This is a genomic window from Parapedobacter sp. ISTM3, assembly GCF_016533505.1.
Lineage (GTDB): Bacteria > Bacteroidota > Bacteroidia > Sphingobacteriales > Sphingobacteriaceae > Parapedobacter > Parapedobacter luteus.
In genome coordinates this window covers 288,358-335,561 of sequence record NZ_JAENGN010000004.1, presented here as the reverse complement: position 1 = coordinate 335,561, position 47,204 = coordinate 288,358, and the positions used below count along the sequence as shown (strand labels likewise).

At 52.0% G+C, this 47,204-nt stretch carries 36 protein-coding genes (1 of these 36 running past the window's edge); 21 read left to right on the top strand and 15 right to left on the bottom strand.

The features are described 5' to 3' along the window. Both JHJ32_RS08460 and JHJ32_RS08455 read left to right on the top strand, forming a co-directional pair. On the top strand, nucleotides 1-319 hold a 319-nt coding region (locus JHJ32_RS08460; protein WP_200120690.1), incomplete at its 5' end, for a gliding motility-associated C-terminal domain-containing protein. A gap of 1 nt (nucleotide 320) precedes the next feature. Beyond that, nucleotides 321-1,250: a PorP/SprF family type IX secretion system membrane protein gene (locus tag JHJ32_RS08455; RefSeq protein ID WP_200120689.1), complete on the top strand. Its 930-nt coding sequence runs from the start codon at nucleotides 321-323 to the stop codon at nucleotides 1,248-1,250. On the opposite strand, the gene JHJ32_RS08450 is transcribed toward JHJ32_RS08455, so the two are convergent. After that, nucleotides 1,247-3,145: a LuxR C-terminal-related transcriptional regulator gene (locus JHJ32_RS08450; protein WP_200120688.1), complete on the bottom strand. Its 1,899-nt coding sequence runs from the start codon at nucleotides 3,143-3,145 to the stop codon at nucleotides 1,247-1,249. The genes JHJ32_RS08455 and JHJ32_RS08450 overlap by 4 nt on opposite strands. 135 nt (nucleotides 3,146-3,280) lie before the next feature. Between JHJ32_RS08450 and JHJ32_RS08445 the strand changes: the two genes are divergently transcribed. Further along, a complete protein-coding gene (locus JHJ32_RS08445) occupies nucleotides 3,281-4,987 on the top strand; it encodes a WG repeat-containing protein (protein ID WP_200120687.1) in 1,707 nt (568 codons plus the stop codon). Nucleotides 4,988-5,008: 21 nt separating this feature from the next. On the opposite strand, the gene JHJ32_RS08440 is transcribed toward JHJ32_RS08445, so the two are convergent. Further along, complete coding sequence (locus tag JHJ32_RS08440) at nucleotides 5,009-5,758, bottom strand: hypothetical protein (protein ID WP_200120686.1); 750 nt, start codon at nucleotides 5,756-5,758, stop codon at nucleotides 5,009-5,011. 140 nt (nucleotides 5,759-5,898) lie between these two features. Between JHJ32_RS08440 and JHJ32_RS08435 the strand changes: the two genes are divergently transcribed. Next, on the top strand, nucleotides 5,899-6,849 hold the full coding sequence (locus JHJ32_RS08435; RefSeq protein WP_200120685.1) for a hypothetical protein: 951 nt from the start codon (nucleotides 5,899-5,901) through the stop codon (nucleotides 6,847-6,849). A gap of 12 nt (nucleotides 6,850-6,861) precedes the next feature. Here JHJ32_RS08435 and JHJ32_RS08430 read toward each other — a convergent pair whose 3' ends face one another. After that, nucleotides 6,862-7,371 (bottom strand): hypothetical protein, encoded by a 510-nt coding sequence (locus JHJ32_RS08430; RefSeq protein WP_200120684.1) that lies wholly within the window; start codon nucleotides 7,369-7,371, stop codon nucleotides 6,862-6,864. Nucleotides 7,372-7,485: 114 nt separating this feature from the next. On the opposite strand from JHJ32_RS08430, the gene JHJ32_RS08425 reads away from it, so the two are divergent. Genes JHJ32_RS08425 through JHJ32_RS08410 form a run of 4 tightly spaced genes read left to right on the top strand, consistent with a single transcriptional unit; the run spans nucleotide 7,486 to nucleotide 12,083 of the window. Further along, the gene (locus JHJ32_RS08425; RefSeq protein ID WP_200120683.1) at nucleotides 7,486-8,343 is read left to right on the top strand and encodes a hypothetical protein; all 858 of its coding nucleotides are present in this window, start codon (nucleotides 7,486-7,488) and stop codon (nucleotides 8,341-8,343) included. A 44-nt stretch (nucleotides 8,344-8,387) separates the two neighbouring features. Further along, nucleotides 8,388-9,647: a hypothetical protein gene (locus JHJ32_RS08420; protein ID WP_200120682.1), complete on the top strand. Its 1,260-nt coding sequence runs from the start codon at nucleotides 8,388-8,390 to the stop codon at nucleotides 9,645-9,647. Between the two features lies 1 nt (nucleotide 9,648). Continuing rightward, nucleotides 9,649-11,031, top strand: coding sequence for a hypothetical protein (locus tag JHJ32_RS08415; protein ID WP_200120681.1), 1,383 nt, complete (start codon nucleotides 9,649-9,651; stop codon nucleotides 11,029-11,031). Then, complete coding sequence (locus JHJ32_RS08410; protein ID WP_200120680.1) at nucleotides 11,031-12,083, top strand: hypothetical protein; 1,053 nt, start codon at nucleotides 11,031-11,033, stop codon at nucleotides 12,081-12,083. The genes JHJ32_RS08415 and JHJ32_RS08410 overlap by 1 nt, the downstream gene beginning before the upstream one ends. A gap of 19 nt (nucleotides 12,084-12,102) precedes the next feature. On the opposite strand, the gene JHJ32_RS08405 is transcribed toward JHJ32_RS08410, so the two are convergent. From JHJ32_RS08405 to JHJ32_RS08380, 6 genes are all read right to left on the bottom strand, one after another. Continuing rightward, nucleotides 12,103-12,600 carry a hypothetical protein gene (locus JHJ32_RS08405; RefSeq protein WP_200120679.1) on the bottom strand — a complete coding sequence of 166 codons (498 nt, stop codon included), beginning with the start codon at nucleotides 12,598-12,600 and terminating at the stop codon, nucleotides 12,103-12,105. After that, a complete protein-coding gene (locus tag JHJ32_RS08400) occupies nucleotides 12,590-13,540 on the bottom strand; it encodes a hypothetical protein (protein ID WP_200120678.1) in 951 nt (316 codons plus the stop codon). Before JHJ32_RS08400 ends, JHJ32_RS08405 begins: the two co-directional genes overlap by 11 nt. A 138-nt stretch (nucleotides 13,541-13,678) precedes the next feature. Continuing rightward, nucleotides 13,679-15,892: a sensor histidine kinase gene (locus JHJ32_RS08395; protein WP_200120677.1), complete on the bottom strand. Its 2,214-nt coding sequence runs from the start codon at nucleotides 15,890-15,892 to the stop codon at nucleotides 13,679-13,681. Nucleotides 15,893-15,913: 21 nt separating this feature from the next. Continuing rightward, nucleotides 15,914-18,430, bottom strand: coding sequence for a hypothetical protein (locus tag JHJ32_RS08390; protein WP_200120676.1), 2,517 nt, complete (start codon nucleotides 18,428-18,430; stop codon nucleotides 15,914-15,916). Beyond that, entirely contained in the window at nucleotides 18,366-19,445 is a 1,080-nt protein-coding gene (locus JHJ32_RS08385) for a hypothetical protein (protein WP_200120675.1), read from the bottom strand. The genes JHJ32_RS08390 and JHJ32_RS08385 overlap by 65 nt, the downstream gene beginning before the upstream one ends. A 1-nt stretch (nucleotide 19,446) precedes the next feature. Then, nucleotides 19,447-20,970: a WG repeat-containing protein gene (locus JHJ32_RS08380; RefSeq protein WP_200120674.1), complete on the bottom strand. Its 1,524-nt coding sequence runs from the start codon at nucleotides 20,968-20,970 to the stop codon at nucleotides 19,447-19,449. Nucleotides 20,971-21,106: 136 nt separating this feature from the next. Here JHJ32_RS08380 and JHJ32_RS08375 point away from each other — a divergent pair, with 136 nt between their 5' ends. From JHJ32_RS08375 to JHJ32_RS08360, 4 genes are all read left to right on the top strand, one after another. Then, complete coding sequence (locus tag JHJ32_RS08375; protein ID WP_200120673.1) at nucleotides 21,107-22,225, top strand: DUF3298 domain-containing protein; 1,119 nt, start codon at nucleotides 21,107-21,109, stop codon at nucleotides 22,223-22,225. Nucleotides 22,226-22,335: 110 nt separating this feature from the next. Beyond that, on the top strand, nucleotides 22,336-22,530 hold the full coding sequence (locus JHJ32_RS08370; RefSeq protein WP_079716421.1) for a hypothetical protein: 195 nt from the start codon (nucleotides 22,336-22,338) through the stop codon (nucleotides 22,528-22,530). Next, nucleotides 22,530-22,802 carry a type II toxin-antitoxin system YafQ family toxin gene (locus JHJ32_RS08365; protein ID WP_079716420.1) on the top strand — a complete coding sequence of 91 codons (273 nt, stop codon included), beginning with the start codon at nucleotides 22,530-22,532 and terminating at the stop codon, nucleotides 22,800-22,802. Before JHJ32_RS08370 ends, JHJ32_RS08365 begins: the two co-directional genes overlap by 1 nt. Before the next feature lie 129 nt (nucleotides 22,803-22,931). Continuing rightward, nucleotides 22,932-23,561 carry a response regulator transcription factor gene (locus JHJ32_RS08360; RefSeq protein ID WP_079716419.1) on the top strand — a complete coding sequence of 210 codons (630 nt, stop codon included), beginning with the start codon at nucleotides 22,932-22,934 and terminating at the stop codon, nucleotides 23,559-23,561. Here JHJ32_RS08360 and JHJ32_RS08355 read toward each other — a convergent pair. Next, nucleotides 23,524-25,590, bottom strand: a complete 2,067-nt coding sequence (locus tag JHJ32_RS08355) for an ATP-binding protein (RefSeq protein ID WP_176146132.1) — start codon at nucleotides 25,588-25,590, stop codon at nucleotides 23,524-23,526. The two genes, JHJ32_RS08360 and JHJ32_RS08355, sit on opposite strands and share 38 nt — an antisense overlap. A 168-nt stretch (nucleotides 25,591-25,758) precedes the next feature. Between JHJ32_RS08355 and JHJ32_RS08350 the strand changes: the two genes are divergently transcribed. From JHJ32_RS08350 to JHJ32_RS08340, 3 genes are read left to right on the top strand one after another with little or no spacing between them, the layout of a single operon-like run. After that, nucleotides 25,759-26,445, top strand: coding sequence for a hypothetical protein (locus tag JHJ32_RS08350; protein WP_200120672.1), 687 nt, complete (start codon nucleotides 25,759-25,761; stop codon nucleotides 26,443-26,445). A gap of 1 nt (nucleotide 26,446) precedes the next feature. Next, entirely contained in the window at nucleotides 26,447-28,384 is a 1,938-nt protein-coding gene (locus JHJ32_RS08345) for a hypothetical protein (RefSeq protein WP_200120671.1), read from the top strand. A 24-nt stretch (nucleotides 28,385-28,408) separates the two neighbouring features. Next, complete coding sequence (locus JHJ32_RS08340; RefSeq protein ID WP_200120670.1) at nucleotides 28,409-29,767, top strand: hypothetical protein; 1,359 nt, start codon at nucleotides 28,409-28,411, stop codon at nucleotides 29,765-29,767. Here JHJ32_RS08340 and JHJ32_RS08335 read toward each other — a convergent pair. Then, nucleotides 29,733-31,754, bottom strand: coding sequence for a BCCT family transporter (locus JHJ32_RS08335; protein WP_079716414.1), 2,022 nt, complete (start codon nucleotides 31,752-31,754; stop codon nucleotides 29,733-29,735). The two genes, JHJ32_RS08340 and JHJ32_RS08335, sit on opposite strands and share 35 nt — an antisense overlap. 132 nt (nucleotides 31,755-31,886) lie before the next feature. Beyond that, on the bottom strand, nucleotides 31,887-32,621 hold the full coding sequence (locus tag JHJ32_RS08330) for a GntR family transcriptional regulator (protein ID WP_079716413.1): 735 nt from the start codon (nucleotides 32,619-32,621) through the stop codon (nucleotides 31,887-31,889). A gap of 276 nt (nucleotides 32,622-32,897) precedes the next feature. On the opposite strand from JHJ32_RS08330, the gene JHJ32_RS08325 reads away from it, so the two are divergent. The 6 genes from JHJ32_RS08325 to JHJ32_RS08300 all read left to right on the top strand — a co-directional run bounded on the left by JHJ32_RS08325 (nucleotide 32,898) and on the right by JHJ32_RS08300 (nucleotide 45,421). Continuing rightward, nucleotides 32,898-35,987: a TonB-dependent receptor gene (locus tag JHJ32_RS08325; protein ID WP_233632550.1), complete on the top strand. Its 3,090-nt coding sequence runs from the start codon at nucleotides 32,898-32,900 to the stop codon at nucleotides 35,985-35,987. An 18-nt stretch (nucleotides 35,988-36,005) separates the two neighbouring features. Beyond that, nucleotides 36,006-37,586 (top strand): RagB/SusD family nutrient uptake outer membrane protein, encoded by a 1,581-nt coding sequence (locus JHJ32_RS08320; protein WP_200120669.1) that lies wholly within the window; start codon nucleotides 36,006-36,008, stop codon nucleotides 37,584-37,586. 43 nt (nucleotides 37,587-37,629) lie between these two features. Next, nucleotides 37,630-40,788, top strand: a complete 3,159-nt coding sequence (locus tag JHJ32_RS08315) for a GH92 family glycosyl hydrolase (protein WP_200120668.1) — start codon at nucleotides 37,630-37,632, stop codon at nucleotides 40,786-40,788. A gap of 27 nt (nucleotides 40,789-40,815) precedes the next feature. After that, nucleotides 40,816-42,114: a hypothetical protein gene (locus tag JHJ32_RS08310; protein WP_200120667.1), complete on the top strand. Its 1,299-nt coding sequence runs from the start codon at nucleotides 40,816-40,818 to the stop codon at nucleotides 42,112-42,114. A gap of 105 nt (nucleotides 42,115-42,219) precedes the next feature. After that, a complete protein-coding gene (locus JHJ32_RS08305; RefSeq protein ID WP_233632549.1) occupies nucleotides 42,220-44,055 on the top strand; it encodes a class I mannose-6-phosphate isomerase in 1,836 nt (611 codons plus the stop codon). Beyond that, nucleotides 44,039-45,421: a sugar porter family MFS transporter gene (locus tag JHJ32_RS08300; protein WP_079716410.1), complete on the top strand. Its 1,383-nt coding sequence runs from the start codon at nucleotides 44,039-44,041 to the stop codon at nucleotides 45,419-45,421. Before JHJ32_RS08305 ends, JHJ32_RS08300 begins: the two co-directional genes overlap by 17 nt. A 28-nt stretch (nucleotides 45,422-45,449) precedes the next feature. Here the strand turns inward: JHJ32_RS08300 and JHJ32_RS08295 are convergent, their stop codons facing one another. The 3 genes from JHJ32_RS08295 to JHJ32_RS08285 form a co-directional block, all read right to left on the bottom strand. Then, nucleotides 45,450-46,187: an NAD(P)-dependent oxidoreductase gene (locus JHJ32_RS08295; protein ID WP_079716409.1), complete on the bottom strand. Its 738-nt coding sequence runs from the start codon at nucleotides 46,185-46,187 to the stop codon at nucleotides 45,450-45,452. A 19-nt stretch (nucleotides 46,188-46,206) separates the two neighbouring features. Next, nucleotides 46,207-46,605, bottom strand: coding sequence for a DUF6326 family protein (locus JHJ32_RS08290; protein ID WP_079716408.1), 399 nt, complete (start codon nucleotides 46,603-46,605; stop codon nucleotides 46,207-46,209). 98 nt (nucleotides 46,606-46,703) lie between these two features. After that, nucleotides 46,704-47,204: the 3' portion of a Crp/Fnr family transcriptional regulator gene (locus JHJ32_RS08285; RefSeq protein ID WP_079716407.1), read on the bottom strand. The gene runs 75 nt beyond the window's last position; only the last 501 of its 576 coding nucleotides appear in the window; its start codon lies off the right edge, out of view; its stop codon occupies nucleotides 46,704-46,706.

Genomic DNA, 47,204 nt, shown 5'->3' with positions numbered 1-47,204 from the left:
TACCGTAAAATCACATGAAGATATCACCAAAACCAAATACGGTATATCACCAAACGGAGACGGTATCAACGATTTCTGGAAAATTGATGGCATAACGCGCTATCCGGAGAACATTGTTTCCATATACAGCAGATGGGGAGACCTGGTTTTTCAGGTTCAGCATTATGACAACCGGTCAAAGGTGTTTACCGGAACAGCCAACCGGTTGACGAAGTTGGGAGCTGGGGTACTGCCTTCCGGAACTTACTTTTTCGTCGTACAGTACCGCGATCAGCAGGAGTTTAAAAAAGTTGAAGGGTTGTTGGTTTTAAGGCGTTAGCATGAAAGTTAGAAAAGCGGTATTCACACTGATATTCACCAGTGTCATTTGGTGCCAGCACACAGTATTGGCGCAGCAAACGCCACAGTTTCCCGAATATAATTACAATCCATTTTTGATCAATCCGGCATATGCGGGAATGGCTCCGGGATCTGTGGCCAGTGCGAGCCATAGTCGGTATACCCGTGATATTGAGGGTGCTCCCAAAACGTCAGCGCTGAGTATCCATACCCCTCTTGCAAGGGGTAAAATGGGGTGGGGTGCTGCTATTATGGACGATAAAGTAGGTGTTACCTCCGCAACGAGTGCCGTGCTGGCTTATTCGTACAAAATATTTTTCGATCTAAAGCCAAGTCGGCCCTACTGGGAGGTGTACGATGAGAACGTGTTTTCCTTTGCGATGACCGCAGGCGTAAGGCGTATTCATGAAAATCTTTTAGAGCTGGGGATTGAGGATGATCCGCTGTTCGCGGATAACCTATCGGAAACCATACCGGTTATCGGCGCAGGCATCCTGTACAATAAAGTCGGTTTTTATCTTGGCGTTTCCACGCCGGATTTGTTTGGCGGTAAACTGGGTTCCCAAAACCAATTGGAACTTTCAACGCCGGTGTACGGTTACACGGGCTACCGTTTCTTTACCGATCTGTATAAGGAGATCATGATCACACCCAGCGCACTGGTAAAATATGAGGACGGAGCCCCCTTGCAACTTGACCTGAACCTTTCAGTAAACTTCAAAGACAAACTTGAATTCGGAGCAGGATACCGGACCACCTCGTCCGCTAATATGCTGATCGGTTTGTACCCTGTTAAGCAGCTGCGTCTGGTTTATCATTACACGGTAGCTTTCAGACGATCTATTCTGGGGAACAGCCACGGGTTAGCCCTGTCATACGCTTTCGGCTACGATCGGTCGCGGCTTCGTTAGCGCAGGTGCCCTTTGTCAGTGGGTTTTGCCGCCAGGTTATCAATAAAGGTATCCAGACTTTCCTCTTCTGTCAGTTTCAGTTTCTGTTTGATACGGTAACGCGCCATCCGGATACTTTTTGGGGCAATGTTTAGCTTTACTGCTATTTCCTTATTGGTGAGCCCCATCAAAATATAGGAACAATACTTCAAATCGAGACGGGTGAGCCCGTTCTCGGCCTTCTGCTGCAGACCGGCGATAAAATCGGGATGTATTTCTGTAAATTCGGCCCGGATATCCTGATAACTTTTATCTACTTCATTGTTTTTGGACATCAATCTGTTGATTTTCTGGTGCAGCGGGTCGTTGCTGTCAAGGGACGTCAATTGTTCTCGCAGAGCCTTTAGCAGGGTGTTTTTTTCTTCCGTTTGCAGGGTTCCGGCGAGCAGTTCCTTTTCCAGCCTATCCAAACGTTCCTGCATCAATTTACGCTCTGCCTGCAAACGCGCCGTTTCTTCGGCCTTGAGGCTGGCTTGGAGCTGCGCTTCGTTCTTTTCGCTGGCCAGGAGCAATTGTCGCTGGTGAGCGGCCTTGAGTTTAAATCGATAGGAGCGGAACAGGAAAAACAACGCCATGAAACCAGCAATCATGAACACCAGGTAGTAGCGGTTCAGTTTTCTGGTAAAAGCGGCTTCCTGATTTGCCGCAGAAAGTGCCATTTCTTTTTTCTCCGATTGGTACTGTGCTTCGAGTTTCTGGGCAGAGGAAAACTTTTCTTCATCGAACAATTCCTTATCCAGGGTCATGTATTGCTTGTAGTAGGCTAACGCCTTGGTATCGTCCCCTTGTTTCTCCGCCACCCGTGCCAGTGCATTCACGATCCTCGATTTCATGCGCGGGGCTTTCTCCGTACTTGAAGATATTTCGCTGAGTGCCGACAGCAATAGGTTTTCGGCGAGGTCGGTACTCCCTTCCTTTAGGGCATATTCGCTCATGATACCATAACTGTTCCCGACGACCTCCATATTGCCGGTTTTTCTTCCGATCTGCAACGCTTTTTCCAGGTAGACGTTTGCCGAATCTTGATAAGAAACCGGGTAAAACTCATGGTATAAATTGGCCAGGTTCAGGGAAGCGATGCCGATGGTGCCGGGTATGGTGACACGGCTTTCATTGGCATGGGAAAAGGTTAAGACTTTTTTTGTGTAATGCATGGCAGAGTCCAGCAGCGTTTTTTGGGACGTATCTTTCCGGTACCGGTACAGGAAACTGATACCCATACTAAGATAAGCGTTTGAAATGGCGTCGGCGTCATTACTGTTAAGCGCCTCCGAAAGGCACAGGCTCGCAAATTTCAATTGCTTTTCCGGCCTTCTCCAATGCCCCTCGGCGGCAGCCAGATGATGGTAGATATTGCTTCTTACGTAAGCGGCTTGCTGTTCATGCAGCCCCTCAAGCATCCGGAGCGCCTCCAGCCGGTATTCGTAGGCTTTGTCCGTATTTTCCAGGTAGGACTCAAACCAAGCTTTTTTGTTCAATACCAGCCCTTTGGTCAGTTTGTCATCGGTTTGCGAGGCATACCACTGAGCGCTGTCCATAGCTGCAAAAGCAGGCCCCAGGCTGTCCTGTCCGGCGTAAATCGAGGACAAAGTTGAATAGATCAATGCGCCGCTCGGCTCGTCGTCCTTCTCATTAAGCTCCTTTGCTTTGCCGACAAGGAGCAGCGCTTCCGCGAATCTTTTCTGGATTGTCAGAATGTTTGCCTTTTGGCATATGGCAGCTATCCGTTCGTGCCTCGCAGCATCTGGATTGCTGATAATGACATTTAGCGAATCAATAACGGTGGACTGTGCCCCGGCGCTCCATGGAAAAAACAGCAAACAAAGCAACATCCCGAACAGTGACTTCTTGTTCATCCGGTAAAATTGGGTATCTTTCCGAAGAAGCGCAACGTTTGTAGACGATTTGTAGACAGTTTTCCTGAAACGTGTAGTCGTTACCTGTACGGGCAGCAGTTGGTGTGAAGCTAATAGACCTTTACATTTGTAAGCATGTGGATAAGCATTACAGCTATCAATGTGAAGGCAGATATGGAACTATTCGTGCATAAATGCATTGGATCAAAGCCCGTCGTAATAAAACTCACAAAAACCGTCGCTCATACCTTATTACTGACCGTACTAATCCAAACCGTTGCCGCACAAACGGAATATACTTATGGTTTTGTCAGCATCAGAAACAGGAACCAGCATATCGCCCCCGAGTATTGCGCCGCCGGTGTTTTTTCCGAAGGGTTGGCGGCGGTAAAAAGAGACGGGAAATGGGGATTTATCAATGCAGATAATAAAGCGGTTATCGGCTTCCAATACGACTATGCGCGCAGCTTCAAAGCAGGTCAGGCCATTGTGCAACAGGGCGATTTTTTTGGGGTGGTCAACAGGGAAGGAAAGCTTGTCATCCCGATTCGTTATTATGATTTAGTACCTTATGAGCTGGCAGGCAAACATTATTATATAGCTCGGGACAGCACTTTTTTTCAGGGAATCATTGATGCCGCGGGTGAAAAGGTCCTCCCCCATCGGTATACCTTTATCGTTCCACTCGAAGCAAACCTGGCGCTGCGGAGACTTTACGGCAACATCCCCTTTTATACGATGTACAGCGAAATTGATCCAGCTAAAGGTAGTTTCTATCAGCAGTTCAGCGAAGGTTTTGGTGGATTGTTTTCTGAAACCGGCCGCCAGGATATTTATGATGTGCAGTTCAATAAACTTGCATCAAAAAATGTTGCTTCCTATGCGGAGCATTTCAGTGCTTCCGAACTGACCAGTATAAACGACTATCTCGAAGACCATAAAACAGTGGATATTGCTCAGAAAAGGGAGTACATCGGTCGATTGCTGGACACTCCAGAGCTGTATAAGCCGAAGCCAATCAGGGAAAGGATTCCGACATCTGAAGAGGAGCTTAACACCTACATGGTTCGGATGGGATATGAAAAGTTTTCTGGCAGGGCAGGTAAAACCGGCGTAAAAAGGGAAAACAAAATCATCCTTCCGGCGAAATTTGATATCCTGAAATGGTGGGGCATGGCCGTGTTTTCGCCGTCTGAGGAGGCCGTCTCTTATCTGCAAGAGCATTACGCCGGCCGGTATGCTGACCGAGAGGCAGGTGTGTTTGCCGTACTGGGTATTGCAGCAGGCAACCGGGAAAATGGGGCGTTATATACAATGAAAGGCAAAAAAGTGATGGAACTTGAACACAACGTGCCTGAGCATACCCATTCTACCGGGTTTACTTATAGAAAGATAGAACGGGACACGGCATCGAAGCGTAGCGCCTATACATTCGGTTTTGTCAACTGGGAAGGGCAACACATTCTGCCGCCGAACTACGCCCGCATCAGGGTCTTGGATGACGGCCATCTATTAACCAAGAGGAAAGCGGAAACGGAAGGCGGATTGGAAGAACATTTCGGGCTTTATAATGCTTCTGGCGAAGCTATTATCCCGGAGGGTGTGTTTTCAGCTATCGAGCCCTTTGCAGGGAGTTCCGGCCTCTATCTTGCCGAATGGCACGAGACCTACCCTTCAATCACGGGACGCCTCCGGGCCAAGGCGGCCGAAAATAAGCGCTTTGCGCTGATTAAGATAGAGGAGGAAGCTTATTCAGTCATTAGCCTATTTACTGCGAGTACTGTCTATATCAGCGGGTTGGATGTTGAATCCGGCATGTTGCAGTATAAGAAAAGGCGCTAACCCGATGCTCCATTGCTTGGCTTAAAAATAATTATCTTCGATTAAACATACCCCATCTCGCAGCTCAGTGAACGAAATGACAAGCGTTTGGCCAGACTCCATATATCCTTCTAATGCTACGCCTTCACCCTCACGCTTGAGCAAAACGCTGTTCGCTCCCGAGAAAAGGCCATAGCAGCGGAAGAAATGCAACCCCATCATCATGGCCTCGGCTTTACCGATGAGGGGGACGTACAGCTGCGTTTGCACATGACCGCATTGCTCACAGGGCCCAAAGTCCGTATAGGTGTATACGATGCCGTTCTCAAAATGAAGGGTGTTTCTTGCACAAAAATCCTCGGTTTGGCCCTCGCACTTTTCGAACGTTACTACCGACAGGCTTTTAAGGTATTCTTCCCAGACCAAGCCGGACTTGTGCGACGTGTCCAGCGGTGGAATAGGCGCCAGGTAAGTGTCCAGTATGAAGCCTGACCGGCCGCCGTGCTTTATCCGCAGCCAATGGGATGCATGCTGGTACAGTTTCAGGTATTCGTCTGAAATCCACTTATCTTCATCGTGTTGGTAGAGGGCCACGTTGACGGTCTCACCATCCAATAACTCCTCAACGAGGATAAATTCCCCATAACCGGCGCGATTGATCGAATCGGCGGTTAGCGAAGGGGCTGCATAGATGATGAGCCCATCGGGATGCCAGCTGTATTTATCGGGTATGGAGTCCGTCAGCTGCGGTGTGTAAATGGCAGCCGTTGACAATAGGATAATGGATATCATCGTGCAGTCATTATTGCATAGTTTGGTATTTTATTGTGACTGCAAAGTTTACCTTTTTGCGTGGGGGAATAAATCCCTGAATTCAGGGGTTTTGGGCCGGATCTTTTTTGCATTATTTTACTTGTCTAACGCGCATTGCTATGAATACCAAGCTGGCTTACTGGATGGGACTTACGTTATTAGTAGTAGTATGGAGCTGTCCGGCTATCGGCCAGACCTTCGTGGAGCTGGAAGAATACGAAATCCGCAGCCTCGTCTTTTCCGGTCATATCGGCGAGGGAACGGAGATGCCGGTCACCTTTTGTCTGAATGTGGAAGACAGGTCATCCGGTCATTTGGGCTGGTATTCGGTATCAGGCTGGTACCAATACGACCGTCATAAGAAACCCCTCGCCCTGGCGGGTATCTACGCCAATCAGTTGACCTTGTACCACTTCAAACAGCCAGAACCAGCGGATACGCTCGTCCATTTCCTATACGACGACTATGATAGCTATTCCTTTTTTGACATGATAGAGAAGTATCATTCCATGGAGGGCTTTCTGGAAAAAATAACCATTGCATATGAGTACGGGACGTTTGAAAATCGTACGGTAAGTGCAAGGATGGTGAGCGGGGAATGGACCGATGGTAGAAAGCGCCTGCCCTTGCGGATCCACCGGGACGATATGGATGTTTTGCAGCATCATAGTTTGTTGAAAATTAAGTGCCAAGGCCACGATTTCCAGGTAAATCTAAAGGCATTAGGCCTTCCCCTGTTCTACCGGGGCGATCATTCCGTTGCTGGATACAACGTGGTGGACGATAAGCTACGGATTGTGCTTTCCTATGACCGCCCATCTAAAGCTTACGCTTTGGGGCATTGCGGTGCCGGCAACGAATCGGGATTCCTTTGGCTGGAATTGGATGAAAACGGGCGCCTGCTCCGTATGGAAGACTATTTAATGGATAGTTGCCTGTTGGGCCTCAGCTCACAACGGGGGAATATGGATGAAAACCGGGAAAATTACATCGTTACGGACGGGGAAGCGCAGCGCTTGTTGGTCTTTAACAGAGAGGCAATGGACTTGAAATGGGAAGAAGGAGGATGAAAAACCGATGATCTACAAGGGTTTTTCCGGATGCGCCGAAATCCGGAGAAACTCGTTCTTCGTCCCGGGAATAACATGGAGGTACAACTTCATTCCTTTGCGGAGGTCCATGAACGATACATCCTGAAAATGGATGACTTGTTTGCCTGTATTGATGTGGCAGTAGTCTGTTTTGATATAGAACACCAGCCCTACGCTGAGGCCGACGCGGTGATTTATTTCCAGTATGGTGGTCTCGATGATTTGTTTGGTGCGGGCACCGGCGTATTGGACACTGTTTTTGTAGAAGGGAACGATAAACCGGCTTCCCCACAGGAAAATCAGGAGAAACACTCCGGAAAAAATCATGGAGAGGGTATCCGGTTTGCCGTTCATAACGCTTGAAAAGGCATTGCGTAAAACGAAAATAGCGGCATATAATATGGGGACAAGGAATACCACCAAAACGATCGTCCTACCGATAACGGCTGTCCCGATTTTTCGCTTTTCTTCTTTCGTTATTTCGGCTTCAATAATCTTCATCAGTTACTTGAATGCAATAATAGCGGAAATGAAGAAACGGCAAAATCCCTAAAAGTAGGGGTTTTTCCGCGCTGTTATCCGATATACTTTTGAAAAAAGAAAAATAACTGCAACATGAACGTGCTGCTCACCTATACACTCGTGCTATCGGCTTCTGTTGTTACGTTGGCGCAATCCACAGTAGAAGTCCCGGGCGCGGAATACAGGTATCTTGATGGGCGGCAACTTTATGTTAACCGGGAGGGGAGGCAGTATATCGTGGATTTGCCTTTTGAGCGGGGTATGGGCGACGGCGGATGGGTGGATGGTGATATGATTGGCCTGAAGTTTTCAGCGGATGGGGAGACTTTGGTGATAAGTTCCCGCTACGAGGTAGTGCTGTACCACCCCGATTCCGGTCAGGTAAGCCGTATCATCGTGCCGGGCACACAAGTGGAATACGGGGAGGATGCCGTAAGCGGGACGTTGGGTGGATTGCACCATGATGGTATTTTTTTAACAGGTAATGCCGTAGGATACGGCTTGTTTTGTATGGATATAACGGACTGGAATCGCCCGTTAGAGCTGCTGCGTGTCAGTTGCGGGCGGGAAAATAACGGCCAGCCGTATCTCTTCCTGAAAGAAGATGGCCAGGGCGGGTGGGATGGTTTCGTGGCAGCAAGTGACACAGCTTCCTTGTCGCCCCACCTCCATGGGCATTACAACCGCACGTTTCCACTGCGCACCGTGTTTAGCCGGATGCAAGTGGACACGACTGCTATCTGGGATCCGCTCGAGAAGCCGATACAAACGCTTGAACTCCGGGACGCCGAGGGACATGTATTTAGGTTGAATATGCAGCGATTGGAGTGCGGTGAGGACCTCAACAATGCGGTACACACCGACCAAAAGCTTGGTTTCACTTGTCCGAACACCGAAATTGCGGCGAGCAGCGCGAGTGCTGAAACGGAAAAATTGACAGAAAATCCCTGAAAATTGGGGTTTTATGCAAGCGGTATTTTGTGTTGTTTTGGACGATGAATACACCAAAAGTATTTTTAATTGCCTTTTTACTGTGGGCGGGCAGCGCCGCCGCCTGCCAGAAGCCGCTATCTGCCGAAGCGGAAGAACAGCAATTGAGCGCGGAACTGGACCGTTGGATGGCTCCCTACCGCGATGAAAAGAAAGCGGAATTTGTAGGCTGGATGGTGGCGGGGGAAAATAATCCGGAGGCCGCTTTAGCGCACCCGGTAATCCGGCATATGCAGGCATTTATTGAAAAAAACAAGGATCGCTATCTCCGCCTGCGCCTTGCGGGATTGGAAACACTGCCGCCTGCGCCGGAGGCCTTTCCCGGCTATGAAGTGCTGGATTTGCAGGTGCTGGACAAATACTTTCAGCAAGATAGCGTTTCGGTGCGGGAAATAATTGACCTGACGAGCGTGCTGACTGCTGCGCGGACATTCGGCCCGGGAGGAACCCTATCTTCCGTAAACCTGATCCACATCGCGGTGTCGGACTACCTGACGCTGCAAAAGGGGATGCGATTGCAGGATTACGTTCGGCTTTATGGGTTGGGGTGGTTGTGTTTTGCCGATCGCATAAAGGACACGCAATGGAGCGTAGTGATAGTTAACCGGGCTTTTGTCATGAAATACAGCTGGGACTATGCCACGAACGGTATCGAACTGCTGCAGGTACTGGTCTATACCGGCGGAAAGCAGCAACCGGGGTGGCTGGCCGGACGGTTACCGAAGGCGTCCACCCCCCAGCAGGAACTATTGAACAAAATCGACGAGTTTAAATGGATGTTGTATGACGACTTCTACCCGGATTTTGACGACCGTGAAATCGAGGAAAGACAGCAGCAATTTCTGGCAGAAAACCGCGGGGCGTATACCGCCCTGCGCAATGCGGTACTCGGTCGCTATCCACCAATCCAACGGGAACGTTGGGCAGAATTTATGCAAGAAGACCTGGGGTTGACGGAAAAAATGCAATCCAACCTCGGGTTGTTTGACTCGTTTGGGGACCAAATACTGCCTGAATCGATTTCCATCAATGAATTGAAATATTCGCAGGTTTTGACGACGGCAGCGTACGTGATGACTTCCGATAATCTGGGCTATAATTGGGCGGCGGACTGGTTACTGGGGAGGGAGGTGTATGCCCGGCGGCTGGATGGAAACCTATGGGAAGTCCAGCTTTTCATGGGCGATGTTGCGTGCGGTTATCAATGGAATACCGCTACCGATGAACTCCATGAGCTAACCGTCAGGCGGAAAGAAAAGCAATAAAATGATGTTTCGTATACCCATCCTATTCGGTGCTGTGTGGGTCGTCTGCATCGTTGGTGCGCGGGCACAGGACCGGCATGCCATCGCCGTCAGCGGCCAGCAGCGTGCTTTGGTAGAGTTCCGGGGCGACACGATGGAAGTGATGATTCTATCGGAGAACCAAACCGATACCCAGGCGGTCGTGCTCGGCGAAATGGTCGCAACGGCTCAGGTGGAGGCAGCGGACTATAATGGTGATGGTTATGCCGATTTTTCGGTGCAATTCCTGGGCGATAGGTATCATACGCCGCACCGCTGGCGCATCTTTCTATTCCAGCCTTCGGCGGGCCGTTTCAGGGAAGTGCTGCTGCCCGAGGGCAATGGGCATGTGGGCCGGCCAACGGGCTTTTTGAACCCATATTTCCTGGAGGAGGAGGGAATCCTGTTTGTCCAGGCAGACTACACACGAGTCCTGCAGGACCAGCGGGAAATGTACCGGCGGCAAGGCTGGAAGTTCACGCCGCAGGGCGAAATCTACCTGGCTGAGTCGCTCCGCCCGGTCGAACAGGATGCTCCCTGGACAGCACTGGTGCCGCTCACTGCGGTGCACACCGTCTTCAACCGGGCAGGGGATACGGTGCACAGTGGGGCGGTATACCTGTTTTCGCCGACAGACGACATGGAGCCGGTCATCTTGCCGGTGGAACAGGAGCGGCTGTACCTGCACGATGCCCCACAACCCGAACGCCGGTCGGCGATGTACCTGGTCAAGGGCGATCATTACGAAGTGCTGGACTATGTGGAAAAAGGCTGGCTGAAAATCCGGTATGTGAACCCGGCACGCGGCAACATCGACAAATACATCACCGTGATGGAGGCGAGCAGCAACCGGTTGGACTTTTACCGGGAGGTGTTTGCCGCAAACGATGGACTCGAATTGACCGTTGGCGATCTGGGCATGGCTGGCGATACGGATAGCGTTTATGCCGCACTGCTGTATATGGGCGCAAAAAATTCGGGCACTCATCTCGAAACGTTCGAAGCCGAAGGCGTGTACCTCCTCTACCGGCCAAAAGCGGGCGATGAAGCGTACCGGGTGTGGCAGGTATCGAGCCATAAGCAGTCGTACCCTATCCCCGGCGCAGGGGAAGTGGCGATGTGGGCGGATAATTTCGTCGTTTGGAAAGATGGTGCTTATGTCTTGGACGGAGCAGCGGATGGGGGCATGTTCCTGCCATCGGATATCAGCCCCGGCGACTATGATTACCGGATCGCCATGGTGAATCGTCGGCATGACCTGGCACTGGTTTCCAATGCGGCGACACTGCGCCTACCGCTGCCCAAAGTCGTGTGGGATATACAACAAGAACAATATAGGGTGCAACCGTTATCCGATAATCATTAATGATGCTACACAACAAAAACGCTTCCGCCGACTTACCGATATCGATCCGCCGGACACTTGAGGAGCGGCGCGGGTATCACCATCGGTTTTATGCTACGTTTGTGGCTGTAACGGCTGTGTTCTTTTTGGTTTTTATTGCCATCGTTTGGAGTTTACGGAATGGCGGTTTACGGGATGAAGAAGCCGGGTTACAGGTTCTTCTCGTATTGCTTTACATGGTGTTTTTCGGAATCCCGGCGTATTTTGTTTTTTATCATCGCAAACGCCGCCGGGTGTTGGATGACTGCCTCAACAACCAGGGGTTTTCGCTGATCAGTGGCAGGCTGGATGGCATCCAGCGCCTCAAAGGGAAGCGGGTGCGCTACGTAATCGATGGCCGTCCGATTGAGGGCGCCCTGGCATTTATGGGCTTCAAAGCGTTCCAGAACACGCGGATCGTGGAGGTGATCTCCTGGAGCCGGCTGCCGATTGAGCTGTACCTGTTGCCCGGCGGATTGATCGCAGGTGCGGTTTATCCCGGTTCGGATGTGACCGAGCCCATCCGCAGGCCGGTAAGCACCGAAGATTGGCAGGTAATCGGGGGTAGCCTTTCCGGTATGTTGAAATTATATGCTGGCATTTGTCTGTTCGTTTCCCTGTTGCTAGTAGGGATTTGCTGGTTTATCGAATGGCAGGTCGGCGGGGGGTGGGAATACCTCGGGGAGATGCTCGTCGTATTCAATGGCGCTGTGTTGCTGCTTATGTTAGGACATGCACTCGTAAGCTGGCCGGAAATCCAGGCGTGGCTGAACAGGCACAATCCGGATACGTACGTCGAGATTTATCGCGGTACCCCAACAGAATGGTACCTGACGGTGACCCGGTACCGCGGAAACAATGCGGTAACATCGGTGTTCGATGGTTGGGTCCGGTTATGCGGCGGACTGCACCACATTCAGCATGACATCGCTGCGGCCGACCGGGGGCTGCTGGATCCGTTGCAAACGCCTGTGCATGTGGAGTACCTGGTATACAAAGGAAGATTGACGTTTTTGCGGAGTAGCTTGGAGTAGACGGGCTTCAACCGGGCTGCTATAAGCCAATCCCAAAGTCGTGGAAAGCAGCCAGGTTAATTTCCAATGACACCCTGTGGTTACCTAGGTTTGGAAAGCCATTTTCTTTTTCAAACTGATTATAGCCGTAATACAACCGTATAATGGAAGCTAAACTTATCCCTACTTTGGGGGTAAACATCCACGTGTATGTTGAAAAATCGGTGGGCAGAGACACATCAATACCTCCGCCAAATAGGATCATGTCGCCAAGGCCGAAATCGAAGCAGAGTTTGGGTGCAAGTGTAAAGGGGTTGGTCACATAGGATTCCACGCCCAGGGAGATGTCATAAAAGGTCATCGGAGAACGTTCGGTAAATTGATTGAACGAAATCAGGCCGACATCCACCCCCAGTTTTTTCTGCATGGACAAACCGAAACGGTTGGGAAACATAAATCCCGAATTCTCCTGAGCAGCAGCAGGGGCTATCAGGGCAAACACCGCAAGTAACGTGGTAAATAAGGTCTTATTCATCATCGTCCATCCGATAAGCGGCCATGATGCGGGTCAACTCCGGCGCAAGCAGCAGGTGATACACTTCAGGAGTTGTTTCTTCCAGTAATTTCGCAACACTGACGGTAAAAAGCGTGTCCTGATCGAGTATGGGGGTAAATGGCCTGAAGTTAAAATCGACCGACGTCCACCAAATTTGCATGGTGTTGGAATCGATAGTGAGCCGCTGGTTGCCGCGCAACCGCTGCCATAGGCTGTCGGCAACGGGGTCGCCGGTACCGATGGAGTAGTCTGCCGAAGAAGGCGGCAGCTGTTGCATAATAGCTTCCATCGATTCGCGGATTGGGTTTTCCTCCCCCGATGCTGAAGGCGCAAACCCGAGCCTATACTGGAGCGAAGGGATCGGCTGCCGCAGCTGGTACGTGAGGTAGGTCGTGACATACGATTGCGACATGCCGGCGTAACCCGGTACTTCACGGTGGGTATACGTCCAGTGCGCGCTGCCAAGGTCGGGAAGCAATGCAAACGTCGTGTCAGGTGTAAGTGCAAGCAGTCTCAGCAGGCTGGTGTCCGTTTCATTGACGGATAATTGCTGATTTCTCAGTGTCCGTGGGATAGGTGACGGATGCCGGGTTAGTGTGTCCAACAATCGGATAAAGTTTTGGCGGTGACGGTCGGACAGCTTCGGCCAGATTTCGGCAGTGACGGCCGTATCACTCACCACCATGGAAACGTCAAACGACCGCGATGGACCTCCAGCGGGTTGGGTAAGGCTGGCCAGTGCCTTCCACTCGTCTAGCAAGTGCGCGGTGTCGATCGCAGATGCGGTGGGTTTCAATTCAACGGAAATACGTGTTGCTGGTTGGGCGCTCCTGCTGCCGCCTTCTAATGCGCAAGCTTGGGCAACGAGTGCTATCAGTGATGCCAATAACAGGTTATAAATGGATGTTTTAATGATATTCATGATGGATACGCATAGTGTTTATTTAACGATGGACACGCCTGTGCTGGCGCGTTCACCGGAACAAATATCACCAATATTGCATAGGCAATAAATCCCTGAAAAAAGGGAATTTAAGCGAAGTCACTCAGGTGCTTTCGTTCACGATCCGCTCGCCTGGATAATCTTGGCCGGTTGTGCCAAGGGAAATTCAATCTCCACTGTGGTACCCATGCCTGGCTCGCTGATGAGGTTAAGGTGCCCCTTCAGGTAATCCAGCCGCGATTGCACATTGTGTATGCCGGCCGACTTCCGCCCATCCAGCGTGACGATGTCGAACCCCTTGCCGTCATCTTCTACGGTCAGGTATAGGGTGCCGTCAGCCTGTGCCAGTTGAATCAGGATGTGCTTGGCCTCGGCATGCTTCATGGCGTTGTTTACCAGCTCCTGGATGATGCGGTAAACGACCACCTGGCGATTGGTGTCGAGGCTGTCGGTGTAGCTGACAATCTCGGCGGCAACCTCCAGGTCGCCGTGAGACATCCGGTTACAGTATTCGCGGATGGCCTCCGTGAGTCCATATTTCAAAAGCAGCTCGGGCATGAGGTTGTGCGCCACACGGCGGAGCTCATTGACCGCCGCATCGAGTTGGTTCAGTGAGCGGGTGACCTGTTGCCGGGCGGCCGCGTCGTTCACGCGGGAAAATACGGCGGAAAGCTCAATCTTGGTCCCCGAAAGCAGTCCGCCAAGGCCATCATGCAGGTCGCGCGCCAACCGCGAACGCTCCTGCTCCTGTCCGCTGAGCATGGCGGTGAGGTTGGATATTTCGTGTTGTTGCTGGACCTGTTCCATTTCCAGCCGATGAAGATGCCTTTGCTGGGTCAACGTCTTTGAGCGCTGCCGGTAAGCGTAGAACAGCAGCGCCATCATGAACAATGCAACAGCAAAGAGGATAATGTAGGTCTGGCTGATGCGTGACTTGAGCGCCACTTCGCGTTGCACGGCTGCGAGCTCCTGCTCCTTCTGCTGATTTTGGAGGTTAGCAAACGCCAGTTGCTGGCGCTGGTTTTCTTCGTTGAGTTTCATCACTTCAATCGCTTGCCGCTGTTCGGCAGCACGAGCATCCATCAGCTTGAGTTGCTGTTCCTTTTGCGCGGACTCCAGGCGCAGTTGCCCCAGTGCCTGTTGTTGCTTGGCGCGCTCGTATTGGGCTTCCAGCCGTGCAGACAATTCCAACTTCTCTGCATCGAATCGATCCTCGGCGGCGGCTACGTACTGCTTGTAATAATGCAGCGCTTCGGTATGCTCCTGCTGCCCCTCCGACAGCTCGGCAAGGTTCCGGAAAATAAGGGGAAGCGTTTCGGTATTCATGGCCGTCTCCTGCGAAGCGGCAGCCAGAGCGGCCAGCAGGTAGGTTTTTGCATTTTCAGGCTGATGGCTGCTCCGTGCCAGGGCAGACAGGATACCGTAGCCAGCGGCTTTGAATTGGGTATGCCCATACTGGTCGGCGATTGCAATCGCCTTGCGCGCATACTTTTCTGCCTGCCGCCGGTCAGCCGTATCGGCGTTGTTGAGGTGCAGGTTTGCCAGGTTAATGGCTGCATGCGCCAAATCGGTGGGCGAGGTTCCCATCGTTGACGGGTTATCCTCGAAGAGGGCTATCGCGCTCCGGTAATAGCGCACTGCACTGTCGGCAAACGATGGGTTTCCGGTTTCCGAGGTAAGCGTCTCATACAGGTGCCCCATGCGCATGTGTGCATCGAACAGGGCCGATGGTTCTTTCCATTTTACGGCCAGGCCCAGATTCAGGTAGGCATACTTCGTTTGAAGGTCGGTAGCCCGCCAATTGGCGTATATCGCATACAGTTCGCTGTAGATCGAACGCTGGTAGGTGTGGGCGCCGGTGTTTTCGAGCAGGCGGAGGCCCTCCACAAAGGTGGTTACGGCATCCACCTCGCGGCCGGCGCGCGCCAGTAACCATCCCCGGCAATAGTGCACGTAGCCCTTAATTTTGCGGTCGGCGGTGCGGGCCGCGAAAACCGATGCGCTGTCGATGTACCGGGCAGCCCGTACCGAGTCGCCCAGTATGAACGTGTTGAGTGACCGTAGTCCGTATAGGTACGCGGCATATTTGCCGTCTTGCCTTTTCCGCGCCAAGCGGATGTTTTCTTCCAGAACGGCTATCGCTTCGTCCCGACGTTCGTTGAAAAACAATGCGCGGACATAGGGACCGGCCTTCAGGAATTTCTCGCCGTTTTCGTAGCTGGCCTGCTGATAGGCCTTGGCCACGGCATCCAATGCGTCCTGTGCACGGCAAACCAACACGGCCAGGCAGCATACCAACGAACAGGTGAATGATAAGACGATGCTTCTCATGCGTTCCGTTATCGGCCTGCACTACGGCCTGTTTATGAAATCAGCGAGGTAGGTACATTCCCGTACGGCCGCCTGGAAAAACGCCGTATTTCCGTAGTGGGTTTCCAGTTCCCCGAAATACCTGTTCCGTTGGCTGAACAGCCAGAACGGGTCGGGCCTATTGCCGTATGAGAAGCCACCGTCGTAATACGCTTTCAGGCTGGGGTAACTGTACCGCTTCTGTTCGCATTTAGCCAGCATGAACGTGCATTTCGCGCGGAATTCGGGATCTTTGCTCAGCTCGCGCGCCTTCTCGTACCATGCTGCCGCCTGGCGGGCATCGTGGTAATCGCCGGCATAGTAATAATTTCCCCGGATGTAGTTGTGCGTACTGGTCCAGTGGTAGCTGATCAATTGCCATGCGTTGCCGAAAGCGCCGGTCTGGTACACGCCGTTGGCCAGCTGGAAGTAATAGGAGGCCGCATTGCCGGGGTCTTCGGCAATGCGCCGTTGCAGGTCGGCCATGGCCTTCGCGAATCCGGCTTTGGTGAGCGGTGTGCCGCCGAAACGTTTGGGGTAGTCGTTGATGGCAGTGATAAACGGGTCAGGGTACAGCGGCTGTTCCTCCCCGCCGTACCAGTCTACCGGCGATTCGCGCTGGAATTGTGGAGAGAGCTTTGCAAACGCGCGGGATGCCGCGCCATACGCATGCGTGCGCAAGTACGCGGTGCCCAGTAAATCCCAATAGTCGTCGCCGGTGAGGTCGCCCAGCAGGCTGCCGAAGAGGGGCGCCCATGGCGAATCCATGCCTTCGGTAGCCCAGCGCCCCAGTTGTTCCAGTGCGGTGGGGGGCAGTTGCTCCTGCCAGAACGTCGCAGCGCTCCACGATATCCGCGAAAGCAGGGACTTGCCGGCGCTTCCCGCGTGTCCCGGGGAAGGGATATCCGCCTTCAGCATGGCCATTGCGGCGAGGGCGGTATCGCCGGACGCCATGAAGTGCGGCGCAAGCAGCGATTGGTAAAAATTGGTAGCCGTGCGGGTAAAGCGCAGGTCTTTCTGCGCCCAAAATGCATAGCCCGGTTCGTCGCCCGCCCGTTCCATGGCTTCCCGTAGTTCTTCACTGCGTTTGGCATCCAGCCAGTTTAAGGTCTCGGTTAACCGCGCTACATCGGCCGGCTGCGACGTCTCCAGCGCCCGTGCACGTACCAGCAGGTCGACGGTGCGGTATTGGTCGGCCAGTCGGGGCGAAAGTGTCCCGGGAGCCAGTCCGCCCAGCAGGGCCACGGCTTCGGTATCCTCGTGCAGCAGCCAATGGAGGTAGGCTTCTGCGACGGTGCCGAGCGCCGGTTGGGGATAAGCGGCATCGGCCGACAGCTGCCGGCAAAAGCCGATGATTGCCCGTGCATGTGCCTGCGCGGCTGATGCCGGGGTGCTGCCGTCGTAGAACCCCCACCCGCCCCATCGGCCCTGGTAGTAGGGCGACTGCTCCGTGAGGCGCGATTCCAGCTTATTCACTTCGCGGACGAGGAGCGTGGCGACCAGCGGGCTGCCCGGCGCCAGCCGGTACACCGTTTTCAGGGTTGCGGTATCGAGGTCCGCATTTCGGAAGCCCAGCGCCGCGTGGATGGTTGCCCGTTCGTTATCGGACTGTGCATGGGCCAGTATTTCTTCAACGGGCACATCGATGTAGTGGATGTTTTTATAGGCCTGTACGCGCCTTTCGGGGTTACTGGAAAATACATTTGCGAATAAGTACGCCGCTTCCGCGGGCTCCCCGAGGCGCCGCAGCGCACCTGCTTTCAGCATCAGCGCCCAGCCTTTCAGGGCTGTCGTGGCAGGCACCTCATCAATCCACCGGTCGTAAATGCGGACGCAGTTGGCATAATCGCCGGCATAATGGTACATGCGTGCCGCCTGGTAGGCGTAGCGCATGCGAAGAAACGGGGCTTTCCGGTGCTGCCTTGCCAATGCCTCCGCCTGTGCGGCCAATACGTTCATGCTAGCGGTATCACGCGGTTCGGGATTCCAGTAATGGTCATAACCCGCATGCGCAGCCAGTGCATGGGGTTCCGCGGTCTTGGCAAACAGGTAAAGCGCGCGGGCATTTTTGTTGCGCGCCAGCGCCTGGAGGTAGGTGTTTTCCGAAAGGCTGTCGGGCAGCGGGGCGGCCTGCGTTTCCAGAAAAGCGCGTATAGCGGAGTCCGTGGCGGCATCGGTGCGGTACATCGCGGCGTGCACATCAGCAGGCCGTACGGCCTCACCTAAGTATTCAGCCCACTCCGCGCTGTTGATGCGGGACTCGCTCCCGGGTTCCTCCTCATCGTAGAGAAAGCGGAGGTCGGTAAACGAAAAGGGCGCATACCCGTCGCCGGCCACGTTGTTGTGAAAGTACGACACATAATAGTCGTACGGGTCGGGTTCGGGACCGCAGGCGATATTGAGTGCGATTTCGCCGAAGAAAGCGCCTTCGCCGAAGAAAGCGCCGGCAAACGCACTAAAAACAATCGATAATTTCCTGAAGCGATGCATGGGTGAATAGCTGTTGTGGTGAAGGTACATGTGATAATGCCGATGATGTTTCGGCTGGAAGGCCAGCCAGCAAATTTTTGTCCAGGTGGTAGTAGAGCAGGGTGAAGTCTGCCGCAGGCAGCTCATCGGCGAGGAAACGGGCGGCCCGGCGTACGTCCGCATAGCCGACATGCTCACGGCGGATGATGTCTCCCTTCCGTAGGCCGGCCCGGGGCAGCGGTGCCTTCAGCCGGAAGAGCGACGTGTCGTCCAGCGGGTTGAACAAGGCGGTGTCCGAAAGCAGGGCGGGGTCCAGGCGCTTACTGATGCCGGCATATTGTCCGTCACGGAACACCACTGACCAGCTAAAGAGCGGAAGCGCCACATCCATCGGCAGCGGATAGGCGCGCAGGTACCCCTTCAGGTATACGCGCATTTCGTTGATGTCCAGGATGGAATTTTGCGGCCCGAACCTGCGCAGGTTGCCCATGTTGTAGCACATCAGCAGCACCTTATCTACCGGCGGTGTGCCGCTGCTGTGCGGATTGCGCACCTGGTGCAGGCGCAACGTGGCCGAGAGCAGCGTGCCCGCCGGCATCCGCTGCCGTATCCGGTCAAGGAGGTGGAAGTAAGCCTCCCGGGTACTGGCGGTCCAGTCGCAATCGATTTGCAACTCATCAAATTCCGATTTACCTGCCTGCTTGATTTTGCCCAGCACGAAGGCGCTTACCCGCTCAGCCAGGCCGTCAAGCTCGGCTTCCGTACGGTCTTTGAGCACCTGGTTGGCGATGAACACCACCGGAACCAGCTGGAGGGAATCGGGCAGCGTATCCTTGAACACGATGGGAGAGACCGGAATCGGTTCGCCGTTCGGCCCTTGGTTGTCCACATCCATGATCCGCACGAAAAGCCGCTTTGCGCCTAACCCGCTCAGGTAGGCTTGCTCCGTCTCATCGGCTTGGTACACGGTCTTCCAGTAATAAAAGGCCGGCTCGACCTTCCGCCCGTGCTGCGTGCAGCCATACGAAAGGGTAATGAATGCCATTAAACCAAACCACCGTCTCATTTCAGTTGCTTTTCTCCCGGAATTCCTGTTGCGTCTGCCAATTTACATAAAACCGGGTATAACCGAGCTTTTCATCGTAATAAGATACCGTGCCATCGGCCGACATGTCGTGGTATTTCGGCGGAATGACGACGCGATCCGACGGTAAATGGTACAAGCCGTAGAGGCTGTCTTTGCCGGGCTTAAAAGTCCAATAGCCCTGGCGCAGATTCAGGCAGCGGATGTAATGGTGCTCAGGTTTCCAGCGCCAGTCCCCCGCCTCGGCATCCCAAACGCCCATGCGTTCCGTACTGTCGCGTTTGATGGTCACCTCATATAGCTTGTCTGCTATGTTGCTGTAAGCGGCAATTCGCCAACCGGTTTCCACGGCCTCTTCTGGGACGGTGTGCCCCGCGGGAGGCCATAGGATATCTCCCGAAGGGATTACCACGGTGAATGTATTGTCAAGCGGCGGGTCCATGTGCCAGTGGCCCGCCGTATCGACCATGGTGTGTTCGAACCAGGATGCCTGCCGATTGAACCACCGCAGCATGAAGCGGTCTGTGCCGGGCATCCCGCTGATCAGTCGAGCCGTACGGAGTACGGTGTCGGCGGCGACGCCATGAACGGCTGCTGCGTCTATCCTTGCAGGAAATGCTTTGCTGAAATCGGGAAAGATATACTGGTGTCCTTCGTCGTCTGCAAGCACCATGGCACGGCACGCATCATCGTATCGATTGCTGCTTACGGGAATGGAAAGTGACAAGCCGTTGATAGCGGTGTGCAGGCTGTCGACCTGTCTATACCGCGTGCCGGAAGTCGGTTTTCCCTCGCGGTCAATCAACCGGAAACCGTTTCCCCGCTGCTGCAGGAGCAGTCCGCCATCTACCTCGTCAAAAATATGCCGCGCCAAGCGCTTTACCTTCCGGTCGGTGAGCTTAAAAAGCCTGTTCCCTTGCAGGAAGTGTAGCCTGCCCAGCGGCCTGATAGCAAACTGCTGGCCATAACTGCTTGCCGCTGGTACGCGTTGTGAATAAATGGTCTGATTCGTTTCCAGTACGGTGATTTTCACGTGAGCGCGTTTAACCTCGGTATCAAACAACCGGCTATCCGATGAGCCACCGGTAATGGAAAACCCCGGCAGGAAACGCCACTCCCAAAACCGGAGCCGATTGGTATAGGTCCGTTCCGTCCGGGCGAGCGTACGGTTGCCGGCCACTCGTAAGTAAATGTTTCTGTACCGGAAGGGGATAACCAGCTCGCCGGACTTATCAATTACGCCATAACGCAGTTGCTCATCTTCCACTACGGCGAAACCGGTGGAGGTAAACGTTCCGGCGGAGCGGAACGAAGGGGGAATGACGACGTTCATCTGTTCGTCGGCATAGCCATACCGGCCATCGGCTGCCAGGTAAAGATAATGTTTCATTGTATCAGTGCGTTGTCCACTGGGCGGTTGCACAGGGGGCGCCATACAGGCGCTGGCCGACGTGCTCAATACGGCAGCCAGCGTCAGGGCAATCGGATGTGCACAGCCATTTCGCATGACGCAAAGTTAGTGCGGCCCGGCAGGGAAAAAAATAGTGGAAATCAGGGGTATTTTTAACGGTTGAAAATCCCTGATTTCAGTGAGGGCAGTCGCCGGTTTTGTCGGTATTTTTGTGCCGGTGTCAATTATCGCAATGAAACGGTTGTCCTTACTTCTCCTTTTACTGTGTGTCTCGTCCGCAATTCTGGCGCAATCGCCGGGTTATTACCTCCTTGAAGGGAAAATCGGTCAGCACGCGGCCTGTATGGAAATTGCCATTTATCCGGCACTGGAAGCCGGATTGCCCGAGGAAATACCGCCGGTTGCAGCGCACTATTACTTGCTCGATGAATGCTTACCCGTTGAGTTGTACCGCAGTTCACGCAGCGGTAATTTTCAGTCGCTGGTACTCAGTACGTGGTTAGACCAGGGCGACAGCGAAACGTTTACCGGCGCGTTTGACGGCCGCTCCTATACCGGTATGCTGGCGAGCGAAGCGGATACCGTCGCCTTCCATTTCACGCTGTCGGATAGGCGTGGGGTCGAACGGTTTTTGCCGTTTGAGCGGCACACGATTGTGACGGTGGAATCCGGGCAACTGGAGGAAGCCCTGGAAGGGACCATGCAGTTCCGTGGATTTTTGCCCGGTGACGGGGCTTTGGCCGGGGAGTTGACAGCGCTCATCACGGGCGGTGGATTCACCGATTTCGGTGCATATGCCGATCAGCAGCTTGGCTTGTTCGAGGAAGGATATGAAGCCGAGATGACGGATAGGGTGGAAGAGCTGGATGAGCAGCTTGCGTATACCCTGAATCACCAATACGAATATTCGGTTTACCCGGTGCTCAACACCCCTGATTACCTGGTCATGGGTTTCAGCACCTTTCGTTATACGGGCGGTGCGCATGGCATGTCGTCCCAGCACTTTTACACGTACCGTAAGCGCGACAAAAAATGGCTTCAATTGGAGGATATACTGGATGTCGGTCAGGAGCAGGCCCTCAATGGACTGCTGGATGCCGAAGTGCGGGAGCAGTATGGTATTGAGCCGGACGTGAAGCTCAATGAAGACGAATACGGTATTTTCATTGCCGATTCGATCACCTATTCATCGAACTTCATTTTATCGAAACAGGGCATTACGTTTCATTACGGGTTATATGAGCTGACGCCCTATGCATACGGATACTTCAGGTTGTTTGTGCCCTATGAAAAGCTGAAGGCCGTGTTGCGCCCCGGATTCCGCTACGATTCGGACTCCACCGCGATGTGAGCATCCCGAAAATCAGCCATTTTCATGGATAAGCTCACTTCTTTCGCTATCAATGGCGAACAATTTTATTTTTTCGTACTTTTGGGGGGAGTATCATTAAATGTGCGGATATGGAAATCACGATAAAAATCGATAAGCGAAGCAAACAGGCAAAAGTATTCTATGAATATCTTAAAACGCTTCCTTTTGTAGAGTTTGAAGAACCTCGTTACAATAAAGATACTGAAAAAGCGATAAAAGAGGCTAAATCAGGCAAGACGACCAAAACCACGCTGGAGGATTTCAGAAAAGAACTTTACTCGTAATGTATCAACTTGAACAGACGGGAAAGTTCAAAAGAGATATTAAACTCGCAAAAAAGCGCGGTTTGGATATGCGACTTCTCGATGAAGTCGTTACCCAGTTGGTTGAAAAAGGTACACTCCCGCAAAAAAACAAACCGCACAAATTGACGGGTAAGTACAAAGGGTTTTGGGAATGCCATGTCCAACCCGATTGGCTGTTGGTTTGGGAGCAAGAGGACACCATAAGGCTCATTACATTGGTAAGAACAGGCACACATAGCGATTTATTTTAAGTACATCTGGAAAGAGCCACAACCTCTGATTCCGCCGCGATGTGAGCATCCCGAAAATCAGCCATTTTTCAGAACGGCACGGCTGGTTTGGGAAATTATATCGAATTTTAAGCCAGCTCAATTTTTATTATGGTATCCATTTTCATTACAGATGATCATCCGCTGGTGTTGGAAGGGCTCAAAAATGTACTTTCCGAAGCCGACGGCTTTCAGGTCAGCGGATGCTTTGCCAACGCCGCGGCGACGCTGGAAGCCATTGGATCGGAACCTCCCGCGGTGCTGCTGCTTGACATCAACCTGCCGGATATCAACGGCATCGACCTGGTCCGGAAAGTAAAGGCGCTGTCGCCGGCCACGCGGATCATCGCGCTCAGCGTGCATAATGAATACGCGGTAATCAACAGCATGTTTCAGGAAGGCGCCGACGGCTACATCCAGAAGAATGCGGTGGGGGAGGAAATCGTCGACGGCATCCGTACCGTCATCAACGGCCGGCGCTTCCTGTGCTCGCAGTCGGCCGAAATCATGAAGCGGAAAACCACGGAGGGGCTGAAGAGCGTACCCAAGGTCACCCGCCGGGAAAAAGAGATCCTCCACCAGGCGGCCAAAGGACTGACCACGCAGGAGATCGCCGCGGTACTGTTTATCAGTCCGCATACCGTAGAAAGCCACCGCAAGAACCTGATGGAAAAGTTTGAGGTCAAGAACCTGGCATCGGCCATCAAACTGGCGATGGAATACGGGCTGATACAAGCGTAGCCGATATGGGGCATTCGACGGTAAACGTCGTGCCGACTCCGTTGTCGGACCGGATATCGAATGTGCCCTCCAGCAAATCGGTGCGCATCCCCACATTTCGGAGCCCTGCGCCGCTGCGGGAGCGCGCAGTGTCAAATCCCCGGCCGTCGTCTTCGACCACGAGCGTGACCGTGGCATCGGATTGCTGCAACTGCACCAGTATTTCCGTTGCTTCCGCATGCTTGACGCAATTGTTGATCAGTTCCTGTGCAATGCGGTAAAGCGCCATTTCGCGCGACCGCGCGACCGGTTGGCGATAGTGGATGACCTGATAGAAAACCGGTACACCCGCGCGTTTTAATTTGTCGCAAAACTCTCGCAATGCCTCCACCAGACCGTACTTGACCAGCATGGACGGCATCATGCTGTGGGCGATTCCACGCAGTTCTTCCACCGCACCATCCACGTTGCTGGCTACCGAAGCCAACATCGGGCGCTGGGCAACGTCTTCCGGCAAGGCATGCGCAATGCGTGAGAGATCCATCTTGATGCTCGAAAGAATACCCCCCAGTCCATCGTGCAGGTCGCGCGCCAGCCGTTCCCGTTCTTTTTCCTGGCCTTCCAGCAGGGCAGAGAGCAGGGAGTTCCGATGTACCTGTTCCATGCGTTCCACATCAAGGGCGTGCACGCGCTGCTGCTGAACCAACAGCTTGCGTTTATTGCGGTACAGCAGGAAAATCAGGATGCAGGTGGCCAGCAAAGGGACGGAAATACCGAGCAGCAATCCGATGTACCAACGGTTGCGCTCAATGGCGAAATCCTTTTGCTCGTTTTCCCGTTGCAGCATCAATACGTTGTTTTCCGCCTCGGCCAGCTTGTATTTTTCCTCCATTTCATGGAGGGTTTTGGTATTTTCCACGTAATGCAGGCTGTCTGCCAAATCGATGTATTGCGCCAGGTAACGATAGGCCCGGTCTGGCTGCTTGAGGCGATGCTCCATGCGCGATAGTGCCCGGAGCGCCTTCAACTGGTACGTGCCTACCTGGTTGGTTTGGCTGGTCTGCAGCAGTTCGTCCAGCAACGGCCTCGTCTTGGCAAACTCCCCCCGGCGCTCGTACAGCTCCGAAAGATGCAGCAGGATGTCGCAGGACGTATAGGTGTCGTTGTATTGCCGCGCAATGGGCAAACCCCTGCGGAAGGCCTGCTCCGCTCCCGTCAGGTCGCCCGAAGCGAGTTGGTAGCGCCCTTTCATGTTGTAGTAATCCGCCCATTTGCGGTGTCGGCCATCCAAGGACAGCAGGTAGTGGAGTGCGCTATCGAGGTAGGCATTTCCCTGACCATTATAGGTATCTGGCGGTGCATCCGGCAGGTTATCGGTGCGTAGACCGTGCCCAGCAAGGATGATGTAAATGTCGGCGATATCGCTATGGCGTATAGGCGTTAGCTGCTTGTATTGATCAGCCGCCGCCAGGAAATAGTGTGCCGATTTATCGTATTGCTGTTGGTTGTTGAATAAAATACCGATGTTGGTATTGATGAGTGCCAGGGACTCCATGTCGGCCAGCTGGTTGAGCAGGGGGAGGACGTCCAGGTAGCCGCTCAGCGCGTCATCGACGCGATTGCGCTGCCAGGCGATGTTGGCCGCATTGATTTGGCTTTTGGCATACAGCACCCGTGCGTTGCGTGCGGTGTCGTGTTCAGTTAACTCCTGAACCCGCCTATTGTAGCGGTCGGCTTCATCGGTCCGGTAATGGTCGTAGTGCCAGGAGCCTATATTCAGGTAGGTCTTCGCCTCACTGAGCGGATCCCGGCTCCTGATGGCCAGATCCAGCACCTGTTTCCACAGCGTCAACGCTTTGGCTGAATCGCTGTGTGGCACCCGCCGGGCCATTTCCGTCAGGATAGCGATCTTCGCGGAGTCTGTGGTCGCCGTCTTGAATTCCTGCGTGAGGCTGTTTGTTTGGCGTGGCGCGGCTATCACGGTGCCGATTCCGAAGAAGCATACAGCAGAAACGACGGCCAGCCAACAATGCATGCGGGGATTGTCCATAGGCCTTTTTGCAATTATGGGTTGCAAAATAAGCAAAATATGTAATAAATGTCATGGGTAGCAGGAAGAGAACAACGCCGACCCTGCTATCATTAATAAACCCCGGAAAACAGGGGTTTCGCGAGCGGGAACGAAAGACTATATTTGCCGGTGTTATCGAAAGCTTCCATGATTAAGACGAAAAGTCGACTTGTCCGGTTAATGTGCGTTGTACTGTCATGCTCCTGTCTCACCTCGTGTTTTCAGATTATTGAAGACATTTCCGTGCGTGAGGATGGTTCCGGAACGGTGACGCTGACGGCCAATCTGAGTCAAAGCCGTACGAAGCTCGCGTCAATTATGCTGTTGGACAGCGTCAACGGCTATAAGGTGCCCTCACAGGCGGATATCCGCCGCGAGATGTCCGCGCTGGCCGATCGGCTGGCAGCTATACCCGGCATTACCAACGTCACGCATCAGGTGAATTTCGATACCTACATCGCCGTGATGAAATTCTCGTTCAGCAACGTGTCGGACCTCAACGACGTGATGAATATGGCGTTCAAAGAAATGAAGATGCCGATGGACAGCCAGAGTTCATATGCGTATGACCGGCGCCATGGCACATTCAGGCGGGCGTATACGCATCTTCCGCAAGCGAAGGCGGAGTATAACCGGCTGAAGCCCGCCGATCAGGCCATATTCAAGGACGCGTTATATACCAGTATCTACCGCTTCGAGCGGCCGGTCAGCCAACAAAGCAACGGCGCAGCAAAGCTGGCCGCATCAAAGAAAGCCGTCATGTTGCAAACCCGTATCATGGATCTTATCAATGGCAACCAATCACTTTCTAACCGTATTCAATTAGCACAGTAGTATGACAAAAACCACTTCTTTCTTAACCGCCATGGCGTGTTTATGCCAGGTTTATACTTATGCGCAGGACTTGGCGCACCGTATTCCGGAGGACGCCTTTGCCGTGGTGTCCGTCAGGACCGGTCACTTTTTTAACTTGGTGGACGTGGCCGATTTCAACACCTCCACGTTGGGCACGAAAATGCTGCAAGCCTTCGGAAAGGAAGCAGGTATTTCCCTGACATCCATTGAAGATATGGGGGTAGACATCCACTCATCCTTATACTATTATACCCGGCAGACCGACAGCATATGGTATCACACCATATTGTTGCCGTTGAAAAATAGCAGCCAGTTTGCTAAGGGGTTCGGTGGCGGTGCCCTCACTGAAGCAGACGGTATATACCGTGCCGAAGTCGACACGGCATCGCTGGGCGCCACCGTGCGGTGGAATGACCGGTTGGCCGTGATTACCTTCGGCAGCGTGGTAGACGATTTTTTTTATGATGAGGGGGTGGCCGCCCGGTACGGTATTTTACAGGACAACTATGGCGATACCTATGCATACGCCGACACGTTTGACAACGATGGGTATACGGAAGAATATGCTGATGAGTACGTGCTTCCTCCTTATGAAGGTTTGGACACGACCGAGGTCGTCATTGACACCGCCGGGTGGGACATCGATACGTTGGATAACGGCTTCGGTTGGGACGATAGTACATGGGATACCGCGGCAACAGACGGCTATGATGACGGTTATTGGAGTCAGTATGAAACCAATCGCCAAAAGAAGGATTCATTGGTGGCCGTGTGGGTCGGCACTTATGCGGAGCAGGTCTTATCCGATTTGCCCCGGCAGCATATCTTAAACAATGCTTCTTATGTACAAAGCTTGGATAAGGATGCCTTGGTGACGGCATGGGTGCGTAACCTTGGACTGATTTATGACCAATTTTTCCTTTCGTTGCTGGCAGGGCGTTACCCGTCTACATCGGCCATAGGTTTCGGCAGCCTTCAGGCCGGTGTCTATGCCAATGAAGATGAACTGACGCTGAAGACTTCACTCGACGTGCAGGGCGACCTCGCTCACTCGTATGCCCGGATCTACGACCACAAAATCAACCGGAAATTCCTCCGTTACCTGGACAGCGATTCGTTGATGGGTTTTTTCGCCTATGCGATTGATATGGAAGCGTATATGGAGGAGTTTCCCAAAATGCTCGGCAAGATTTACGGTCCGATGGTGGGCGGATATGAAGAAGAAATCCATATTGGATCGGATATCCTGGCGTTGCTGCTGGATGAAAAAGCAATCGGTGAAACGGTGAAGGGGGATGCATTGTTCGTGCTGAATGGCCTCACCCAGCACGAAATTGCCTACACCGATTATGAATACGACGAGGACTACAATGTGACGGAAGTCGAAAAGACGAAAACCGAGACCATTCCCGACTTCCTCTTGATGTTTTCATCCGACAACCACGCCTTGTACCAGCGGCTTATGGACTACACAGTGAACAAAGGCGTGGGGACGTTGGACAATCGGGTGTATGCCCTGAGTCACCGCAAACTGCCCGCTCCGCTTTATGTGACTTACAGAAACGGTATTGTTTTTCTCGGGACTGCCCACAACCAACTGGAACGGATAGCAAGCAATCGCACCGTGAGCAAAGCCAGCCGGTTTCACCGGAAACTGCTCCGCCAGAATATAATGACCGGTTTTCTGAACACCCAGCAAGCCTTGGGACGATTTTCCGATGAGGAACTCTCGGCACTTGAAGAACATATCCGGTTCAAGCAATTGTTTGGCCATCTGGGGAATTTCTATTTCCGTAGCGGAAAAATGAAAGGGAATACGTTCTCCGGTGAATTTGTTGCGCAGGCGCCCAAAGATTTCAGTAATGCACTGCAATACCTGTTATGGTTGGTCGATTATGCGTCGAACGATAGGCGGTAGCCCGGCTGCGAACGATATCCGGTTATGAAGCGGCTTCTTTGGATCACAGCGGCTGTATTGGTACTCCTGACCTTGGGGACAGGCTTGTTTTTTGCCCATCGGCAGCGCCAATCGTATGCCGTGCAGGTTCCCCGGGGCGCCGTTTCGGTGGTCAAAGTCCAAGTTGACGGATTGGTTGCTGATGTGTTATGGAGCCAACTTTGGAGCCCTTCGCCTATTAAACGGGACGCGGAACGTGGCGGGACCTATCGTTTTTTACGGTCCGGTATCGGATTGGCGATACCTGCCAACCTGTTTCTCTACCAATTTGCAGATAGGCCGCGCGTGTTATTTGGTGTATTGCGTATCAATGATGTCGGGGAGCTTCAGGCGTTTATCCGCCAACAGGACTGGGCGTATGAGGCTGCGACGCCGTTTAGCCGGGTGGTATCGCAGCACTTGGTTGCGCTTCACAGCGCGGACAGTATCGCCTTCGCCCTTTGCTGGGAACCGGGTGAGCAGCTGGCGCCGGTAGCGGAACACCTCCGGGGGCTGCTGCAGGGCGACCAACAGGAGCCGTTGGCGGCGAGCCGATTCAGCGAGTTAAAGAACCGTAAGGGGCACCTCAATATCATGGGGCAACACGCGCTCCGGCTGGACTTTAAGCGCGGGGAAATAGCCTTCTCCACCGACGGGGCAGGAGATGCTGCTGAATTTCCGTCGCAGTTGAAAACGGGCAACACCGGATTCTTACAGTTACCTGCTTGGTGCTGGTCCTTGATGCCGCCTGTCTGGCAGTCTGGCGGGCATACGGTAAGCCGGGACAGCTTGATGCGGTATATCAGCGGCAAGACCTGCGTGCAGTGGCGGGGAGCTACCACGCAACAGGATACCGTGATTAACTATGCGTACGACGACGATTTCAATCCGGTGGAAGTGCGTGAGGCGGTCGATCGGTCGGTACCGGCCTTATTTGGGGCAATTTCGTCGGATACAAAGCATTTGGCCGCTTATTTGGCAGCGCAGGGTATCCTGGATGCCGATTTGGCGCGGATAAAGCCGGAGGTCTTTCCGTTGTTTTCGCTATATACTTATGCTGACGCGGATAAGCGGTTGTTTTTCAGTACGGTGCAAGATGCGGAAAAACAGCTGGCCGCCGTCGGTAAAGGCAGTGGCGGCGGAGACTTCCTGTATGGCTATTTCGACATCGTTTCCGCCACGCAACAAGGGGTCCTGCCCGGACGCTTGGAAGCCCTTCTTGCGCCGCTTTCCACCATTGAAATACAGGGAATCCGCAAGGCGGACGCGGAAATGGTGGTCCATGGGAGGATGACGCTGCCGGATGAGTCGGTCAACAGTTTGGTCCAGCTCATTCATTCCGGCGCTTTAAATTGGTTGCCGTGAATATTTCGTTTTTTACCTGCGACGACAACTCCAGAAAACGCTCATACTGTTTAAGCACATCAGCAATCACTTCTTCCCGCATAAAATACTCGATATTATATCCGACGCGGTTGTCGCCAAAATACGACTGCGGGATATAGGTCCGGTTTTGGTCGAGGTCGGGGATATTTTCTTCGCTCACCAGAAAATCGGAGATGTCTTTCTTTTCGCAACGCACTCCGTATTTGAAGTTATCAATACGCTCATGCTGGATGGTCAGTTCAACCCACATGTAATCATCCGCCGCAGCCACATTGGCCGACACCCCTTGCGCGTTGAACGCCGCAGCAAGTTCGTGAAGCGCCGGCTCAACGGTATGCTGCAGAAAGTTTACAACAGCCTTGCGATCCTTGAAGGATAAAATTCGCTGCAGGCGCTCTTTCCAATGTACGCCAGACCAAGTGACCGTAGCGGGTGAAAACTCTTTCTCATAATAGTTGACATCTACCGTGAGACCCTGCATGAGGCTGTAGCAGAAAAGCAGCATAATGAAAGAAAAGGGAAGCGCCGTAAGCAGGGTCATCGTTTGGAGGGAACCCAGTCCGCCCGCATTCAACAGCACCAGCGCCAACACCGCCAGCAATATACCCCAGAAAGCAAGCTGCCATTTGGGCGATTTGGCAGCATTTTTCGTGGCGATACTATTCATTACGAAAATCCCCGAATCTGCAGAGGTGACAAAAAAGATGAAAATGATGAAAATGGCCAGTGTACTGGTAGCTCCCGTTGCCGGAAAAAAATTGAGGAATTCGAATAGCAACCTATCCGTCTGATCGGCCATACTGCTCAACAGTCCGCCTAATTGATAGCTATCCAACCAAGTTGCACTGTTTCCGAATACCGTCATCCAGAAAAAATTAAAGGCGGTAGGAATAATCAGCACCGCGCCGATGAATTCACGGATGGTCCGTCCGCGTGATATTCTGGCGATAAATAAGCCAACGTATGGCGACCAGGAAATCCACCACGCCCAATAGAGGATGGTCCAACTGAAAAACCAGGGATGCAGATTTGGCTCATACGCGTGGGTATTGAAGGTCAGGTTGAAAAACTCGTTGATGTAATGCCCCAGCCCTTCGGAAAATGAACCGAGCAGGAACACCGTCGGCCCAAGGGCCAAAATGAACAACATCAATGCTATCGCAGCGACAATGTTGACCTGGCTTAGGAATTTCACGCCCTTGTTTACACCGGTTGTTGCCGACGTGATTGAAATGCCCATAATGACGGCCACAATGACAACCTGGTAGCCAAAGCCATAGCCGTCCATCACGCCAACCTGCACGAGCCCCGCATTTAACTGCACCACGCCGAAGCCCAGTGTTGTTGTGATGCCGAAAAACGTGCTGCATAATGCGAACGTATCAATGAGATCTCCCGCGGGGCTGTTGATTTTATCCTTCAGCAGCGGATAAAAACAGCTACGCAAAGACAAGGGCAATTTGTATCGGTACGCAAAATAGGAGAGCGATAAACCGACGACCCCATAAATTGCCCAGGCATGGATGCCCCAATGAAAAAACGTGTAGAGCTGTGCATCTTTTGCACGTTGTATTTCGTTGTGTTGGCCGAAAACCTGATCCGAAAAATGTGAAATCGGTTCGGCCACGCTGAAGTACATCAACCCAATACCCATACCCGCAGCAAACAGCATGGATACCCACGAAAAAAATGAGTATTCCGGTGTGGCGTCATTGTCTCCCAGTTTAATCGAGCCATACCGGCTTACTACCAGAAAGAACAAAAAGAACACAAAAAGCGTGACCGCCCAGATGTATACCCAATTTAGATTGGTGAAGATAAACCCCTGTATTTGGTTCAGTAACGCAGCCGCCCGTTTCGGGAAAAAGCTCGAAATGAAGGAAACAGACAGGATGAAGGCCAGGCTCGGCACCACAATGCCTTTCTTTAACGTGCTTTTCTGTATAATTCGTTGCGCGATGCCCATAATCAACTATTATATAACATGAACTGGCGTTCAATGTTTACAACGGTAGCGTTTTCCTCGTTCCTTTTATTTAATGCGGCAGGTGGTACCGCAAATCTTTTATGCGGGTTGTCTTTGGTGTTCCCTGATCGATCATTCCCGCCGGCTTTCCACGGTATAAACAAAGCTGTCTGCTTTATAATAGCCCAGATTGTATTCGATTGGTCGTTCCGCGACGTCGTATACAAAACGCTTCCGGAACAATATGGCACTGCCCTTTTCTGTTTCCAGTTTTTGGGCGATAAAGTCATCGGCTAAGATGGCGCTGATTTCTTCTTTAGAGACATAAGCAACGGTGTTATGTTCTTTTTCGAGCATCTCATACAACGGGCGCTTGAAGTCCTCGTCGCCTGTCAGGCCTATGCGGGGGTGGAAATAGGATTCGAAATAAACGAAAGGTCCTTCAGGGCGTCCGCGCAAGCGGACCAGCTTAAGTACCTTGCGTTCACTTTTCATTTCAAAGAAGTTGGCAACTTTCTGGTCAGGGAAAACCCAGCTGATATGCAGCTCGAAATTCCGGATGGGTATACCCCTTGCTTCCATCTCCTGTGAAAAACTGAGCCAGTTTTTGGATTTAGAGCTGATGGACTGAGCCGATGCCACTTTGGTGCCTACCCCCTTTTTACGAACGAGTAACCCTTCGTAAACGAGTTTATTAAGCGCCTGTCGAAGGGTGGCGCGGGAGATGGCGAGTTTTTTGGAGAGCTCGATCTCATTGGGTAATAATTTCCCGTCTCGGTATTCTGCCGTGCTAATCAGCGAGCGTAACAACTCCTCAGCCTGTACATGTAATGGAATGGGGCTACTATGGTCAATCGAAAGTTTCATGCCTGATAGTTGTATGATTTATGTGCAAACATACCAAAAAAGGGAATATCTAAATGGGGCAACCGGTTACTCGTCGATAAATCGCTCAGGAAATTTGGAGGTTTGATTTTTATTTCCATATATTTGTACGTACATATAAAAATTATTAAAACCTTTGTAATCACTAAATATTTGCCGATATAATGTTTTTTTTAGAATTAATATGAGGTTGTAAGTGCGTTGTTCGTTTAAATGTATATACATATTTACATTCAATATACCTAATTATAACTTGTTATGATTTTACATGATTTATTTTACTTGACAAAAAAGATGGGATGGGGCTCGGTGTTTTGCTGCCTAGTGTTGATAGGAGCATCACCGTCCATCGGCCATGCGCAGACGACGTTCACCGCTACAGGTGTCGTGCGGTCCGCCGACGCCTCGGGGAACAATCCGGTTCTTGAAGGGGTTAGTGTTACGCTAAAAGGGAGCGCTACGGGCACAACGACCGATTCGGGTGGGAGGTTTCGACTTGAAGTCCCAAAGACGGGGTCGGTATTGGTGTTCAATTACGTGGGTTACCAGACTCAGGAAGTGGGTGTCGCAAGTGAGCAACCGATAGACGTGTTGCTTGTGCCCAGTGATCAGCAATTGGATGAAGTCGTCGTCGTGGGGTACGGTACCCAACGCAAATCGGATCTGACGGGATCCGTTGGGGTGCTGTCCGGAAAGGAATTATTGCAGGCTCCGGTTACCAACGCGCTGCAGGGCATGAAAGGGCGGGTTGCCGGGGTCAACGTATTCTTGAACTCCGGGTCGCCAACCAGCAGCCCTCGCATTCTCATCCGGGGGTTAGGTACGATCAATTCTTCGTCCAACCCGCTTTTCGTGGTGGATGGTGTTGTGATGGAAAACATACAGTTCCTCAATCCCAACGACATTGAACGCATGGAGGTACTCAAGGACGCATCTTCCACGGCCATTTATGGAGCACGGGGAGCGAATGGTGTGGTGCTGATCACGACTCGGCGAGGTGCCAGCGCCGGAGGTACCATCGTGGGTTATGAAGGATTCATGAACGTGGGGGTATTGCCCCGTAAGCTGGACGTGCTCAATGCCGCAGAGTTTATGGAAGTGCTGGAGCGTGGATTTGCCAACCATTCGAAATACCGCACCAGCAGTATCCCGGCATTAACGCGCAGCGATCCAAGGCTGTTTGATGCACAAGGCAATCCGCTATATGATACAGATTGGCAGGAAGAGGCCACGCGCACAGCGGTATCCCATAACCACCAGTTTTCTGTGCAGGCCAAAGGCGACAATGCATCATTCGGAGCGTTCCTCAACTATGCTAACATGCAGGGTATCATGCTCAGGAGTGATCTCGAACGGATCAACGCAAAAATTGCTTATGATGCGAAACCAAAGGATTGGCTGTCGCTGGGCGTCAACTTATTAGCAAACTATACCCGCGAAAATGAAGTGGATGAAGGGGGCGGTTATCAAATGCCGCGCCGATCGATGTTGGAGATGCCTCCGATATTCCCCGTGAAATTCCCGGATGGTACGTGGTCCAACAGTAGCATGATCACCGACCCATATGGCCTGGAAGCGATACCCAATCCGGTACATGTCTTGGAAACACAGGATCGGATCCGCAAACGCCAGCAGCTTTTCGGCAATGCCTACCTGACCTTCCATATCCTGCCGGGATTGGACCTGCGTACACAATTCGGGTTTGATAAGCACGATAATAACATTCAGGAATACAGCCCCACGGACCTCATTAATATCTCGGCGCCGTTGGGATCTGCCCGTCTGGAAAACCAACGCTCGTTTTACTGGCAGGAGGAAACCTACCTGAACTACAACACCGAAATCGGCGACCACCGCATCAATGGTGTACTGGGGTTAAGTTGGCAGCAGCGTGTCTATGAAAACAATTGGATTACTGCACAGGGGTTTGCGGACGATTTTTTCCGTTTCAATGCCATCCAGTCGGCCAGCCAACCCGGCGCACCTGGCTCGTCGCATGACAAGTGGACAATGAACTCCTATTTCCTGCGTGGCAGCTACAGCTACAAGAACAAGTATCTGCTTACCCTTACGGGCCGCGTTGACGGTTCTTCGCGGTTCGGTGAAAATAACAAATACGGTATATTTCCTTCGGCTGGCATCGGCTGGGTACTGTCCGAAGAGCCATTCTTTCGCGATATGCGGGGATTGGACGAACTCAAGATCCGGTCGAGCTACGGGATAACGGGAAATACGGAAATACCGACTTACCTGTCGCTCGGAACCATATCCAGTGGTACCACCCTGCTTAACGGGACGCGGGTATCGCAAAGCTATGTTAATCGGTTGCCTAACCCCAACCTGGAATGGGAAAAAACCAACCAGTTTGATGTGGGCTTCGACCTGGCACTGTTCAACCGCCGTCTCAGCGCCAGTTTCGACTACTATTACAAGCTTACCACCGACCTGCTGCTCGACAAACCGGTACCTACGTCTACAGGTTTCACTGGTGTAAGAGACAATATCGGCTCGGTGTCCAACCGAGGTGTTGAGGTGATGCTTAGTGGCACGCCGGTGTCCAACAATACGATAACATGGCAGTCTACGCTCAATTTCAGCTTCAACAAGAACCGCATTGAAGCATTAGGTGAAAACGATGAGGATATCTTCCCTGGCCCAAGCTTCGTGTCTGGTAGCATGACTATACTCCGTGTTGGCGAACCGCTGAGCTCATACTGGGGCTATAGGCGCCTAGGCACGTGGGGCACCCACGAGGCGACAGAAGCAGCTGCGGTGGGTGCCGTCCCCGGCGAGGCCAAACGAAGCGCTGACCGCTATGTCATTGGCAGCGGACTCCCCGATTGGGTGGGAAGTTTTGTAAACAACATAAGCTACAAAAACTTCGACCTCACCATTGATCTCCAATTCGTTTATGGCGTGGATATCATGCAGCAATTCATGCACTCCATGGAAGACCGCACAGGCTATTCCAATGGATTGGCAGCAACCCTCTACGGAAGCTGGACGGAAACCAACCAAAACACGATGATCCAGCAGATCAGGAACGGTCCGTATACCGGACAAAACAGTCAGATTGATGACCACTGGGTGGCCAACGGTTCATATTTGCGCGGCAACCTGATTTCACTGGGGTACAATTTCGGCGGCGTCTCGTTAAACAGGCTTAACCTGAGGGGACTTCGCGTCTACGCCAGCGTGCAGAACGCGTTTCTTGTCAAATCGGACGAATTCAAGGGGTACGATCCGGAAGCGACATCCCACAGCGGCAACCAGTGGGGGCAGAATGTCTTTTTTCATCAATACCCTAATCCGAGAACGTTCACCTTAGGAACCAGTTTTCAATTCTAACCGACAAAACTTCAGATTATGAAAAAGTTAATCGCAATGATATTTTCCGCAGGGGTGTTAGCAACCTCCTGCTCGGACTTCCTGAAAGAAGTGCCGAAAGATGAGATTTCCTCGGGCCAGTTCTTTACGAATCCGGACCATGCGTACAACGCGGTAAATGCCTTGTACCGGTCAGGTGTTCCGTCCCTGTTTAGCGGTGGTGTTTATTCTGGAACAAGGATTATGTTTGGTCCGTACACCTCCGGCCTCATAGACAACGAATTCAAGGGACAGGAAGTACACGTGCAACATGCTCAGCAGCTTACATTGAACGGTGTCAACCTTTCGGGTTACCTGGGGGGCATCTACCGGGATCTGTACCTCGGTATTGCACGGGCTAACAACGCTATCAAATACATCCCTGCAACACCGGGACTTCCCGAAACAGAAGCCGACAGGCTTATGGCCGAAGCCCGTGTTTTCAGGGCAATGAACTATTATTTCTTGGTTCGTTTCTTCGGGGGCGTTCCGTTGATTACGGAACCCTATGAGAGCTTGGATAACCTGTATATCGAGCGGGCATCTGTGGCTGATATTTACGCCCTTATCGTTGGCGACCTGCAATACGCCACTCAACAGGAGCGCCTTCCCAACACAACGATGGCCAGTAACGGCAACCGGATTACCCACGGCATCGCAAAATCGCTGTTGGCTGAGGTCTATCTCACCATGAGCGGCTACCCCCTACAGGCCAAGCACCACGCCGATGCCGCCAGGGAAGCCCGAGAGCTCATTGCCAGCGGCGTTTATAGCCTCACCCAGCACGATCGGGATGCACAGGGCGAAGTCGTCCAAGCTAGGAGCGCATACAATAAAGCACGGCTTGCAGACAACCTGCCCAACGAACAGATCTATTATTTTGAATATACGGTAGGCATCGAAAACTCCCAATACGCACAGTGGGCGTTCCCCACGAATATTTCTCCCGAAGTGGCTTATGCGATTGTCAACAACGCTTATGAGCCCTCCGTCAGCCTACTGCAGGCATACCACCCGCAAGATGATTTGCGCAGGCAGGAAAAGCAATATTTCCATTCCTCTTACACCAGACCCGATGGCGGGGTGACCAATTTTCAGTGGGCTCCACACCTTTGGTATGATGAGCAAGCCGCATTGGAAACGGCGACATCCGGCAAAGATCTGCCAATCTACACCTACGCCAATGTGTTGCTCATTGCCGCAGAGGCAATCGCCCAATCAGAGGGGGTGACCGCGGAAGCCGTGAACTATTTGGCACAAGTGAGGAGTCGTGCGTATTGGAAACAATCGGAGGAACAGATCAAAGCTGCATTAGCCGGTTTAACCCCGCAGCAATTTGTAGCTGAGGTATGGAAAGAACGGTTGCGCGAACTGGTATTTGAATTTCATATTTGGTTTGACATCCAGCGTACACGGCAATTTCCGGTAACTGACAATGGGCAAATCAATTTTGTGGATGTGGTGGGGCACCGAAACAGTTTTGGCGCGACCTACACCGAAGGGCATTTGTTGTACCCTATACCGGATGATGAGTTGCAGCGTAACCCCGCACTTGAGCAGAATCCGGGATACACCGAATGATCATAATTAGGACAAAAGCATATCCATAAAACAAAGCACTTCCATGAAACGAAGCATCATAATTTCATCCATTGCCTTAGCCATGCTGATTGCGGTAGGACAAACGGCATTTGCGCAGTCCCATATCATCTGGCAAATCGGCCAACAGGATGGCTCGCCGGAGGGTATGGCACTCGCACCCCATGATTATGCCCAATTTATCGAGAAGGATTTTGGTTATGAAGACCGCTTTTTTCTGGTCGGCCATTCCTCGCCTGAAACCGATTGGCCGTATGTGCTTCCTGGTCCGGCCAATGGTTGGGGAGGGACAGGGCGGACATCTGGCATCCGCTCGCATGAATTGAATGTCTACTTCAGACTAACTGCTATGCCCACCGATGGCGTAAGTCGGTTAGTGGTGGATTTGCTCGATGTGGAGCAGGAAGCACCACCGTTGTTCAAAGTCGTCGTTAATGGCGTGTCATGGGTTCACCAGTTGAAAGGCGGTAGTGGAAGGGAAGAGCCAACCGGCCCTTATTTAAGCGAACAGGCACAGCAGGTGGTTATCGATTTGCCGGGGGGAAGCATTAAACCGGGATATAACGAAATCATGCTGACCACGCTCATCGGAGGCTGGGTCGTGTTTGACGATGTGCGTCTTGAAGGACCTTCGGCCGCTACGCTTGCGGTTCCAGGGGATGCCCTCATTAAGCGAGTAACAGCTGCTGAATACGAAGTGGTAGAGGGCGACCAACGCTACCAACCATTGTTGATCGATGTGGCACATTTGAAAAATACGCCAACCTTGGCGGTAGAGCTGGATGGGGAGACCGTTTTCAGCCAACGAATCGAACAGGGGGATTATGGGCTTGAGGTCCCGATGTCCCGGGTAACTGCTGAAACATCCAGTCGGTATGCGATATATCTGGACGATATACTTGCCGAAGAAGGAGAGGTCGTTCGTGCGCCGCAGCCATTGGTGACGCCCGCTGACTACGTTAACACCATGATGGGGGTCGGTCATTCGCGTTGGATGATCGCTCCCGGCCCGTGGATGCCTTTCAGTATGGTAAAAATAAGTCCCGATAACCAGAATAGTGGTTGGCAAGCCGGTTATGATCCGACTTTCGAATCGATCGGTACGTTCAGCCATATCCATGAGTGGACCATGGCTGGGTTGGGCACGTTTCCAGTAACCGGGACGTTGGAGACACAAATCGGCGATCAATCGGATCCTGAGTCGGGATACCGCTCCCGGATCGATAAAAGTACCGAGGCGGCATCGTTGGGGTATTATAAGGTGCATCTGACAGATTATAATATTACGGCTGAGCTTACGGCCACTACCCGGGCCAGCTTTCAACGGTATACGTACCACGACGCTGACACCGGCCGGGTGATGGTCGACTTGACCATTCCGGCAGAATACCGTTATCAAGTTGAGGAACTTGACATCAAGCAAGTGTCTCCATACCGCCTTGAAGGGTACAGTAAGCAATTGTCGCGTGGCGTTTGGTCTAAAGATGCCGATCAAGACTACATTGTTCATTTTGTGATGGAGTTTGATCAGCCGGTCATCCGGGCGGGCCATTGGCTCAACGGTATCGTGGGCAACACGGGGGACTTGCAGGCGACGGTCGTAGATGCCGCTGGTATTTTTGTCGAATTCGATACCCGAAAATCGCCGACGGTACAAGTGCGTACCGGGATTTCGTACGTGAGTACGGCTAACGCGGGTGCTAACTTGGAGACCGAAATTACACAACCCTTCAATTGGGATTTTGCCGCCGTGCAAGGACACCATCGAGACGTTTGGAACGATCTGCTGACGCGCGTTACGGTTACCAGCAACGATTATCGGGAGAAGATGCGATTTTATACCAATATGTACCGGAGCTTGGCCAGTCGCAACATATTCAGCGACGTGGATGGGCGTTGGCGTGATGCTGATGAACACGTCCGGCAGTTTAGCAACCCCGACGATGTAGCCCTGGGTTGCGATGCTTTCTGGAATACCTTTTGGAATCTCAACCAATTCTGGAACTTGGTAACGCCGGAATGGTCAAGCCGCTGGGTGCGCTCCCAATTGGCTATGTACGATGCCGGCGGTTGGCTTGCCAAGGGACCGGCAGGGATGGAATACATCCCCGTGATGGTTGCCGAACATGAAATTCCGCTGATTGTGGGTGCCTACCACATGGGTATTCATGATTTTGACGCTGAAAAGGCCTTTGAGGCCGTCTATAAGATGCAAACGACGCCGGCTGAACGTGTCGGCGGAGGGTTGGCGGGCAACCGTGATTTGGAAACCTATCTCGCCCATCAGTATGTGCCGTATGATGAGGGTCGGTTTTCCAATACGTTGGAGTACAGTTTTGATGACTGGACCGTGGCACAGTTTGCGAAGTCACTGGACAAACACTCCGAATATCGGGAATTCATGGAAAGGGGGCAATGGTGGCGCAACGCAATTGACCCTGTTACTGGATACGCCCGTATGAAAGATGCGGCGGGCAATTGGTTTCCTGATTTTGATCCGTTCAAGTCTGGAGCAAATAAGCAGTATGTGGAGGGCAATGCTTGGCAGCTCACGTATTTCGTTCCCCAGGACATTCCCGCGCTGGCGACGCTCATTGGAAGGGATACCTTTATCAATCGGCTAAAGTGGGGCTTCGAGGAAAGTTACAAATGGCGGTTCAACGGACCGAATGATCAATATTGGGATTACCCCGTGGTGCAGGGTAATCAGCAATCCATGCATTTTGCTTTTTTGTTCAACTGGGTGGGCAAACCCTGGCTTACCCAACATTGGAGCCGTGCCATCATGGACCGCTACTATGGTTACGGGGTTTCCAATGCCTATTTGGGCGATGAAGATCAGGGTCAGATGAGCGCTTGGTTTGTGATGAGTGCCCTCGGTTTGTTTCAGACCGATGGCGGTGCCCGCCACGAGCCGATTTATGAAATCGGTAGTCCGATCTTCGAGCGTGTCGATATTGATATGGGCGAACGCTACGGACGAGGCAAACAGTTTACCATCACTGCAATAAACACTTCCAGGAAAAACCGATATATTCAGCGAGCACGGCTAAACGGGAAACCGTTGGAAAATTGCTGGTTTTACGCATCGGAATTGCTGAAAGGAGGGACACTAGAGTTGGAAATGGGTCCCGAACCTAATCCCCATTGGGGTATTGCTGCAATCCCGCCTGTCAATCAGTAATTAATCATTAACAATGAAAAGCTAAGGATGAAAGTTGTAGGATTTTTAATGGTAGCAGCCGTTGTCACGATGGCCTGCGGTACCTCTTCGCGCGCCGACCGCGCACTCGCTTCGCTGATCAAACAGGATACGCTTCTGCAAACCGTCAAATCCATGGCGCGGGAAACCGTTAGATCCGGGTTTAACGCTGGCGATGGGTATCAAGAGGTATGGATACGTGATTATAATACCTTTATCACCCTGGCAACGGAACTCCATCCGTCAACAACCATCGAAGAAAACCTCCGCGTTTTTTTTCGCTTGCAGGGTGAGGACGGAAACATCGTCGATGGGTTTGTACCGAAAACCAGGGCTCGTCGTTCAGAGGGTGGGTATGCCTATGTCTATACGGTATTGGAGCCCAATTATGCTGGCCACAAAAATACGGTGGAAACCGATCAAGAAAGTTCGCTGGTTCAGGCCGTGTATAAATACATCCGTAAAAGTGGGAATCATACGTTTCTGCAAGACACCATCGGCGGGCAGACGGTTGCCAGGCGGTTGGAACATGCGATGGAATTTCTTATGGCTCAGCGATTCAATCAGGAATATGGATTGCTGTGGGGTGCTACCACGGCAGATTGGGGCGACGTACAACCGGAACATCCGTGGGGTGTCTACCTGACTGACAGTACACACTATGCTATCGACATCTATGATAACGCTATGTTCCTGATTGCGCTGGATAACCTGGTGGAGCTTCTGCCGGATACCCGCGAAAAATGGACACCTATACGGGATCATGTGGCTGCGAACAGCACTAGGCATCTTTGGGATACTGACCGGCAGCAATTCATACCTCATATTTATCTTAATGGTTCACCTTTTTCCCGAGATTTCGACGAAGCAGGGGTCTATTACCACGGCGGTACTGCCGTGGCTATCGAGGCTGGATTGCTTTCGCAGGAACAGGTGAAGCACGCGCTCGGCCGCATGGTAGCCAATGTACAGGCTTCGGGGGCTGCATCTATTGGGTTAACCTTATATCCCCCTTACCCGGCCGGGAGTTTCAAAAACCCGGGAATGCATCCTTATGGCTACCAGAACGGCGGTGATTGGGACTGGTTTGGGGGCCGGATGATTCAGCAGCTTATCCGCCATGGCTTCGTGGCGGAAGCTTATGAACAGGTGCAGCCTATGCTGCGCCGTGCCGTTGATCACAACGGTTTCTATGAATGGTATACCATCGACAACCAACCGCATGGTTCGGGAACCTTCCGCGGGGCTGCGGGAGTACTTTACGATGCCATCGTCTTATTTGAGGAGTTTGCAGCAACCATTCATTGACGGATTTAATACGGTAATCCGCTTGCCGACCGGCGCTTGACTACGTGATGAACGGCTGAAAGGTAACCTTGTACATATTGTAGTAACTTAATAATTTTTATGCTAATGAAATTGAAGCGTAATGGTGAGACGCAGGAGGAAGTAATGACGACGGGTGTCTCCTTAACGTTGCGGAACACGAAACAGGAAATCATGCCAGCGGAAGTACGGGCCACGGACAGCGCGGGATATGGCATTTATCCCGCCCACCCACTGGGCAACGGGAAGATTCACTATGGTTATGATACGTTGGCGCAATGGGTAGTGGAGCAGAAAACAGTGATCATTGATGGTTATGTGGGTAACTTCTGGGACCGCATAGCCACTCACTTAATGGCCGAATTGGAAAAACTGGATACCCAAGTCAATTGGTATGCTATGCATGACTTCCTTAAGCCAGAAGCGGACATCGAACAACTTGTAAAACCTTTTCTTGGAAGTGAAGATTCAGTTTGGGGCTCAAAGACGGCACTCAACTTAACTGATTTTTACCGATGGGATGACTTGGTTGGCGTCGAACCTGATCCGAACTATGCAATCAATATCTTAATCGGTACGGGAGCCGCATTGAGCGGATGGGATGCGTCGGTGATCTATGTTGATTTGCCCAAGAATGAATTGCAGCACCGCATGAATGCCGGTGCAATTACGAACCTGGGAAAGTCAGCACCGGAAAAGCCGACGGCAATGTACAAACGGTTTTATTTTGTAGATTGGGTGGTCTGCAATAAACATAAGGAATCGCTGCTGCGCAGCGTGGATGTATTGGCAGACGGGCAGGGGGTCGACTGGATCACATGGGCGTATGCGCCGGATGTTGTGAATGGTTTGAAAACACTTTCCCGATCGGCGTTCAGGCCGCGTCCTTGGTTTACGCCTGGTTCGTGGGGTGGACAATGGATTAAGAAGCACATTCCCCAGGTCAGTCAGGAAGAGCCCAATTACGCATGGTCGTTCGAGCTGATCGCGCCCGAGAATGGTTTAGTTTTCGAAAGTGATGGGATTTTGCTGGAAGTCTCGTTCGATTGCTTGATGACAGTCGCCGGCTTGGAGATTTTGGGTAAACACCATGCGCGTTTCGGTAACGAATTTCCAATACGGTTTGATTTTCTCGATACATTTGACGGAGGCAATTTATCCATCCAATGCCATCCTTCATTGCCATATATCCGGAAAAACTTCGGCGAAGTGATCACGCAGGACGAGACCTATTATATCCTGGACAGTGCGCCGGATGCGAAAGTATACCTGGGCTTTCAGGACGATATCGATCCGGCGGCATTCAGGGAAGAGCTGGAAAATAGCTTGGAAAAAAACACGGAAGTGGCTATAGGCAATTATGTGCAGTCTTTTCCTGCGGCGAAGCATGATTTGTTTTTGATTCCGAATGGAACAGTACACAGCTCAGGGAAAAACAACCTGGTACTAGAAATCAGTGCAACACCATATATTTTCACATTCAAAATGTATGATTGGTTGAGCAAAGATCTAAATGGAGATCCACGTCCTATTAATATCGAGCATGCCTTCAACAACCTACGGTTCGACCGGAAAGGACAACGTGTGCCCCGGGAGCTTATTTCCAAGCCGTATGTATTGGAAGAAGGCAAAGGCTGGAAGATGATCCACTTACCCACGCATGAAGCGCATTTTTATGATGTGCATAGGATCGAATTTGAGAACGAAGTGACGGTACACACGCGGCAGGCGTGTCACGTGATGATGTTGGTGGAGGGTACGGAAATTTCGGTACGGATAGGTGATCGGGAAACGGTATTTCGATACGCGGAAACGTTCGTGATTCCCGCAGCGGTATTGCAGTATACGCTGGTAAATACCGGAGGAGGGACGGCCAAGGTGGTTAAAGCGTTTGTTAAGGACGATCATGGAGCAACAACATAAATTTCCAAAAATTCTGTGGTTGGCCTGCGCGGTTGCGGCACTTGGGGGCTTTCTGTTTGGATTTGATATGGCAGTGGTATCGGGGATACTGCCACTGGTGACAAAACAGTTTTCGCTTTCTGCTTTGCAGCAGGGTTGGTTTGTGTCCTCGGCGTTGGTGGGTTGCATTGTGGGGGTGGCGATGTCCGGCGAGCTCGGTGACCGGTACGGCCGGCGCCGAGTATTGATATTGGCCGCCGTCTTATTTTTAGTGTCTGCGCTGGGATGCGGACTGTTGCCGACATTTTCGTCGATTATTGTGGCGCGTATCCTGGGCGGCGTGGGGGTGGGCATCGCCTCCAGCATGGTGCCGCTGTATATTTCCGAGATCGCCCCGGCAAGGATTAGGGGGCGGTTGGTGACGTATTACCAACTGGCTGTGACCTTTGGCATCTTGGTGGCGTATTTGAGCAACGCATTCTTGGTACAGGGGGCGCCCAGTATGGTGGGCCGCTTGTCGGGGTGGGGCGGTCTATGGCTCCATGAAGAGGTGTGGCGGGGGATGTTTATCGTAGGTACGCTGCCGGCACTGGTTTTTTTGCTGGGGTTGCTGGGTATTCCCGAAAGTCCGCGATGGCTCCTGCAGAAGGGACAAACGGCTGCTGGAATGGCATTGCTTAATCGGTTCGTGGGCGAAGCGGAAGCAGCGGCAGATTTGAAAAGTAGGGGTCAAGGGCAACGCTTGGCTGCTTACCGGGATTTGTTTTCGCCGAGATTACGCAAAGCGCTCCTATTAGGGTTGCTCTTACCGTTTTTTTCGCAATTCTGTGGGATCAATGCGATTATTTACTATGGTCCGAGCATATTGAATACTACTGGTGTGAGTCTGTCCGGCTCGTTGCAAAGCCAGATTGTCTTTGGCGTAGCCAATCTGGTGTTTACCTTAATCGCGGTATGGAAAGTGGATAAGCTGGGCAGGAGGCCGCTCTATCTGATCGGTACGGCGGCCGCGGCATTGAGCCTGATGGTGGTAGGAGGCTGCCTTTATGGAGAAAATACACCGGGGATGCTGTTGTTGTTTTCGGTCATCATATTTTTGGCCAGCTTTGCGTTTTCGATTGGTCCACTGAAGTTCGTAGTGGCTGCCGAAATTTTCCCTTCAAACATCCGGGGAAGGGCGATGGCGCTCAGTATCATGGTTATGTGGGTTGCAGATACGGTCATCGGACAATTGACGCCCTTGCTGTTGGATCGTATAGGGGCTGCTGTTACATTCTGGTTCTTCGCGCTGTGGTGTATACTCGCCTTTATCACGGTCTACCGGTTGTTGCCCGAGACCAAGGGCAGGTCACTGGCCGACATTGAGCGTCAATGGTCGGAGAAATAAATCATTGTTTTTCGTTTGCGGGTTTAGGTTATTTTATTTCGTCTTTGCTATGGTTGTAGATTACCGGCATTTGTCCTTTCCACGTATTCCATAGCTGGTCGTCCAATACAAGCCTCGCCATAAAGTGTGCCACATTGATACGGCTTGTTTTACCCGGATTGAAGATTGCACTTCTTGTTGGTGATTGATGCAACGCATATTCCGTTACCTCTTCTTCATTTATCAAATTATCGGGGCGGACGGCAACCCATTCAACGTATGCATTGTTCTGCCCGATTTCTTTTCTTAAATAGTCCGCTGTTTTTTCGTTGTCCGTGTGCGGTGGAAGAAACAACCTGAGTAATCCGGTTACTATGCTTTGCCTCATTGAAACAGGTTCGTTTATACCCCTATTCCGGTTCCCCGCCGTGTTCATCAAAACGAACCGGATTGGTTTTTGAGGCGCGTTTTGGTCAATGGCTTGGCATAACAGAATTGCCGTGTCCATAACGAGTTTTCTCGGCTTTCCAAAAATACCTTTCCAGGTCAGGTTATGGCCAAGGCAGGAAGCTGCCGAATCGCAGTCCGACAGGATCTTAGCCATTTCTTCGATGGTGATTTCCGTTATATTCCTTTGGATTACCATCAATTGCTTATTATTATTCCAATGGTCAGGTAAATTACTCGTTGGACGGGCTACTACTTTAACATGCTGCCCTGCTGCCAGAAGTTGCTCCACCAAAAGCTTTCCCGTCGCCCCGCTGGCCCCGACTATCAACGTTTTCATTTTTGTATTCGATCATCGGTTACCTAATTGCGGTTTCCTCTTTCTTCCATTTCCATGCAGACCACACAATACCGATACAGGCTGCAATCTCGACTATGCTGAAAAACCAATAATGCAGTGTGTTGCCCCCGACAGTCAGACTCCATAGTTGGATAATGGCCAGCAGTATGCCGAAAATTAGATTCAGTATCCGGTTTGATTGATACCTCAATAGACGGGAAAGCAAAATCATCAGCATCGGGATTTCCATCATGACAGCAAACGCCAGGAGAAACTCCTGGGTTATCTGCATATCACCGACCCTACCGTTCAATATGTTTTTCAAATCGTCGGCGTGCATGAGTGTAAACACATCGCAAAAGATGAAATTCACTGTCAAAAATATCCATAGCGTGGAAAGCAATACTTTTTTGTCCATTGTTTTTTGCAAATTTACATTCGTCCTGTTTAGCCGTTGGAAAATTACGCAACACCGACGTCACAAACGTTCACTTAAGTTAAGAAATCCAGCAGGCATTAAGTCTTTCCGGATATACGGGTTCGGATCCGGCTTAGCGACTGGGGTGTAATCCCTAAAAAGCTTGCAATTTGATGCTGTGGTACACGCTGCAATAGGTCGGGACGGTTACGAAGCAATTTCAGGTACCGCTGTTCGGGTGATGAGGTCTTGAAATCATCAAGTGTAAGTTGGCTTTTGGCGAGTTCTTGTTCCGAAAACATCCGGCAAAGCGTTTCAAACTTCGGGAATTTTGCGAATGTCTCGTGTTCCATCTCAGGTGTGGAGGCGGTGATGATTGTATCTTCAACAGCAGCGATGTAGTATACGGATGGGTTGCCGCTCATCACACAATGTGGGGTGATGCCTTCCATCTCGGTATAAAAGGCCGTTGTTTTTTCGTCGCCGTCAATGATGTAATAGGTCCTCAGGCAGCCTTTTAAGACAAAGTAGCAATTGTTGGATAGCTGTCCTTCTTTGAGTAAGACCGTTCCCTTCTTTACCGATCGGAATATGTCGAA

Coding starts and splice junctions, on each gene's coding strand:
- JHJ32_RS08385 (WP_200120675.1), bottom strand. CDS start 19,445: ATGAGACGGTGGTTTGGTTTAATGGCATTCATTACCCTTTCGTATGGC.
- JHJ32_RS08420 (WP_200120682.1), top strand. CDS start 8,388: ATGAATACACCAAAAGTATTTTTAATTGCCTTTTTACTGTGGGCGGGC.
- JHJ32_RS08390 (WP_200120676.1), bottom strand. CDS start 18,430: ATGTACCTTCACCACAACAGCTATTCACCCATGCATCGCTTCAGGAAA.
- JHJ32_RS08320 (WP_200120669.1), top strand. CDS start 36,006: ATGAAAAAGTTAATCGCAATGATATTTTCCGCAGGGGTGTTAGCAACC.
- JHJ32_RS08350 (WP_200120672.1), top strand. CDS start 25,759: ATGATTAAGACGAAAAGTCGACTTGTCCGGTTAATGTGCGTTGTACTG.
- JHJ32_RS08315 (WP_200120668.1), top strand. CDS start 37,630: ATGAAACGAAGCATCATAATTTCATCCATTGCCTTAGCCATGCTGATT.
- JHJ32_RS08340 (WP_200120670.1), top strand. CDS start 28,409: ATGAAGCGGCTTCTTTGGATCACAGCGGCTGTATTGGTACTCCTGACC.
- JHJ32_RS08295 (WP_079716409.1), bottom strand. CDS start 46,187: ATGAAAACGTTGATAGTCGGGGCCAGCGGGGCGACGGGAAAGCTTTTG.
- JHJ32_RS08395 (WP_200120677.1), bottom strand. CDS start 15,892: ATGAGAAGCATCGTCTTATCATTCACCTGTTCGTTGGTATGCTGCCTG.
- JHJ32_RS08360 (WP_079716419.1), top strand. CDS start 22,932: ATGGTATCCATTTTCATTACAGATGATCATCCGCTGGTGTTGGAAGGG.
- JHJ32_RS08370 (WP_079716421.1), top strand. CDS start 22,336: ATGGAAATCACGATAAAAATCGATAAGCGAAGCAAACAGGCAAAAGTA.
- JHJ32_RS08375 (WP_200120673.1), top strand. CDS start 21,107: ATGAAACGGTTGTCCTTACTTCTCCTTTTACTGTGTGTCTCGTCCGCA.
- JHJ32_RS08415 (WP_200120681.1), top strand. CDS start 9,649: ATGATGTTTCGTATACCCATCCTATTCGGTGCTGTGTGGGTCGTCTGC.
- JHJ32_RS08455 (WP_200120689.1), top strand. CDS start 321: ATGAAAGTTAGAAAAGCGGTATTCACACTGATATTCACCAGTGTCATT.
- JHJ32_RS08345 (WP_200120671.1), top strand. CDS start 26,447: ATGACAAAAACCACTTCTTTCTTAACCGCCATGGCGTGTTTATGCCAG.
- JHJ32_RS08365 (WP_079716420.1), top strand. CDS start 22,530: ATGTATCAACTTGAACAGACGGGAAAGTTCAAAAGAGATATTAAACTC.
- JHJ32_RS08290 (WP_079716408.1), bottom strand. CDS start 46,605: ATGGACAAAAAAGTATTGCTTTCCACGCTATGGATATTTTTGACAGTG.
- JHJ32_RS08335 (WP_079716414.1), bottom strand. CDS start 31,754: ATGGGCATCGCGCAACGAATTATACAGAAAAGCACGTTAAAGAAAGGC.
- JHJ32_RS08355 (WP_176146132.1), bottom strand. CDS start 25,590: ATGGACAATCCCCGCATGCATTGTTGGCTGGCCGTCGTTTCTGCTGTA.
- JHJ32_RS08380 (WP_200120674.1), bottom strand. CDS start 20,970: ATGCGAAATGGCTGTGCACATCCGATTGCCCTGACGCTGGCTGCCGTA.
- JHJ32_RS08400 (WP_200120678.1), bottom strand. CDS start 13,540: ATGAATATCATTAAAACATCCATTTATAACCTGTTATTGGCATCACTG.
- JHJ32_RS08300 (WP_079716410.1), top strand. CDS start 44,039: ATGGAGCAACAACATAAATTTCCAAAAATTCTGTGGTTGGCCTGCGCG.
- JHJ32_RS08435 (WP_200120685.1), top strand. CDS start 5,899: ATGAATACCAAGCTGGCTTACTGGATGGGACTTACGTTATTAGTAGTA.
- JHJ32_RS08325 (WP_233632550.1), top strand. CDS start 32,898: ATGATTTTACATGATTTATTTTACTTGACAAAAAAGATGGGATGGGGC.
- JHJ32_RS08450 (WP_200120688.1), bottom strand. CDS start 3,145: ATGAACAAGAAGTCACTGTTCGGGATGTTGCTTTGTTTGCTGTTTTTT.
- JHJ32_RS08410 (WP_200120680.1), top strand. CDS start 11,031: ATGATGCTACACAACAAAAACGCTTCCGCCGACTTACCGATATCGATC.
- JHJ32_RS08430 (WP_200120684.1), bottom strand. CDS start 7,371: ATGAAGATTATTGAAGCCGAAATAACGAAAGAAGAAAAGCGAAAAATC.
- JHJ32_RS08305 (WP_233632549.1), top strand. CDS start 42,220: ATGAAATTGAAGCGTAATGGTGAGACGCAGGAGGAAGTAATGACGACG.
- JHJ32_RS08330 (WP_079716413.1), bottom strand. CDS start 32,621: ATGAAACTTTCGATTGACCATAGTAGCCCCATTCCATTACATGTACAG.
- JHJ32_RS08310 (WP_200120667.1), top strand. CDS start 40,816: ATGAAAGTTGTAGGATTTTTAATGGTAGCAGCCGTTGTCACGATGGCC.
- JHJ32_RS08445 (WP_200120687.1), top strand. CDS start 3,281: ATGTGGATAAGCATTACAGCTATCAATGTGAAGGCAGATATGGAACTA.
- JHJ32_RS08405 (WP_200120679.1), bottom strand. CDS start 12,600: ATGATGAATAAGACCTTATTTACCACGTTACTTGCGGTGTTTGCCCTG.
- JHJ32_RS08440 (WP_200120686.1), bottom strand. CDS start 5,758: ATGATATCCATTATCCTATTGTCAACGGCTGCCATTTACACACCGCAG.
- JHJ32_RS08425 (WP_200120683.1), top strand. CDS start 7,486: ATGAACGTGCTGCTCACCTATACACTCGTGCTATCGGCTTCTGTTGTT.